The 57,671-nt window shown below is 58.7% G+C and carries 43 protein-coding genes and 1 tRNA gene (2 of these 44 cut by a window edge); 35 read left to right on the forward strand and 9 right to left on the reverse strand.

The window, feature by feature from the left end; all coding sequences use genetic code 11:
• On the reverse strand, nt 1-1,047 hold the 5' portion of the coding sequence (locus H3Z84_RS09100; protein WP_022989416.1) for an MgtC/SapB family protein. Its footprint begins 234 nt before the window's first position; only the first 1,047 of its 1,281 coding nucleotides appear in the window; it begins with the start codon at nt 1,045-1,047; the stop codon falls past the left edge of the window.
• A 173-nt stretch (nt 1,048-1,220) separates the two neighbouring features.
• Here H3Z84_RS09100 and H3Z84_RS09105 point away from each other — a divergent pair, with 173 nt between their 5' ends.
• The 3 genes from H3Z84_RS09105 to H3Z84_RS09115 are packed head-to-tail and all read left to right on the forward strand — an operon-like array spanning nt 1,221 to nt 5,152.
• The gene (locus H3Z84_RS09105) at nt 1,221-2,711 is read left to right on the forward strand and encodes a SulP family inorganic anion transporter (protein ID WP_199457243.1); all 1,491 of its coding nucleotides are present in this window, start codon (nt 1,221-1,223) and stop codon (nt 2,709-2,711) included.
• A gap of 2 nt (nt 2,712-2,713) precedes the next feature.
• The gene (locus H3Z84_RS09110) at nt 2,714-3,589 is read left to right on the forward strand and encodes a universal stress protein (RefSeq protein ID WP_022989414.1); all 876 of its coding nucleotides are present in this window, start codon (nt 2,714-2,716) and stop codon (nt 3,587-3,589) included.
• Nucleotides 3,590-3,601: 12 nt separating this feature from the next.
• Nucleotides 3,602-5,152, forward strand: coding sequence for a phospholipase D family protein (locus tag H3Z84_RS09115; RefSeq protein WP_199457244.1), 1,551 nt, complete (start codon nt 3,602-3,604; stop codon nt 5,150-5,152).
• Between the two features lie 5 nt (nt 5,153-5,157).
• Here H3Z84_RS09115 and H3Z84_RS09120 read toward each other — a convergent pair whose 3' ends face one another.
• From H3Z84_RS09120 to H3Z84_RS09130, 3 genes are read right to left on the reverse strand one after another with little or no spacing between them, the layout of a single operon-like run.
• Nucleotides 5,158-6,348, reverse strand: a complete 1,191-nt coding sequence (locus H3Z84_RS09120) for an NAD(P)/FAD-dependent oxidoreductase (protein ID WP_199457245.1) — start codon at nt 6,346-6,348, stop codon at nt 5,158-5,160.
• Nucleotides 6,349-6,391: 43 nt separating this feature from the next.
• Complete coding sequence (locus tag H3Z84_RS09125) at nt 6,392-7,039, reverse strand: response regulator transcription factor (RefSeq protein WP_199457246.1); 648 nt, start codon at nt 7,037-7,039, stop codon at nt 6,392-6,394.
• Nucleotides 7,029-8,534, reverse strand: a complete 1,506-nt coding sequence (locus tag H3Z84_RS09130) for a sensor histidine kinase (RefSeq protein WP_199457247.1) — start codon at nt 8,532-8,534, stop codon at nt 7,029-7,031. Before H3Z84_RS09130 ends, H3Z84_RS09125 begins: the two co-directional genes overlap by 11 nt.
• A gap of 147 nt (nt 8,535-8,681) precedes the next feature.
• Here H3Z84_RS09130 and H3Z84_RS09135 point away from each other — a divergent pair, with 147 nt between their 5' ends.
• The 4 genes from H3Z84_RS09135 (at nt 8,682) to H3Z84_RS09150 (ending at nt 14,136) form a co-directional block, all read left to right on the forward strand.
• Nucleotides 8,682-10,310 (forward strand): acyl-CoA synthetase, encoded by a 1,629-nt coding sequence (locus H3Z84_RS09135; RefSeq protein ID WP_199457248.1) that lies wholly within the window; start codon nt 8,682-8,684, stop codon nt 10,308-10,310.
• A gap of 94 nt (nt 10,311-10,404) precedes the next feature.
• Nucleotides 10,405-11,775: a solute carrier family 23 protein gene (locus H3Z84_RS09140; RefSeq protein ID WP_022989406.1), complete on the forward strand. Its 1,371-nt coding sequence runs from the start codon at nt 10,405-10,407 to the stop codon at nt 11,773-11,775.
• A 239-nt stretch (nt 11,776-12,014) separates the two neighbouring features.
• Nucleotides 12,015-12,965, forward strand: coding sequence for a DegV family protein (locus tag H3Z84_RS09145; RefSeq protein ID WP_058341078.1), 951 nt, complete (start codon nt 12,015-12,017; stop codon nt 12,963-12,965).
• 139 nt (nt 12,966-13,104) lie between these two features.
• A complete protein-coding gene (locus H3Z84_RS09150) occupies nt 13,105-14,136 on the forward strand; it encodes a hypothetical protein (protein ID WP_199457249.1) in 1,032 nt (343 codons plus the stop codon).
• Between the two features lie 83 nt (nt 14,137-14,219).
• Here H3Z84_RS09150 and fdxA read toward each other — a convergent pair whose 3' ends face one another.
• Together fdxA and mutS are read right to left on the reverse strand one after the other, a co-directional pair.
• Nucleotides 14,220-14,543, reverse strand: coding sequence for a ferredoxin FdxA (gene fdxA, locus H3Z84_RS09155; RefSeq protein ID WP_022989403.1), 324 nt, complete (start codon nt 14,541-14,543; stop codon nt 14,220-14,222).
• Between the two features lie 163 nt (nt 14,544-14,706).
• Entirely contained in the window at nt 14,707-17,331 is a 2,625-nt protein-coding gene (mutS, locus tag H3Z84_RS09160) for a DNA mismatch repair protein MutS (RefSeq protein ID WP_199457250.1), read from the reverse strand.
• 103 nt (nt 17,332-17,434) lie between these two features.
• Here mutS and pncC point away from each other — a divergent pair, with 103 nt between their 5' ends.
• The 4 genes from pncC to H3Z84_RS09180 all read left to right on the forward strand — a co-directional run bounded on the left by pncC (nt 17,435) and on the right by H3Z84_RS09180 (nt 23,227).
• On the forward strand, nt 17,435-17,935 hold the full coding sequence (gene pncC, locus H3Z84_RS09165) for a nicotinamide-nucleotide amidase (protein ID WP_022989401.1): 501 nt from the start codon (nt 17,435-17,437) through the stop codon (nt 17,933-17,935).
• A 124-nt stretch (nt 17,936-18,059) separates the two neighbouring features.
• Nucleotides 18,060-19,103, forward strand: a complete 1,044-nt coding sequence (gene recA, locus H3Z84_RS09170) for a recombinase RecA (protein ID WP_058341159.1) — start codon at nt 18,060-18,062, stop codon at nt 19,101-19,103.
• A 22-nt stretch (nt 19,104-19,125) separates the two neighbouring features.
• Nucleotides 19,126-19,587 carry a flavodoxin family protein gene (locus tag H3Z84_RS09175; protein WP_199457251.1) on the forward strand — a complete coding sequence of 154 codons (462 nt, stop codon included), beginning with the start codon at nt 19,126-19,128 and terminating at the stop codon, nt 19,585-19,587.
• 166 nt (nt 19,588-19,753) lie between these two features.
• Nucleotides 19,754-23,227 (forward strand): EAL domain-containing protein, encoded by a 3,474-nt coding sequence (locus H3Z84_RS09180; RefSeq protein ID WP_199457252.1) that lies wholly within the window; start codon nt 19,754-19,756, stop codon nt 23,225-23,227.
• Between the two features lie 16 nt (nt 23,228-23,243).
• On the opposite strand, the gene H3Z84_RS09185 is transcribed toward H3Z84_RS09180, so the two are convergent.
• Nucleotides 23,244-23,621, reverse strand: coding sequence for a PilZ domain-containing protein (locus tag H3Z84_RS09185; RefSeq protein ID WP_199457253.1), 378 nt, complete (start codon nt 23,619-23,621; stop codon nt 23,244-23,246).
• Between the two features lie 236 nt (nt 23,622-23,857).
• Here H3Z84_RS09185 and H3Z84_RS09190 point away from each other — a divergent pair, with 236 nt between their 5' ends.
• Genes H3Z84_RS09190 through H3Z84_RS09200 form a run of 3 tightly spaced genes read left to right on the forward strand, consistent with a single transcriptional unit; the run spans nt 23,858 to nt 28,548 of the window.
• Entirely contained in the window at nt 23,858-26,266 is a 2,409-nt protein-coding gene (locus H3Z84_RS09190) for a Lon protease family protein (protein WP_199457254.1), read from the forward strand.
• A gap of 38 nt (nt 26,267-26,304) precedes the next feature.
• Nucleotides 26,305-26,925 carry a response regulator FixJ gene (gene fixJ, locus H3Z84_RS09195; protein WP_199457255.1) on the forward strand — a complete coding sequence of 207 codons (621 nt, stop codon included), beginning with the start codon at nt 26,305-26,307 and terminating at the stop codon, nt 26,923-26,925.
• Nucleotides 26,926-26,976: 51 nt separating this feature from the next.
• Complete coding sequence (locus H3Z84_RS09200) at nt 26,977-28,548, forward strand: response regulator (protein ID WP_199457256.1); 1,572 nt, start codon at nt 26,977-26,979, stop codon at nt 28,546-28,548.
• Nucleotides 28,549-28,552: 4 nt separating this feature from the next.
• Here the strand turns inward: H3Z84_RS09200 and H3Z84_RS09205 are convergent, their stop codons facing one another.
• Entirely contained in the window at nt 28,553-29,425 is an 873-nt protein-coding gene (locus H3Z84_RS09205) for a MaoC family dehydratase (protein WP_199457257.1), read from the reverse strand.
• A 177-nt stretch (nt 29,426-29,602) separates the two neighbouring features.
• Here H3Z84_RS09205 and H3Z84_RS09210 point away from each other — a divergent pair, with 177 nt between their 5' ends.
• Together H3Z84_RS09210 and H3Z84_RS09215 are read left to right on the forward strand one after the other, a co-directional pair.
• Complete coding sequence (locus H3Z84_RS09210) at nt 29,603-30,634, forward strand: AraC family transcriptional regulator (RefSeq protein WP_036219645.1); 1,032 nt, start codon at nt 29,603-29,605, stop codon at nt 30,632-30,634.
• A 118-nt stretch (nt 30,635-30,752) separates the two neighbouring features.
• Nucleotides 30,753-30,829, forward strand: a tRNA-Asp gene (locus tag H3Z84_RS09215).
• Nucleotides 30,830-30,881: 52 nt separating this feature from the next.
• Here the strand turns inward: H3Z84_RS09215 and H3Z84_RS09220 are convergent.
• Nucleotides 30,882-31,925 carry an AraC family transcriptional regulator gene (locus tag H3Z84_RS09220; RefSeq protein WP_199457258.1) on the reverse strand — a complete coding sequence of 348 codons (1,044 nt, stop codon included), beginning with the start codon at nt 31,923-31,925 and terminating at the stop codon, nt 30,882-30,884.
• 138 nt (nt 31,926-32,063) lie between these two features.
• On the opposite strand from H3Z84_RS09220, the gene H3Z84_RS09225 reads away from it, so the two are divergent.
• The 19 genes from H3Z84_RS09225 to pheT form a co-directional block, all read left to right on the forward strand.
• On the forward strand, nt 32,064-34,127 hold the full coding sequence (locus H3Z84_RS09225) for an NADPH-dependent 2,4-dienoyl-CoA reductase (RefSeq protein WP_022989388.1): 2,064 nt from the start codon (nt 32,064-32,066) through the stop codon (nt 34,125-34,127).
• Nucleotides 34,128-34,260: 133 nt separating this feature from the next.
• Nucleotides 34,261-35,511 carry a DNA repair protein gene (locus H3Z84_RS09230; RefSeq protein ID WP_199457259.1) on the forward strand — a complete coding sequence of 417 codons (1,251 nt, stop codon included), beginning with the start codon at nt 34,261-34,263 and terminating at the stop codon, nt 35,509-35,511.
• A gap of 83 nt (nt 35,512-35,594) precedes the next feature.
• On the forward strand, nt 35,595-36,479 hold the full coding sequence (locus tag H3Z84_RS09235) for an NAD(+) kinase (protein ID WP_022989386.1): 885 nt from the start codon (nt 35,595-35,597) through the stop codon (nt 36,477-36,479).
• Between the two features lie 2 nt (nt 36,480-36,481).
• The gene (locus H3Z84_RS09240; protein WP_058341169.1) at nt 36,482-37,471 is read left to right on the forward strand and encodes a metallophosphoesterase; all 990 of its coding nucleotides are present in this window, start codon (nt 36,482-36,484) and stop codon (nt 37,469-37,471) included.
• Entirely contained in the window at nt 37,468-38,163 is a 696-nt protein-coding gene (locus tag H3Z84_RS09245; RefSeq protein ID WP_082640983.1) for a rhomboid family intramembrane serine protease, read from the forward strand. Before H3Z84_RS09240 ends, H3Z84_RS09245 begins: the two co-directional genes overlap by 4 nt.
• A gap of 177 nt (nt 38,164-38,340) precedes the next feature.
• Nucleotides 38,341-38,640, forward strand: coding sequence for a YeaC family protein (locus tag H3Z84_RS09250; RefSeq protein ID WP_022989383.1), 300 nt, complete (start codon nt 38,341-38,343; stop codon nt 38,638-38,640).
• The gene (locus H3Z84_RS09255; RefSeq protein ID WP_199457260.1) at nt 38,637-39,473 is read left to right on the forward strand and encodes a DUF2797 domain-containing protein; all 837 of its coding nucleotides are present in this window, start codon (nt 38,637-38,639) and stop codon (nt 39,471-39,473) included. The genes H3Z84_RS09250 and H3Z84_RS09255 overlap by 4 nt, the downstream gene beginning before the upstream one ends.
• Before the next feature lie 31 nt (nt 39,474-39,504).
• A complete protein-coding gene (gene pepN, locus H3Z84_RS09260) occupies nt 39,505-42,147 on the forward strand; it encodes an aminopeptidase N (RefSeq protein ID WP_199457261.1) in 2,643 nt (880 codons plus the stop codon).
• 210 nt (nt 42,148-42,357) lie between these two features.
• Nucleotides 42,358-43,746 carry a DUF1329 domain-containing protein gene (locus H3Z84_RS09265; protein ID WP_199457262.1) on the forward strand — a complete coding sequence of 463 codons (1,389 nt, stop codon included), beginning with the start codon at nt 42,358-42,360 and terminating at the stop codon, nt 43,744-43,746.
• A 65-nt stretch (nt 43,747-43,811) separates the two neighbouring features.
• Nucleotides 43,812-44,957 carry a WD40/YVTN/BNR-like repeat-containing protein gene (locus H3Z84_RS09270; protein ID WP_228285681.1) on the forward strand — a complete coding sequence of 382 codons (1,146 nt, stop codon included), beginning with the start codon at nt 43,812-43,814 and terminating at the stop codon, nt 44,955-44,957.
• 50 nt (nt 44,958-45,007) lie between these two features.
• A complete protein-coding gene (locus tag H3Z84_RS09275) occupies nt 45,008-47,395 on the forward strand; it encodes an efflux RND transporter permease subunit (protein ID WP_058341174.1) in 2,388 nt (795 codons plus the stop codon).
• A 186-nt stretch (nt 47,396-47,581) separates the two neighbouring features.
• The gene (locus H3Z84_RS09280) at nt 47,582-48,565 is read left to right on the forward strand and encodes a TAXI family TRAP transporter solute-binding subunit (RefSeq protein ID WP_022989377.1); all 984 of its coding nucleotides are present in this window, start codon (nt 47,582-47,584) and stop codon (nt 48,563-48,565) included.
• Nucleotides 48,566-48,646: 81 nt separating this feature from the next.
• Entirely contained in the window at nt 48,647-51,247 is a 2,601-nt protein-coding gene (locus H3Z84_RS09285; RefSeq protein WP_199457263.1) for a TRAP transporter permease, read from the forward strand.
• 150 nt (nt 51,248-51,397) lie between these two features.
• Nucleotides 51,398-53,323: a threonine--tRNA ligase gene (gene thrS / locus H3Z84_RS09290; protein ID WP_199457264.1), complete on the forward strand. Its 1,926-nt coding sequence runs from the start codon at nt 51,398-51,400 to the stop codon at nt 53,321-53,323.
• Nucleotides 53,320-53,865 carry a translation initiation factor IF-3 gene (gene infC / locus H3Z84_RS09295; protein ID WP_081697581.1) on the forward strand — a complete coding sequence of 182 codons (546 nt, stop codon included), beginning with the start codon at nt 53,320-53,322 and terminating at the stop codon, nt 53,863-53,865. The genes thrS and infC overlap by 4 nt, the downstream gene beginning before the upstream one ends.
• Nucleotides 53,866-53,960: 95 nt before the next feature.
• Nucleotides 53,961-54,152 (forward strand): 50S ribosomal protein L35, encoded by a 192-nt coding sequence (gene rpmI / locus H3Z84_RS09300; protein WP_007151842.1) that lies wholly within the window; start codon nt 53,961-53,963, stop codon nt 54,150-54,152.
• 50 nt (nt 54,153-54,202) lie between these two features.
• Nucleotides 54,203-54,556 (forward strand): 50S ribosomal protein L20, encoded by a 354-nt coding sequence (rplT, locus tag H3Z84_RS09305; protein WP_022989373.1) that lies wholly within the window; start codon nt 54,203-54,205, stop codon nt 54,554-54,556.
• A 138-nt stretch (nt 54,557-54,694) separates the two neighbouring features.
• Nucleotides 54,695-55,693, forward strand: coding sequence for a phenylalanine--tRNA ligase subunit alpha (pheS, locus tag H3Z84_RS09310; protein WP_022989372.1), 999 nt, complete (start codon nt 54,695-54,697; stop codon nt 55,691-55,693).
• Nucleotides 55,694-55,765: 72 nt separating this feature from the next.
• Nucleotides 55,766-57,671, forward strand: the 5' portion of a protein-coding gene (gene pheT, locus H3Z84_RS09315; protein WP_199457265.1) for a phenylalanine--tRNA ligase subunit beta. It continues 467 nt past the right edge of the window; 1,906 of the gene's 2,373 nt are visible here — the first part of the coding sequence; it begins with the start codon at nt 55,766-55,768; the stop codon falls past the right edge of the window.

The following is a 57,671-nucleotide window of genomic DNA, read 5'->3' on the forward strand; positions in this document are numbered from 1 at the left end:
CGCCAGCGCGAAGATGCCGGCATCGCCAAACGCATTTTTCAGGAATTCCCCCAGCAGCAGGATAGCGGTCAGCAGCAACCCGAACACCAGTGCGGAAGACAGATCCAGCGGGTTCTGGGACAAGCTGGGCTGGCTGACCTGCAGCTGTTTGGAGTTTTTCTGCCAGATGTACAACGCCGGGCCGTAGAGCAGGATAGTCATAACCAGCACCGGCCAGACCAGGCTGGGCAGCAGGGCAGTGTTGATCACCAGGCAGTACACCAGGATGCGGGGGAACATGGTGCCGCAGGCAATCAGGATGCCGGCGGCAAACTGGGGGCTGAAGCCTTCGTTACTTCGGGACTGGCGGGCAAAGTGCAGGGTCAGGGCGGTGGACGAACTGAGGCCGGCAAACAGGCTGGTGAACAGAATGCCCTTGCGGGCGCCGGCGACCCGGATGGCGAAGTAGCCGACGAAGGAGATGGATGCAATCATCACCACCATCCACCAGATTTCCCGAGGGTTCAGCACACCGCCCGGGCCCATGCGCTCGTTGGGCAGCAGGGGCAGCATCACCACGGAGATCAAGAGCAGTTTAAGGGCCGCGTCCAGTTCATGGGCCTGGAGCTTCTGCACCCAGCCGTGAATTTCTTGCTTGTTGTCCAGGATAATGGCGGTGACCACCGCCGCTGCCGTGGCAATCACCGGGTCGACCGCGACCGCCACCGCACCAAAACAGAAGGTCAGCAGCATGCCCACCAGCCCGGTGATGCTGAAATTGCGAATGTGTTCGAGCCGCTCGCTGTAAGCCACCAGCCCCATGGCCACCACGCTGAGTAGCAGCACCGGGAATGCCCAAACTGTAATCTCCGAGGCCAGCACTGCCGAGATGCCACCGAGCAGCCCCACCAGCGAGAAGGTGCGGATACCGGCGATTCGCTCCCCGGACTTCTGCTCCCGGGCATCCCAGCCCCGCTCCAGGCCAACAATCGCGCCCAGCAACAGGGCCACGGCCAGGTTAATGGTGGTCTGGTTAGAGGCAATAAACTGGCTGGCTACGTCATCCACAGGCCGCGTGTCCCTGAAAAAATAGATTTGCCTTGCATTCTAGGCAATTACCGGTGGCCAGGTCACCCTTTAGCCGGTTAGCAACATCGCGCTGCCATACTTTTCAGGCGGTTTCTGGTAACCTGCGCGGCCCCGATATGACCTCCCAATAAGTTAAAGCGATATTTCCTGCCATGATAAATGCACTCAAGCAAAACTGGTTCTCGAACATTCGTGGCGACCTGCTCGCCGGTATTGTGGTGGCGCTGGCGTTGATCCCGGAGGCCATCGCGTTCTCCATCATTGCGGGCGTAGACCCGAAAGTCGGCCTGTATGCCTCTTTCTGTATTGCCGTAATCATTGCCTTTGTTGGCGGCCGGCCGGGGATGATCTCTGCGGCTACCGGCGCCATGGCGTTGTTGATGGTTACGCTGGTGAAAGAGCACGGCCTGCAGTACCTGCTGGCGGCTACCCTGCTGACTGGTGTCATCCAGATTGCAGCCGGCTACCTTAAATTAGGCGGGTTGATGCGCTTTGTGTCGCGCTCGGTGGTTACCGGTTTTGTGAACGCGCTGGCTATCCTGATCTTCATGGCCCAGCTGCCGGAACTGACCAACGTAACCTGGCAAGTCTATGCCATGACGGCTGCGGGCCTTGGCATTATCTACCTGTTCCCGCTGGTGCCTGTGGTCGGCAAGCTGATCCCTTCTCCGCTGGTGTGTATTGTGGGTTTGACGGCCGTGGCGATGATTGTCGGGCTGGACATCCGCACCGTCGGAGATATGGGTGAGCTGCCGGATACCCTGCCAATTTTCCTGTGGCCGGATGTGCCCCTGACCCTGGAAACCCTGATGATCATCCTGCCGTACTCCCTCGGCCTGGCCGTCGTGGGCCTGCTGGAATCGCTGATGACCGCCACCATCGTGGATGACCTGACCGACACCACCAGTGACCGAAACCGCGAGTGTAAAGGCCAGGGGATTGCCAATATCGGTTCCGGCTTGTTGGGTGGCATGGCCGGTTGCGCCATGATCGGCCAGTCCATTATTAACGTGAAATCCGGCGGCCGTACCCGGCTCTCGACGCTGACAGCCGGCGTGTTCCTGCTGATTCTGGTGCTGGTTCTGGACAAGTGGCTGGTACAGATTCCCATGGCCGCCCTGGTGGCGGTGATGATTATGGTATCCATCGGTACCTTCAGCTGGGATTCCATTCGCAATCTTCGGGAGCATCCCCTGTCCACCAACATTGTCATGCTGGTGACGGTGATTGTGGTGGTGGCCACCCACAACCTGGCATTCGGCGTGCTGGCCGGTGTTTTGCTGGCAGCCCTGTTCTTCGCCAACAAGGTGGGCCATTACATGCTGGTGACCTCCGAACTGGACGAGCAAACCGACACCCGTCGCTACACGGTTGTAGGCCAGGTATTCTTCAGTTCTTCGGAAAAGTTGCTCGAATCCTTTGACTTCAAGGAAGCGGTGGATAATGTTGTGATAGACCTGAGCCGCGCACACTTCTGGGATATTACTGCCGTAGGTGCGCTGGACAAGGCGGTCATCAAGTTCCGCCGTGAGGGTGCAGACGTTGAGGTAATCGGCCTGAACGAAGCCAGTGCCACCATCGTTGACCGTTTCGGGGTGCATGACAAGCCCGAAGCCGTTGACCAGCTGATGGGAGGGCACTGACCATGAATCAGAAAGGCGAGGCGAACATGTTACGAGTAGTGGCCTGTATCGACGGTTCCCGGGCAGCCCCCGCGGTGTGTGATTACGCCGCCTGGGCCAGCCGGCACATGGAAACACCGCTGATGTTGCTGCACGTTCTGGATGAAGAGCGCTACCCCGCGGAACCGGACCTGGCTGGCAGCATCGGGCTGGGTAGCCGGGAACACTTGCTGGACGAGCTGGCAGACCTTGACCGGAAACGCTCCAAACTGGCCCTGGAGCACGGCCACCACATGCTGGATGAAGCCGAAGCCCGGGTACAGAAGGCCGGCATTGCCGAAGTGGTAAAGCGCCAGCGCCATGATAATCTGACCGATTCCCTGCTGGCCCTGGAGAAAGAAACCCGCTTGTTCGTGATGGGCCTGCACGGTGAAAGCAGCTCCGACCGGGATATTCACATCGGCAGCCAGCTGGAAACCGTGATCCGCAGTGTTCACCGCCCGATTTTGCTGGTGCCCGACGAGTTCACCCAGCCGAAGAGCGCCATGTTGGCCTTTGATGGCAGCGAAACCGCCTTCAAAGGCGTGGAAATGGTGGCCGCCAGCCCGGTTCTGAAAGACATGCCCCTGCACCTGGTGATGGTAGGGGCAGATACGGCAGACCGTTGGGAACAGCTACGGAAGGCCGAGAAAATGCTGGCAGGCCTGGATGTGGAGATCACGCTCGCCATCCGCGCCGGCGATGTGGAGCCCACGCTCCATGCCTATCAGGACGAGCACGACATCGACATGCTGGTCATGGGCGCTTATGGCCATTCCCGCATTCGCCAGTTCCTGGTGGGCAGCACCACAACCACCATGCTGAAAACCGCGAAGAAGCCCCTGGTTATCCTTCGCTAAGGAGCCCAGCCTATGCCCGGTCAGCGATTACTTTCGCTTGTCGCCAGCCTCTGCGCCTTGCTGATGCTGGCCGGGTGTTCCACTGCCCTGAAACCGGTCGTGCATGACCCGGATTTCCGGCTATCCTCGGTGAAGGATTCCTTCATAACGGACCAGCGCCGGATGCACCTTGCCCCAGACTCCCCGAACACCGGCTTTCAGCTGCTGGACAGTGGCCGTGATGCCTTCCTGGTGCGGGCTGCGCTGATCGAAACCGCCGACCAGTTTATTGATGCCCAGTATTACATCTGGAATAACGATGCCACCGGGCGCTACCTGGCCGGCCGGCTGGTAGCCGCTGCAGACCGTGGCGTTCAGGTACGCCTGCTGCTGGACGACATTAACGTGGCTGGCAAGGAGCCGCTGTTTGCCGCCATGGCAACACACCCCAACATCCGGGTGCGTATCTTCAACCCGGCCCGTTCCCGCAGCGGGGTGGGGCGTTGGTTGTCGCTGATTACCGACTTCGACCGCATCAACCGGCGCATGCACAACAAAACCTTTGTGGTGGACGGCCAGGTGGGCATCGCCGGCGGGCGTAACATTGGTGACGAATATTTTGACGAACATCCCAGCCTGAATTTCCGGGACCGGGATGTGATGGTTCTGGGGCCGCTTGCCGAAGACATGACCGCCAACTTCGAGGCCTATTGGAATAATCAGTGGGCCTATCCGCTGGCTACCCTCTATGACCTGCCTGACAACCTCGCTGGCCGCGATGCGCTGTCACAACTGCTCAGGGAAACGGCGGCTGATTCAGGCATCCGGGCCGTTCCCCACCAGGAACAGGACGCGGCGGAAACCTATCTGAGGGGCTGGTTTGCCGGTATGGTGCAGGCCCCTGGCGAACTGGTGTTTGACCCGCCACCGCAAGATCCCCAGGTTCCGGCGGATTCCCCCCAGAACACCGCCAGGGCCTTGTACGGACTGGTTCAGGCAGCGCAATCCGAAATCCTGATTGAATCCGCTTACCTGATCCTGGCAGACAACCAGCTCGACAACCTTGGTGCGCCGGATAACCAGTCGCTGAAAGTGGCGGCGTTAACCAATTCCCTGGCAACCAACGACCTGGTGACCAACCACTCCGGCTATGCCCGCTGGCGCCGGGAAATGCTGGAGCAGGGCATTGAACTTTACGAACTGCGCCCGGATGCGCCGGCCTGCCAGCACTGGGTTGCCAGCCGCGCGGCCTGCGAACAGGGCGCTGTCAGCCTGCATTCCAAGGCGGTGGTGTTTGACCGGGAAACCCTGTTCATCGGCTCGTTCAACGTCAACCTGCGCTCGATCTACCTGAATGGCGAAACTGTGCTGATTATCCATAGCCCGGAACTGGCCACCGCCGTTGTTGAAGACATCCGCTATGCCATGTCGCCGGAAAACAGCTGGCAGGTAACGCTGGACGAGCAGGGCGACCTGGTCTGGCAGTCTAAGGGCGAGCAGGTTGGCCATGAGCCGGGCGTCGGGTTCTGGCGGCGGGCGACGTCGCGCTTCCTGTCCTGGTTACCTATCGAGAAATATCTGTAACCGGCTCAGGCCTCGTTGCCTGCCGCCACGCCGGACGCCCACGCCCATTGAAAGTTATGCCCGCCCAGATGGCCGGTCACATCCACCACCTCGCCGATAAAGAACAAGTTGGGTTGCTCCAGCACGGCCATGGTTTTCGAGGATAACTGCCGGGTATCCAGGCCACCTAACGTTACCTCGGCGGTCCGGTAACCTTCTGTCCCCGCGGGTTTGATGGTCCAGTTGCCCAGGGTGTCGGCAATCTGTTCGATGTCCTGGTTACGGTACTCCTGCAGCGGCCGGCTCCAGCCCTGTAGTTCATTAAAGGCCTGGGCGAAGCGTTTGGGCAGGTGCTGGTTCAGGTACTGCGCCATGGTGGACTGGGGCTTCTGCTTGCGCAGGGCAAACAGGTCGTCCTGGACGGATTGTGCCGGCAGCAGATTGATGTGCAGCTCGTCTCCCGGTTGCCAGTAGCTCGATACCTGCAGCATGGCGGGCCCGCTCAGGCCCCGGTGGGTGACCAGCATGGGCTCACGAAAATGCTGTTTGTGGCAGCTTGCGTCCACCGGGCAACTGACACCGGCCAGAGGCGCCAGCTGTTGCTTGAGGTCCGGGTGCAGGGTGAAAGGTACCAACCCGGCGCGGGTGGGTAATACCGTCAGCCCGAACTGCTTTGCCAGCTCGTAGCCGAAACCGGTCGCGCCCATGGTAGGGATGGACAGGCCGCCGGTGGCAACCACCAGCGATTCGCACTTCAGGGTGCCGGCAGTAGTTTTGACCGTATAGCCGGAACCGGAGGCCTGAACGCCGGAAACGGAGGTGTTCATACGGATTTCTGCGCCGGCCCACTCGCATTCGGCTAACAGCACATTGAGGATGTCTTTCGCGCTGTCCTTGCAGAACAGCTGCCCTGGTGCTTTTTCTTCGTACTCCACCCCGTGGCGGTCCACCAGTTCGACGAAATCCTGCGGGGTATAGCGCTTCAGGGCAGAGATGCAGTAATGGGGATTGTCCGAAAGGAAGTTCGCTGGCGTACTGTTCAGATTGGTGAAGTTACAGCGGCCCCCGCCAGACATCAGGATTTTCTTGCCGGGCTTGTTGGCGTGGTCCAGCACCAGCACCTTTCGCCCGCGATAGCCGGCGGTGGCCGCACACATCAGCCCGGCGGCACCGGCGCCGATGATGATCACGTCATACTGGGATGTGGATACTGCCATTGCCTGTCCGCCGCTGATAGAAAACCGGCGGGCAGTATATCAGCTACGCCCTCAGGTGCACCGGGTCCAGCAACCCTGCCGCAATGGCAATGCCGGTTACATCCGGCAGGCGTTCAGCGCCCAGGCGCTTCATCACGCGGGCCCGGTACAGGTCGATGGTTTTTACGCTGACGTCCAGCTGCTCGGCAATTTCCTTGCTGGTGTAGCCCTGGGCCAGGGGCAGGAAGACGTCTTTTTCCCGGCGGGTAAGGGTGGCGATCAAGGCTTCGGTATCGCCGTTGGCGGCCATCTTGCCGGTGGCGTCGCCAGTGTCCTGCAGGGCCTGCTGCACGCTGTCCAGCAGCAGCTGTTCGTTGAACGGTTTTTCGATGAAATCAAAGGCGCCGGATTTGAATGCGCGCACCACAATGGGCACATCGGCATGGCCGGACACGAAGATGATGGGAATCTCCAGCCCGCGTTTCTGCAGTTCTTCCTGCACGTTCAGGCCGCCGAGCCCGGGCATGCGGATGTCCAGCACCACACAGCCGGGGCGGTTTTCGGCCACATCGTTCAGAAACTGGCGGCCGTCACTGTAGGCCCGCACCTGTAATCCAACCGATTCCAGCAGCCATTGGGTGGACTCGAGCATACCGGCATCGTCGTCTACCACGAACACGGTGTTGGCTTCGGCAGGAGTGCTAGCGGACATCAGGGGATCTCTCCGTATTATTGTTGGCGGCGGTCATTCTAGAGCCCCCGCGGCTGTTGTTGAAGGAAAGGTTGGCCGGAAATCGGCAAATCAGTGACAGGCCGCCGGTGTCTGCGTGAATGGCATCCAGGAAGCCGCCAAAGCCTTCGATGATGGAGCGGCTCATGGACAGCCCCAGGCCCAGGCCCTTGGGCTTGCTGGTGTAGAACGGCTGGAACATCTGGCGAATGCCTTCGTCGTCCAGCCCCGGGCCTTCGTCGGTTACCTGGATCAGGGTTTCCTGCTGGTCGTTGATGCAGGTGCATACGGTAATACGGGACGGTTCCCGGTTCTCGCCCTGGCTGGCAGCTTCCACGTTGGCTTCAATGCCGTTACGAATCAGGTTAATCAACACCTGCTCCAGCAAAATCGGGTCTGCGGTGATCACCGGGGAATTCTCCGCCAGGTTCTCTTGTAGCCTCACGCCGTTCTTTTCACCTTCCCACTGGCACAGGCGCACCACGTCGCTAACCACGGCGTTCAGCTGCACCGGGGCCATCTGTTTCTGGCCCTTGCGCAGGAAGGCCCGCAGGCGCTTGATCACTTCCGAGGCCCGGTTGGCATGGTGCACGATCTTCTGCAGGCCATCCTCTACCTTGGCCAGTTTCTCCGGGCGCTTGTCGGCTTCTTTCAGAAAGCGCTGGCTGGCACTGGCGAAATTCACAATCGACGCCAGCGGCTGGTTCATCTCATGGGCAATGCTCGAGGCCAGTTCGCCCAGGGTGGCCAGCCGGGCGGTGTGGGCCAGCTCCTCGGCCAGCAGGCGGTTCTGTTCTTCCTGCTCGATGCGGGGGGTGATGTCGCGGGACACGCTGATCACTTCCACCACAGCGCCTGTATAGGTTTCCCGGATGGCCCGGCTGGCAATCTCGAACCAGCGGCGGCTGCCGTTGCGGTGCTGGATTTCCAGGGTCAGGGTGGCGTAGCCGTCTTCCTGCAGGCGATTACGGGTGTGAGTCAGTTGTTCCGCCACCTTGTCGTTGCCGAAAACCTCTTCAAGGGATTTGCCCCTGAGCTCTTCCGGCCAGTAGCCCAGCAGCCGCCAGGAGGCCGGTGTGGCGTCGATAAACCGGCCGTCCGGGGCGTGGCGGGAGATCAGGTCTGTGGTGTTCTCGGTAATCAGCCGGTAAAGCCGGCTGGAACGCAGGGCTTCTTCCTGGGTGAGTACATCGGTGGTGGCGTCTCGCCCACGAATCATGACCTGCTGCTTGTCGGAGTCCGGAATGAAAGTCCAGAGGCAGATCTTGTCGGCAAACCGGGATTCCACGTTCTCGATGGCCCGGTCCTGGTTCAGGGCCGAGGCAGCAAGGGCCGGGGCGTTTACCGGCAAGAGTTCCCCGGCCTCGGCCAGGCGCGCGGCTTCCACCAGCTGGCGGGCGGCGGCATTGCAGCTTAAAACCCGGGCATCGGCGCTGGTCACGAGTGTGGGTTGGGGGTCTTTCTCGGGGATTTTCATAGATTATAGTAACGTTCCTATAATACCATGGTAGAGTTTCTAGTATTGATTTCGTTAACTACCATTGTTGTTAATGCAAAGTATAGCTGCTTTGGCGTTTCTACTGAACACGCATAAGAACAACATAAGCATACGAGGACCACACCAATGACTTCGATCTTTGATCAGGGCCTTGAGCCCCGGAACGCAAACTACGCGGTCCAGTCCCCCATTGATTTCATCGAACGTACCGCCAGTGTTTACCCGGATTATCCGGCGATTATCCACGGTGCCATCCGTCGCAACTGGGCCGAAACCTACGATCGCTGCCGCCGGCTGGCGTCTGCCCTGAAGGGGCGCGGAATCAGCCGTGGTGATACCGTTGCGGTGATGCTGCCGAACATTCCGGCCATGGTGGAATGCCACTTTGGTGTGCCGATGATTGGTGCGGTGCTGAACACCCTGAACGTGCGCCTGGATGCCGAAGCCATTGCCTTCATGCTGGAGCATGGTGAAGCAAAGGTGGTGATTGCCGACCGTGAATTCGGCCAGGTGGTCAAAGATGCTGTTCGTCACCTTGAAAACAAGCCGCTGGTGATCGATGTTGACGATCCCGAGTACGGTGAAGGCGTTCAGGTAAGCGACCTGGATTACGAAGCCTTCCTGCAAGAGGGTGATCCCGAGTACCAGTGGAACTTCCCCGCCGACGAGTGGGATGCCATTTCCCTGAACTACACCTCCGGTACTACCGGCAACCCCAAGGGCGTGGTTTACCACCATCGTGGTGCCTATATTAACTCGCTGGGTAACCAGGCGGTCTGGTCTATGGACATGCACCCGGTGTACCTGTGGACGCTGCCGATGTTCCACTGCAACGGCTGGTGTTTCCCCTGGACCATCACCGCCATGGCCGGCACCCACGTGTGCCTGCGCCGGGTAGACCCTGAGAAAATCCTCAAGCTGATCCGCGACCACCAGGTAACCCACATGTGTGGTGCGCCGATCGTTCTGAACGCGTTGCTGAATGCCTCGCCGGAAGCAAAGGCCGGTATCGACCACGATGTGAAATCCATGACCGCCGGTGCGGCGCCCCCAGCCCAGGTGATTGGTGCCATCGAAGAGATGGGCATCAAAGTGACCCACGTATACGGCCTGACCGAAGTCTACGGCCCGGTTACCGTGTGTGCCTGGAAGTCCGAGTGGGATGAGCTGCCACTGCAAGAACGTGCCCGGATCAAGGCGCGCCAGGGCGTTCGCTATCACACCCTGGGCGGCACCATGGTGGCAGACCCCAACACCATGCAGCCGGTGCCGAAAGACGGCAAGACCATCGGCGAGATCTTCCTGCGTGGTAACACGGTGATGAAGGGCTACCTGAAGAACCCGAGTGCCACCGAAGAAGCCTTCCGGGGCGGCTGGTTCCACACCGGAGACCTGGCCGTATGGCACGAAGACGGTTACATGGAAATCAAGGACCGCCTGAAAGACATCATCATCTCCGGTGGCGAGAACATCTCTACCATCGAAGTTGAAGATACCCTGTACCGCCACCCGGCGGTGATGGAAGCGGCGGTGGTTGCCCGGCCAGACGAAAAGTGGGGTGAGACTCCCTGCGCCTTCGTAACCCTCAAGCCGGAAGCCGGTAATGTCACTGAAGAAGACATCATCAGCTTTTGTCGCGAGCACCTGGCCCGCTTCAAGGTGCCGAAAACCGTGGTGTTCTCGGAGCTGCCGAAGACATCGACTGGCAAAATCCAGAAGTTCGTACTGCGGGACCAGGCCAAAGAGCTGAACTGATCCGGCAAGGCTGCGCCGCCGGGCGCAGCCACACCTCTTTCCACAAAAACAACATTGACTGGCACCCGACACCGGTGTGCCCGGAGGTACTGTTATGCAAATGTTCCACAGAAAAAACGGTGAAGAGCAGCCGTTCTGGCCGGCTGGCCCCTTCAAAATCCGTCTGCCGTTTGTTCACTATCGTTGGGAATTCGCGGAGATGGTGCAGGCACTGATCATGTTCGTGGTCAGCCTGGCGATGATTCCCCTGCTGGAAAAATACTTGGGCGTTCCCTACGACGTGGCCCTGGCCTACGTTGTGGTGTGTGGTATCGGCTTCATGCTGCCGGCCCTGCTGGGCGTACCGCTGGTGCCCGGCTGGATTACCCCGGGTATCCCCGTGGTGCTGCTGTTCCTTTCAGACTACGAACCCGGCCCCGAGGCCATCCAGGCGCTGTTTGCCCTGCAATTCCTGGTGTTCCTGATCTTCCTGTTTCTGGGTGTTACCCGCCTGGGCAGCAAGCTGGTGAACTGGATTCCCCGGTCCATGAAGGGCGGTATTATCATCGGTGCCGGTATTGCTGCACTGATGGGCGAAATCGAGGCCGGTGGCCGCCTGGCCAACACGCCAATCTCCCTAATTGTGGGTGGCCTGGTGTGCCTGTACCTGATGTTCTCCGTTTCCTTCAAAGGCTTTGTGGACAAGAGCAACATTGCCCGCAAGATTGCCAACTACGGCATGGTGCCGGGCATGGTTGTGGCCATCCTGGTGGGCTTTGCCGTTGGCGAGTATGAAGTCCCCGACGTACAGTGGGGCATCACCAAGCCGGCCTTTGACCAGTTGTGGAACTACCTGCCGTTCAGCGTGGGTTTCCCGGACCTGAACATTTTCCTGTATGCCATTCCGACCGCGGTGATCGCCTACGTCATCGCCTTTGGTGACATCGTGGTGGGTCAATCCCTGATGAGCCGTGTCGACCACCTGCGCAAAGATGAAGACATCGACAACAGCATCGACCGCGCCCACCTGGTAACCGCCATCCGGAACGGTGGCCATGCGTTCTTCGCGCCGTATCCTGGCCTGGCCGGCCCAATCTGGACCGCCGTAACCGCTACTATGGCCGAGCGCTACAAGTATGGCCGTAATGCTATGGATTCCATCTACAGCGGTGGTGGCACCTTCTGGATTACCGGTTTCATTGCGTTGTTCGTGCTGCCGCTGGTGAGCTTCTTCCAGCCGGTGCTGCCGATTGCCCTGTCACTGACCCTGCTGCTGACCGGTTACATCTGTTTGATGGTGGGCCTGGAGCAGCTGGAGAACAACACTGAGCGTGGCATTGCCGGCACCATGGGTGTGGTACTGGCGGTGTACGGCGCAGGCTGGGGCCTGGCCACCGGTGCCATCCTGTACTACCTGATCGAGCGTACTCACTTGTTGAAGTTTACCTCTGACCCGGAAGCGCCGGGCGCCGAGAAGAGCGAGTAATTCTGAACCCGGTGCCGCTGAGCTAGCAGCGGCACCAACCCACTGTGTGTCCTTGGGAGGCTTCGGCCTCCTTTTTTTTGTTTTCGGTTACCGGATTTGTTGTCGTGGGCCTTTTTGTTAACGGCTTCACGGGGCGGCTGAAATTATCGCCGGCATGTGCAAGACTTGTGTCTCCAGAATAATCACAAGAAAGGGTGCTCCCGCCTGAGGAAACACCCGAACCCCGGAGGCCTTTGCACATGCGAGTTGGTTTGATCGTTGATTCCGCCTGTGATCTACCCTATGAATTTTCCCGCAAACACGATCTGTTTGTGCTGCCGGTAACGGCCATTATTGATGGCCAGACCTACATCGATACCCACGATCCTGTGCGTACCCAGGAGTTCTACCAGAGCGGCCTGCTTGATAAAGGCCACCAGGCGGAAACCGAAGCCTTTTCCGCAGAACAGATCCACAACCTGTTCATGGAAAAGATTGTCACTCAGTTTGATGTGGCCATCTGTGAAACCGTCACCCGAAGCCGCAGCCAGATTTTCGACCACGCCTCCGAAGCCATGAACACCGTGATGGCCAACTACGAAGGCGCCCGCAAGGCCGCCGGCCGGGAAGGCAAATTCTCCATGCGGGTCATCGACAGTAAGCAGATCTTTGCGGGCCAGGGATTGCTGGCGGCCCACACCCTGCGGCTGATCAACCAGAAAGTCTCCAAGAATGCCCTGCGCCACGAGGTGGAAACCTTCACCGACAAGATCTACACCTGCGTGATTCCCCGCGACCTGCATTACATCCGTGAACGGGCCCGGCGCCGCGGCGACAAGAGCGTGTCTGCGATGGCCGCCTTCATGGGTAAGGTGCTGAACATCAACCCGGTGATCTTCGGGCAGGGCGTGGAAGGCAAGCCGGTGGCCAAAACCCGCGACTTCAACGTGGCGGTTGAAAAGGTGATGAATTACGCCATCGGCCGTCTGGAAGCTGGTTTGCTGACACCCTATGTAAGTTTGTCCTGCGGCCTGAGCTGGACTGAGATCGAAGAGCTGCCGGGCCTGAATCGCCTGCGCGATGCCTGTGAAAAGCACGGTGTAGAGTTGCTGTTGTCGCAGATGGGCATTACCAGCTCCATTTACGTTGGGCCCGGCAGCCTGTGCCTGGCGCTGGCGGCGGAACCCCACGAGTTTTCAGACTTCCAGTAACCGTCTGTTTTTGCCGGGCCGGTTGCCGGACTGGCCCATAATCACGGGTTCGCCGGTAATTCCGGCAAACCCCAGCTGCCTGCTTCCGTGTTAGCCTCACCGGCATACTTCAGGAATTCAGCCAAAGGATGCCAGCTCTATGAGCAAAACTGCCCCCAGTCTTGTCGATACCCTGTTTGAAGCCCACGTAAAGCACGAAGTGGCCTCCCTCAAAGGCGCCAAGCTGAAGAAGTTCCTGGAACAGGAAGTGGATGAATTGCTTGGCTATGCCGAAAAAGTCCCGCTGGGCCGGCTGATCAGCCCCGAGCAGGTAATGGGCGTGATCAAGCGCATCGCCGTGAACATGGAACTGGATGCCGGCATTCCGGAACTGGCTGCGGAGATGGCGGCAGAAGTGCTCAAAGCGCCGGTTCAGGCAGACACCACGCTGGGCGAAATCCTGTCACGGGAGCAGGCCAGCGGCTTTATCGAAGAGGCCCTGGAGCTTCGCCAGCAGCGGGAGCGGATCATCAGCGAGATCATGGCACACCCGGTGTACCAGGAGCTGGTGTCGAACGTGGTGTACCACGGGCTGGTGAATTACCTGTATGAAGACAACCTGATTACCCGCTCGGTGCCGGGAGTGGGTTCGGTGATGAAGTTCGGCAAGAAAATGGCCAACAAGGCCGTGCCGGGGCTGGATGAAACTTTCGAGCGGCGCATCAAGGCCTGGCTGGCAGAGAGCTTGCCGGGGCTGATTGTACGCAGCGAGCAGTTCCTGCACCGGGCACTGACCGACGATGAATTGCGCGACAGCGTGATGGCGGCCTGGGTATCGCTGGAGAACCAGACCATTGCCGAGCTCCAGGACGGGCTGGGTGAGGTGGAGCTACAGGAGTTTGTGGTACTGGGTTATGACTTCTGGCTGAACTTCCGTAAAACCGCCTACTTTGAAGGTTGCGCCCGGGCGGTGGTAGAGCACCTGTTTGCCAAGTATGGCGACCGGCCGGTGATGGACCTGCTGAATGATATCGGGGTGACCCGGGAAGTGATTGTTACGGAAATTGCCGAGCTCGGCCTGCCGATTATCGATGTGCTGCACAAGGAAGGTTATATGGAGGCATTGGTGCGCAGAAGGCTGGGAAGCTTCTACAAGTCTGCTGCCGCGAAGAAGTTGCTGGCAGAGGGGTAAGCCGGGCTGCACAGGCCTGAAATAAAAAAGCCGGAAGAGGATCGCTCTTCCGGCTTTTTTGTAGCTGCTGACAGCTTTTGGCCTCAGCGCTCCAGGTACTGGAGCTTGTCGGGCTGGCCGTCCCACTCGTCGGCGTCTGGCAGCGGGTCTTTCTTCTCGGTGATGTTCGGCCACTTGCCGGCCAGGTCCGCGTTGATCTCAACGAAGGCTTCCTGGCCTGCCGGCAGTTCGTCTTCAGAGAAGATGGCTTCCGCCGGGCACTCGGGCTCGCACAGGGCGCAATCGATGCACTCGTCCGGGTCGATCACCAGAAAGTTGGGGCCTTCATAGAAGCAGTCTACCGGACACACTTCCACGCAGTCGGTGTATTTGCACTTGATGCAGTTATCAGTAACGATAAACGCCATAGTCAGATCCCTGGTTCGTAGAACATTCAGTCTCATCAGGAGCCCTGAAAATCCGGCCCCATCTATAATTTTGTGCGCGATATTGTAGGGAGCGGCCCCCGTAGCCGCAAGCATTGGGCTGCTATAACCTTATTACACAGATCAAGTTTGGCCCAGTTTTCTGTTATTTCTTCAATAATGCCCGCAGTTCATACAGCTGGTTCAGGGCCTCCCGGGGCGACAGGCCATCAACATCCAGCTGCTGCAAGGCCTCTTCCACCGCGCTTGGCTCCGCCATGGCGAACATATCACCCTGATAAACCGTTTCCGCGCTGGCCGGTTGTTTGACGGCTTTCGGTGCCGGTTCATGCACATGCTCCGGGGCCGGCGCTGACGGGCTGGCACTGCCTTCCAGGTGTGCCAGCTGGGCCTTGGCGTTACGGATAACATCCTGCGGCACGCCGGCAAGCTTGGCCACCTGCAAGCCATAGCTCTGGCTGGCGGGGCCGTCATGCACATTGTGCAGGAACACGATGGAATCATCATGCTCGGTGGCGGTCAGGTGCACGTTCACCGCATGTTCCAGGTCATCCGCCAGTTGCGTCAGCTCGAAGTAGTGGGTGGCAAACAGGGTGTAGCAGCGAATGTCCTTCGCCAGGTGCTCTGCCGTGGCCCACGCCAGGGACAGGCCGTCGAAGGTGCTGGTGCCACGGCCTACTTCGTCCATCAGCACCAGGCTGTGTTCGGTGGCGTTGTGCAGGATGTTGGCGGTTTCGGTCATCTCCACCATGAACGTAGAGCGGCCACCGGCGATGTCGTCGGAAGAGCCCATGCGGGTGAAAATCCGGTCTACCGGCCCCAGCACCGCCCGGTTGGCAGGCACGAAGCTGCCGGTGTAAGCCAGCAGGGCAATCAGGGCGGCCTGACGCATGTAGGTGGACTTACCGCCCATGTTCGGGCCGGTAATCACCAGCATCCGGCGTTTTGCGTCCATCAGCAGGTTGTTGGGCACAAAAGGCTCGTCCAGCAGTTGCTCCACCACCGGATGGCGACCTTCTTCCACATCAAAACCGGGTTGGTCAGTAAACTCCGGTGCGGTAAAGCGCAGGCTGGTGGCGCGCTCGGCAAAGTTACTCAGTACATCCAGCTCAGCCAGGGCCTGGGCGGCATCCTGCAGCGGCGCCAGTTGTTCGGCCACGGTTTCCAGAACGTCGTCATACAGGCCTTTTTCCCGGGCCAGGGCGCGGCTCTTGGCACTCAGGGCCTTGTCTTCGAATTCTTTCAGCTCGGGCGTAATGAAGCGCTCGGCGTTTTTCAGGGTCTGGCGACGGATGTAATCCACTGGCGCCTGGGCAGACTGGGCCCTGCTGATTTCAATGTAATAGCCGTGCACCCGGTTGTAGCCCACTTTCAGGGTAGAGATGCCGGTACGCTCCCGCTCCCGGGTTTCCACATCCAGCAGATACTGGCCGGCGTTCTCGCTGATGTTGCGCAGCTCGTCCAGCTCAGCATCGAAGCCCTCGGCGATCACGCCGCCCTCGCGGATTACCACCGGCGGGTTTTCGATAATGGCCCGCTCCAGCAAGTCAGCAAGCTCCGGGTATTCGCCAATGGTTCCGGCCAGCTGGGCTACATGGCTGGAATTAACCGGCTTCAGGGCTTCCTGAAGCTCTGGCAGGGTCTGGAAAGCATCCCGCAGGCGGGCCAGGTCCCGGGGCCGGGCAGAGCGCAGGGCTACCCGGGCCAGGATCCGTTCGATGTCGCCCACACGCTTGAGCAGGTCGTGCACCGGTTCATAGTGAAAACCGTCCAGCAGGGCCGAGACTGACTGCTGGCGTTGCTGAACCACTTCCACATTCCGCAGCGGGCGGTTCAGCCAGCGGCGCAATTCCCGGGCACCCATGGCGGTGGCCGTGCGGTCCATCACCCAGGCCAGGGTGTATTGCTGGCCGCCCATCAGGTTGGTGTCGATTTCCAGGTTACGGCGGCTGGCGGCATCCAGGATTACCGCGTCTTCCCGGCGTTCCCGGGTCAGGTTGCGAATGTGGGGCAGGGCGGTGCGCTGGGTTTCCCGGGCGTACTGCAGCAGGCAGCCGGCGGCACAAATCGCCAGGTGCAGGTCTTCGCAGCCAAAACCGGTGAGGTCACGCACCTGCAACTGCTGGGTAATCACACGGCGGGCCGAGTCCAGCTCGAACAGCCAGGGGCCTTGCCGGCGCACACCGGTGAAGCCTTCCAGCAGGTCACCGAAAGGGAAGTCTTCGCTGATCAGGATCTCGGCCGGGCGCAAGCGCTGCAGTTCGCCCTGCAGGGCTTCCAGGCTGTCCAGTTCAGATACCGCAAAGCGACCACTGGAAATATCCAGCGAGGCAAAGCCGAACTGCTCTTTATGGCTGAAAATCGCGGCCAGCAGGTTGTCACGGCGGTCTTCCAGGAAGGCTTCATCGCTGAGAGTGCCGGGGGTAACAATGCGCACCACTTTTCGTTCCACCGGCCCCTTGCTGGTGGCCGGATCGCCAATCTGTTCGGCGATGGCAATGGATTGACCCGCGCGCACCATGCGGGCAATGTAGCCTTCAGCGGCGTGGAAAGGCACGCCGGCCATGGGAATAGGGTTGCCGCCGGACTGTCCCCGGGCGGTCAGGGTAATGTCCAGCAACTCGGCCGCTTTCTTGGCATCGTCGTAAAACAGCTCGTAGAAGTCACCCATGCGGTAGAACACCAGCTCGTTCGGGTGCTCCCGCTTGATCTTCAGGTACTGCTGCATCATGGGGGTATGCTTGGAAAGATCGGTCTGGGTTGCAGGCATGGAAGCGTCCGGTTGATCGTGCGTTTGGGTCAAAGCGGGGATTGTAAGAAAATAACGCCCGGGATGAAACGAAGGGTTTGGCAACAGGATCTTGGAGAAGGCTATGCAAGCAACCGATCAGCAACTGGAAACCGCCGGCAATGCGCTGGGAGACTTGTTGATACAGCAGGGCAGAACCATGGCCACCGCCGAAAGCTGCACCGGTGGCTGGGTGGCTAAGGTGCTGACAGACAGGGCGGGTTCCTCTGCCTATGTGATGGCCGGGTTGGTGACCTACAGCAATGAGGCCAAACAGGCCATTCTGGGCGTAGAAGAAAAGGTGCTGGCCGAGCACGGCGCTGTCAGCGAACCGGTGGTCCGCCAGATGGTGGCCGGTGCGGTTCGCGCCACCGGTGTGGATGTGGCCGTGGCCATCAGCGGCGTTGCCGGCCCCGGCGGCGGCAGCGAGGAAAAGCCGGTAGGCACGGTATGGTTTGCCTGGGGTACCGGCCCGGACAACACACAAACCCGTGTTCAGCACTTTGACGGCGACCGGGAACAGGTACGCCGGCAATCGGTTTTGTATGTGTTGCAAGGGGTTACGGAGTTTCTGAAAACACTGTGATGTTTTTCACCCCGGCAGGGGTTGGTCTGTGCCAAGGCTTATGTTTTAATACTGTTCAAATATACAGGAAAACACTGGATACACCTCCGGTGTCGTCATATCGAATAGTGAGGGGCAGGTAACAATGGAAGACAACCGCAAGAAAGCACTCAGCGCAGCACTGGGCCAGATTGAACGCCAGTTCGGCAAGGGCGCCGTGATGAAAATGGGCGACCAGCCCCGTGAAGCCATTCCTGCGGTATCCACCGGCTCCCTGGGGCTGGACGTGGCCCTGGGTATTGGTGGCTTGCCGTATGGCCGGATTGTAGAGATCTACGGCCCGGAAAGCTCCGGTAAAACCACCCTGACCCTGCAAGTGATCGCCGAAGCGCAGAAAGCCGGCAAAACCTGTGCCTTCATCGACGCCGAGCACGCACTGGACCCTATCTACGCTGAAAAACTGGGCGTAAACGTCGACGACCTGCTGGTCTCCCAGCCGGACACCGGCGAGCAGGCCCTGGAAATCGCGGATATGCTGGTACGCTCCAATGCCATCGACGTCATCATCGTCGACTCGGTAGCGGCCCTGACTCCGAAAGCGGAAATTGAAGGCGAAATGGGCGACAGCCACGTAGGCCTGCAGGCCCGTTTGATGTCCCAGGCGCTGCGTAAGCTGACCGGTAATGTGAAGCACGCCAACTGCCTGATGGTGTTCATCAACCAGATTCGTATGAAGATCGGTGTGATGTTCGGCAGCCCCGAGACCACCACCGGCGGTAACGCCCTGAAATTCTACTCTTCCGTACGCCTGGACATCCGCCGCATCGGTGCGGTGAAGGACGGCGACGAAGTGGTAGGTAATGAAACCCGCGTAAAAGTTGTCAAGAACAAGGTGTCTCCGCCGTTCAAGCAGGCCGAGTTCCAGATCATGTACGGCAAGGGCATCTACCACATGGCCGAAGTTCTGGACATGGGTGTGAAAGAAGGCTTCGTCGACAAATCCGGTGCCTGGTACGCCTACAACGGCGACAAGATCGGCCAGGGCAAGGCCAATGCCTGCAAGTTCCTGGAAGAGAATATGGACATCGCCAACGAAATCGAAGCCAAGGTTCGTGACAAGCTGATGCCCAAGCCGGTGAAGAAAGAAGCGGCAGAAGCGCCGGTGGAAGCGAACGGTGAATTGCTCTAAGTAAGACCCCGGGAGGCGTTACATGAAGCGACTGTTGATAGTAGCCCATGCACCGTCTCCCAATACCCTGCGGTTACGGGAGTCCGTGGAAAAGGGCGCCCGTAACCCGGATATTGAAGCGGTGGAAGTGGTGGTGAAAGCGCCGCTCGAAGCCGGCCCCGAAGATGTCCTCGCCTGCGATGCCATCATCCTTGGCACCACTGAAAACCTCGGCTATATGTCGGGTGCCCTCAAAGACTTCTTTGACCGTAGCTATTACCCCTGCCTGGAAAGAACCCAGGGCCTGCCTTTTACCTTCTATATCCGCGCCGGCCACGACGGCACCGGCACACGCCGCGCCATAGACAGCATCACCACTGGCTTGCGCTGGAAGCTCATCCAGGAGCCCCTGCTGTGCCGGGGTGACTACCAGCCCGAATTTGCCGACCAGTGTGAAGAGCTGGGGCTGTTTGTGGCGGCCAGCCTGGATGCCGGAATTATCTGAAAACCCCGGCGCAACGGCGTTTAATTGGTGCTGGCCACCGCCGATAGGCGAGGAGGGCTATTCGGTAACAAGGAAACAACGGAATTGGCTAAAATCAACTGCTAGTATTCAGGTGCTAGTAACTTGTTAATTTCTCCTTACTTCCGGGCGACAACAAAGTTTTTTCATGCCACAGCCAACTCGCGACCTCAGGCTCCAGGCCTGCTTACTGATTCTCTTTCTGTGCGGCCTTCAGGCCGGCGTCCTGGCATTAATTATCACAGCCTTCCCGATGGTGCCGATGCCTCAGAGCCTGATGCTTACGGCAGAGGGGGCGCTGGCGATTATTGCCGGTGCAGGGGCAATGACTGCTATTTTCTTTCGAAAGCGCCTCTGGCAACTCGCGTTCGGGATAATGCTGGTGGGCCTGGGTGCATACAGTCTGGGCCACAACCTACTGGATAGCGGGGACGGCTCAGCGGTGTCGCTGCTCAGTGGGCAGCCTCGACTGAAGATCTTGCCGGCAGTCGCCGTGCTGGTGCTGGCCAGCGTATCTCTCATCGGGCTGCGCGGGGCAGCAGGGCGGTTGTATGCCTTGCTGGCGGGTTGTTTTGGCTTGGCCATTGGCTCCTATGCGGTGCTGGAGAATGTCCGCCGGGGCCTGTTGGGTGATCCGGGCGGTCTGGTTGAAGGTTTTTCGCTGATTGCCGGGTTGTTTTGCCTGGGGTTTGGCATCGCGTTGATTATCCTGGCCCAGCGCAATCCCAATAAGCCGTTCATGCTGCGGCGAGACGGCGTAGTTGCTGGGGTGGCTGGCGTATTTGGCACGTTTGTGTTGTCGGTCATTGCCAGTTGGGGCACCCATGAAGAGCGACACCACATTGCCCGCTCTACCATTCAGTACTACGCCAGTGAGTTAAAACTGGAGTTGCAGTCTTCTGTTGCGTTGATTGATCGGCTGGCCAACCGTTGGGCGTCGCTGGGCTTTGAAGTGCCTGAAGCTCTCGAGCAAACCGAAATGCGCTGGTACTTCAAAGACACGCCTGCCCTGAAGTCTCTGATGCTGTTCCGGGATGGTCGGTCTCCGGTGTGGCGGCGGAGCCGTAACCCTGAGGATCTGCTGTGGGTGATGGATCAGACCGTCAACCCGGAAGTGTTGGGTTGGGTTCGCAAAGCGCGCGACGAACGGTTGGCCAGCGCCTGGATATTCCCGGACCCGGCTAAGCCGTTTTCGGCGATCGCCCTGGTGCGGCCAGACCTGGGTTCGGGTGCGTATTTCCTCGCGGTATTTGATGTGGCGGAGTTGCTGGCGCTTGAATCATCCAGGGACTATTACGATTTCGAGATCCGGCTTGAGGGAGCGGACAGCCCGGCTGTGGAGCGAGCTATTGCACTTCATCACCTGGAACATGAGGTTTACGAGCATGTGCCAGTAAACATTCCCAACGGCCCGGACCTTGTGCTCAGTGCCACGGCTGGCCCGGCATCGGTACTTTCTCTGCGGGGAATGCTGCCGCCGGCACTGTTTGGTTTCGGGCTGTTGATGAGTTACATGCTGATTATGGGGCGCAGCCTGTTGGGCTTGCAGAAACGGCAGGCCAGGGAAATCAACGTGGCAGAGCAACGCTTCCGGTCGTTGTTCTCTCAGTCGCCGGATGCAGTGTTTGCCTTCGACCGCGAAGGGGTTTACCAGGCGGTTAACCCGGTAGCCCAGAAGATCGTGGGGTTTACCAACCGGGATCTGGGGGTTGCCCGTTACCAGGATGTTCTGACTCACGGCGCTATGGATGAGGCCGACTTTGTTGTGTTTGATACGGCCTTTCAGAATACCGTGGCAGGCCATCCTCAGACCTTTGAAGTGGCCTTTCTGAACGCCCTGGGCAAACGCAGGAACTATGAATGTGCGTTTGTTCCGATTATGGTGGATGCAGGGGTAGTGGGTGTCTTTGCCTTGGTGAAGGATGTAACCGACCGGCACCAGGCACAGGAAAACCAGAGGATTCTGCAGCGCAGCCTGGAGTCCAGCGAGAACGCTGTGGTGGTGGTTGATGTGCGGGAAAGCCACATGCCGGTGGTGTTCGTGAACTCTGCGTTCACGGCCATCACGGGATATTCCCACGAGGAAGTGATCGGAGCGCCGGTAAAGCAGCTCACCGGCCCGGAAACCGAAGAGAGCGATATGGACGCTATCTGGACCGCGGTTCGGTTTGGGCGTGCAGCCAGTGTCACCTTGAAAAGCTATCGTCGGGACGAAACGCCGTTCTGGAACCATGTCGCGCTGGCACCAGTGAAAGATGACGATGACCGGGTTACCCACTTTACCGCCATCATGACCGACATCTCGGAGAAGAAAGAGCAGGAAAACCGACTTGCCTATCAGGCTACTCACGACGTGTTGACCGGGTTGGGTAACCGCAGCCTGTTTGAAGATCGGCTTACTCACGACGTGGCGCTGGCCCAGAGGAATGATCAACAGTTGGCCGTGCTGTTTGTAGACCTGGATGAATTCAAGCCGATCAATGATGCTCTTGGCCACAAAGTGGGGGACGGCCTGCTGATCAGCATTGCCAGGCGGTTGGAGCTGGTAACCCGGCCGGAAGATACGCTGGCCCGTTTTGGAGGCGACGAGTTTGTGTTGCTGTTACCTGACCTGACCTCCCCGGCCCAGGCTGACGAAGTGGCAAACCGGATTCTGGATAGCATTGCGGACCCTCATCAGGTGGGCAGTCATGAACTTTATATTTCTGCCAGCATCGGCATCAGCTTGCTGGACAAGCAGTCCACCGGGCCGGAAAAGCTGATTCAGCAGGCTGATATGGCCATGTACAAGGCCAAGCAGCAGGGGCGTGATACCTATGTGGTGTACTCCGAAGACCTGGATTCCAAGCTGTCCAAGCGTGTGGAGTTGCGTAATGAATTACAGGAAGCCATCAAAACCGGTCAGCTGTTCCTGAATTACCAGCCTCAGGTAGACCGGGATGGCCAACTCTGTGGTCTGGAAGCCCTGGTTCGCTGGAAACATCCGGAGAAAGGCTTTATCTCACCCGCAGACTTTATTCCCGTAGCCGAGGAAACCGGCCAGATTGCCCACCTGGGCAAGTGGGTAACCACCCAGGCGTGTAAAGACGCCCGGCGGTTGCTTGAGATGGGGCTGCTGAAGGGCCGTATGGCGGTGAACCTGTCGCCGCTGCAGTTCCACCGCCCGGGCTTTCTGACGGTGCTCAGGTCGATTCTGGAAGACACCGGTCTTGCACCGGAACACCTGGAACTGGAGCTGACCGAAGGCATCCTGATGAAAGACAGCGAAGGCGCCATTGAGATCCTCAATGCCCTGAACGGCATGGGGGTTGCCACGGCCATTGATGATTTTGGCACCGGTTTTTCCAGTTTCAGTTACCTGAAAGACCTGCCGGTGGACAACATCAAGATCGACCGCAGCTTTGTGGACAATGTCACCACCAACGAGAAAGACGCGGCGGTGTGCAAGGGTGTGATCACCCTGGCCCGGGAAATGGGGCTGAACGTGGTAGCCGAAGGCGTGGAAACCCAGGAGCAGTTTTGCTACCTGAAGAGCCATGGTTGCGAGAGCTTCCAGGGCTACTACTTTGCCCGGCCCATGTTGTTCGAGGATCTGGTGCAGTGGATTGGTAAAACCGGGTAAGCGGGCATGCGGTGGCCTAGCCGGCCAGGCGGCTGTAAAAGCCTTCAATGCGTGACAGGGCATTGTCGACGGCCCGGGAATAGCGTTTCTGGTCCAGGCAGTAACTGAACTGAACGCTCACCCGGAAGCCGGTGCGCCATGGCTGGCAGCGGACTACGCGGGCCGCTACGCGGGGTTCGTTTATGTATTTGCCGCGGATTTGCAGGTACAGGCGGGCGCCGGGTTCGACCGGCCGGGGGCACTGAACCGCCATGCCGTAGCGGTTCATATCCAGGCAGTTCACGGCCACCGGGTTCTTGCCACGGCCAAAGAAGCCGCGCTCGCTGAGCTGTACGCTCAGGCAGGTGGCGGGAAACCGTTCCTTGATTCGGCGATCTGAGGGCTTACTTGCCATGGCTGCATCCACTGTCTTTTTGTCTTTGTTGTTTCCGGAAGCCATCCGGACCCTCAAGTGTAGCCAGCACCGGGTTGTCTGAAAATTGATCAACATGAAAAGTGTGACTGGCGTCTCACCCGGCAGTTGCTCCGGCCTGATCGGATAAAACCGGAACCGGTAGGCGACAGTCTGTCTGGCAAACACTACAATGGCGGGTTCAAAACCATTCAAAACGATGTCGACGGGAAGCAAACTTGAAGTCATTGCCGCTGCACCAACTCTACAAATCCTGTGTTCTGAAAGAGCTGCCATTCAAAACCACCCGGCAACTTGAGCCGCTGGCTGAGATCGTCGGCCAGAACCGTGCCCAGGAAGCCGTGCGCTTCGCACTGGCCATGCCCCACGGTGGTTACAACGTGTATGCGGTAGGCCGGAACGGGTTGGGCAAGCGCACCATGATGCTGCGCTACCTGGAGCACCATGTAGACACCGAACAGCAAAGCCATGACTGGTGTTACGTGGCCAATTTCGAAGAGCCCCGTAATCCGAAGCTGCTGAAGCTGCCCTCGGGTAAGGGCACCCAGCTGAAGCAGGACATGGAAAAGCTGATGGCCCGGCTGGTGAAGATGATTCCCCAGACCTTCGAGGGCGACAGTTTTCTGGAGCGCGCCGAGCAGCTGAAGAACGACTACGTCAAACTGCAGGAAGACGAACTCGAAAAAGTAGCCAACCAGGCCAAGCGCAAGAAAGTGCGCCTGACCATCAGCACCCCCGGCGGATACCGGCTGGTGGCTATGAACGGCGAAGAGCCCCACACGGCGGAAAGCTTCCAGGCCCTCACCCAGGAGCAGCGGGACAAGTTCGAGGAAGTCATCAACAAGCTGGAGAAGAAACTCCGGCAGGTTCTGCGCAAGCTGGCAGACTGGGAGCAGGAATACGCCGAGAAACAACAGGCCCTGAACCAGGAAACCCTGGAAGGCATCTCCGGCCACCAGATTGACGAGCTGAAAGACAAGTATAAAGAGCTGCCAGACGTAACGGCCTACCTGGAAGCGGTGCGCAAAGACCTGGCTGAAAACCTGGATATATTCCTGGAAGACGACGAAGAACAGGCGGCCATTGCCTATGCGTCGCTGGACAAGAAAACACCCCGCCGCTACATCGTGAATGTGCTGGTACACCAGACCAGCAACGAAGTACCCGTGGTGGTGGAAGATAACCCCACCTACCACAATCTGTTCGGTTACGTGGAAAACGTCACCTACAAGGGCACGGTGTTTACTGACTTCTCGCTGATTCGCCCCGGCAGCCTGCACAAGGCCAACGGTGGTTACCTGCTGATGGATGCCATCAAGGTGCTGGAGCAGCCCTTCGTGTGGGATGGCCTGAAGCGGGCGCTGCGCTCCCGTACCCTTCAGATCAACTCCCTGGAGCGGGAACTGACCCTCTCCGGGACGATTTCCATCGAGGCGGAATCGGTGCCGCTGGACGTGAAGATTGTGCTGTTCGGGGACCGCGAAACCTGGATGCTGCTGCAGGAATACGATTCCGAGTTTGCCGAGCTGTTCCGGGTAACGGCGGACTTCGAGAATGAAATGTACCGCACGGCGGAAAGCCAGCTGCAGTACGCCAAGTTTATTGCCAGCCTGGTGGTGGAAAAGAAACTGCTGCATTGCAACACCAGGGCGGTGGCCCGGGTAATCGAACACAGCGCCCGTATGGCCGACCACCAGGACCGGTTATCTCTGCATGCCGCGGATATTGCCAATCTGCTGCGTGAATCGGATTTCTGGGCCCGCCAGGCCGGTGCCCGGTTGATTACCGAGGTGCACGTGGAGCGGGCGCTGGAAAGTGCCCGTTACCGCAGCAGTCGCATTCGTGACCAGTTCTACGATTCCATTCGCGACGGCACCACGCTGGTCACCACCTCCGGCACCTGCGTGGGGCAGGTGAATGCGTTGTCTGTGCTGTCTACCGGCGGTTTCGAGTTCGGCTTGTCTAACCGGGTAACGGCAACCTGCTACTATGGTGATGGTGCCGTGATGGATATCGAGCGTGACGTAAAGCTGGGTGGCAACATTCACTCCAAGGGTGTGATGATTCTCAGCTCCTGGCTGGCGTCTTACTTTGCGGTGAACGACCCCATGCACCTGTCTGCCAGCCTGACTATGGAACAGAACTATGGTGAGGTAGACGGCGACAGCGCATCGCTGGCGGAGCTGGTGGCGCTGATCTCGTCGTTGTCCGGTGTGCCGGTGCGCCAGGACCTGGCCATTACCGGTTCAGTGAACCAGTTTGGCGAGGTGCAGCCCATCGGCGGTGTGAACGAGAAAATTGAAGGCTTCTTTGCCACCTGCGAGCTCAAGGGCGGTTTGACCGGCACCCAGGGTGTGATCATTCCGGAAACCAACGTGCAGAACCTGATGCTCGACAGTGAAGTGGTGCAAGCTGCGCGCAATGGCAAGTTTGCGGTTTACCCGGTAAGCCGGGTGGAAGAGGCCGTTACCTTGCTGCTGGGCAAGCCCGCTGGCAAGGCGAATGACAAAGGCCGGTATCCCAGGCAGAGTGTTTTTGGCATTATTCAGCAGCGGCTTGAGAAAATGCGGGAACACGAGCGGCAGGAACACGCGCGGGACGAGCACAAAGACCCGTCCATCCACTGACCAGGACCATAATAAAACGGACAGGAGAATAGAGATCCATGACTGATATCCAGCAAACTGTGTACGTGGTAGAAGACGACGAAGCCGTCCGCGACTCCCTGGAGTTGTTGCTGAAATCCGATGGCAAGCCGGTGAAGACCTTTGAGAGCGCCAACGCCTTTCTGAATGACTACTCCGATAAAATGGCCGGCTGCATTGTGCTGGATATCCGTATGCCGGGTATGGACGGCATGGAGCTGCAGAAGAAGCTGAACGAAAAGCATTCGATTCTGCCCATCATCTTTGTGACCGGTCACGGCGACGTGCCGATGGCGGTAGACGCCATGAAAGAAGGCGCGGTGGACTTCATCCAGAAGCCGTACCGGGAAGAAGCCCTGCTGGAAAAGATCGAGGCGGCCCTGGAGCAGGACCTCGAGCAGCGCAAGACCCTGGACGAAAAACAGGAAATCATCCGCCGGGTGAAAAGCCTGACCCCGCGGGAAGCCGAAATCATGGACCGCATGATTGCCGGCCAGGCCAACAAGGTGATTGCCATCGAGCTGGAGATCAGCCAGCGCACCGTGGAAATCCACCGTTCCCGGGTTATGCACAAGATGGGTACACATTCCCTTGCACATCTGGTGCGTATGGTTCTGTCCGTAAAGGACCTTATCGACTAAGCCGGTTGCTGTGGTCATCATGCCAGAACGTTTATAACCGGCCACGCTTGTATGACTGAAGTTGTCAGTGAGAACTCAGAGGTGACGGTCCTGCTGGTTGATGACAACCCGCAGAACCTGAAAGTCCTCTACGAGACCCTGAAAGACAAAGGCTACCGCCTGCTGATTGCCAACGAAGGCGAGAAAGCACTGGACCTGGCCCACCGTCACCACCCGGAAGTGATCCTGCTGGATATCATGATGCCGGAGATGGATGGCTATGAGGTGTGCGAGCGCCTGAAGGCCGATCCGGAAACCGCCGACATCGCAGTGGTGTTCCTGTCCGCCCTGGACGACCTGCAGGCCAAGGTGAAGGGCTTTTCCCTGGGCGGGGCCGATTACATCTCCAAGCCGTTCCAGTCCCTGGAAGTGATCGCCCGGGTGAAAACCCATGCCCGGGTTATCCGGCTCGAACGTGAGCTGCAGGCCCGTAACCGGGAACTGCAGGGCGACCAGACCCGCATTCTGGATTCCATCAGCGAAGGCATCTACGGGCTGGACGAAAACGGCCTGATCGAGTTTGCCAACCCGGCTGCCGCCGCGATTGCCGGCCGCCCGGTAGAAGACCTGATCGGCAAATGTTTCTTTGACCTGCACTTTGCCACAGCTGACGAATGCCGTGACAGCCTGCCGGTGATGGCGACCTGTAACAAAGGTGTGCCCGAACACCAGCGGGATATCCAGATGCTGCGAGTCGATGGCAGCAGCTTCCCTGCAGAATACCGGGCCACCCCGAAGCTTGATGGCGATGAGCTGCATGGCGCTGTGGTGGTGTTTCACGACATTACCGCCGAGCTTGAAAGCGAGAAAGCCCTGGAAGAAGCCCGGGAGCTGGTGCAGGAGCAGCGCGATCAGCTGGCCCACACCTCCCGCCTGACCACCATGGGCGAGATGGCCGCCGGTTTCGCCCACGAGGTAAACCAGCCGCTGACCGCGATTTCCAACTACGCCCGGGTTTCCAAGCGCATGATGGCCAAGGACGAGCCGGACCTTGAGCTGCTGGGTGAAACCCTGGATAAAATCGATGCCCAGTCCCACCGGGCCAGCGAGATTATCCGCCGCATCCGCCGCTTTATGAAAAAGCCTGCCACTGGCAAGGAAGAATTGTCGGTGCCCGAGTTGCTGGAAGACACCCGGCAGTTTGCCGAGGTGGACATGCGCAACAACGAAGGCGGCATTGAGGTGCGGGTAGACGACGATCTGCCGGGTGTACTGGCAGACCCCATCCAGGTGCAGCAGGTGGCCCTGAATCTGATCCGCAACGCCCTGGAGGCAACCCGCAGTGCCGGTTCGTCCCAGCCTGTGGAGGTTTCAGCACGGCGTTGTGGCGATCAGTGTGTTCGGGTAGAGGTGCGTGACCACGGTGTCGGTGTGCCGGAAGAGGCCGAGGACAAGCTGTTCCACCCGTTCTACACCACCAAGGAAGATGGCATGGGCATTGGCCTTGCTACCTGTCGCTCGCTGATGCAGGCCCAGGGTGGCGATATCGGGTACCAGCGCCCGGAAGGCGACGGTGCCTGTTTCTGGTTTGTGTTGCCCATTGCAGGCGCCGAGGGCGCGCCCTGCACCCCCGACGAAGCCTGACCCCTTATAGCCAGTCTATGCGCCCGGTAAGGTGGGGCGCGTCTCCCTTGGCATTCAGAATCTGATAGTCCCAGCCGTCTGCCCCGGTGCGCCAGTTCAGCTGCGCGGTGCCGGGCAGGAACAGCGGCTTCTTGAACTGGCAGCTGACCTTCACCGGCCCTGACTGCCAGCCTTCCTGTTGTTCCAACAGCGCCAGTGCGTGGGCCTTGGTCCACATGCCATGGGCAATCGCCCGCGGAAAACCGAAAGCCCGGGCGCTCAGGGCGTGCATGTGGATGGGGTTGCGGTCACCGGATACCTTCGCATATTGCCGGCCGATGCTTTCCGGCGCCTTGATGGCTTCAGAGAACGAGTAATGGTCCAGTTGCGGCGGATTCTTGCTGCCTCCGGAGGTTCCCTGGCCGGCCATCCGGAACAGGTTGGTGCTGGTTTCTTCCCAGATCAGCTTGCCGGCGGCCCGGGCTTCGGTAATCAGGTCGAACTCCATGCCCCTGTCTGTGCGCTGCTGGTTGCCCAGCGTTACCTGTATATCCAGGTTTTCGCCGGCACTGACCGGGCGATGCTGGATGATGGTGTTGCGCAGGTGCACCAGCCCCAGCAAGGGCAGGGGAAAGGATTTTTCCGTCAGCAGCTTCAGGTGCAGGGGGAACGCCAGGATGTGGGGCCAGGTAATGGGGGCCCGGGAGCCTGGCTTGAACCCGCATATGCGCTGATAGGTTTTCAGGGCCGGAGTGTTGGTGGCAATCCCCAGCAGGTCTGCCTGCAGGTCCGGAATGCGGGTTTGCTCGCCCGGCTTGTGTTGTTTGGGCAGCAGGGCCTTGCCATACAGTGGCAGCAAGGCCGGCGGTGCGCTGTGGTAGACCAGTGAATCCGGCATTAAGGCTTTCTCCCGATTATTAATGGTTTCAGGTACAACTGTGCGTGCGTGGCCTGATATGCTCTAATGTACGACGAAAGTCTGGCAAACCCGGCCAGAGGTGGCATTGACCCGGCGTGCTCCGAACCCTGTCCGGTGGGTCAAAGTGGTAACTGATAAATAAAAAAGCGGGACTCTATGCAGGAACTACGTGATGCGGGCGTGATGCTGCGCCTGATTTATGAGGCGATGAAGAAAAAGGGCATTGATACCAATGCTATTTTCAGCCGTCTGGGTGTAGACGAGCAGTATGTTTATACCGATCAGCTCCGAACTCCCCACAATGCCCAGCTGTATTTCTGGCAGGCGGTTGAAGATGTATCCGGTGATGAAGATGTTGGCCTGCACCTGGGGCCACTGTTGCCGGCCTACAAAGGGCAGGTACTGGAATACCTGTTCCTGAGTAGCCCCACCTTTGGCGAAGGTCTTCGCCGGGCCCAGAACTATCAGCGCCTGCTGAGTGATGCGGCCAATACCGATTTCTTTGTGGAAGGCGACGAAGCCTGCATGGTGCTGGATGCAGCCTCGGAAGAAGTCAGCCGGCTGCGGCACTTCAACGAGTGTTTTGTGCAGGGCTTGATTACCTTCTTCAAATCCATCACCGATGGCCGTTTTTATCCCTCCCGCATCGAGTTCGAGCATGAGCGGGAAAAAGGTATCGACCACGCAAAGGAAGTGCTCGGTTGTGATGTGGTGTTCGGCGCCCGTGAAAACCGTCTGTACTTCCCGGTGGAAATTCTGTCCTATGCCTCGCCCCATGCCGAGCCGGAACTGCTGGCCCTGCACGAGCGTTTTGCCAGTGAGCAGGTAGCGAGGCTCGAGAAGAAAGACATCGTAGGGCAGGTGGAGCGGATTATTGCCGAGCTGCTGGACAGCGGTGAGGTGACACTGGATGCGGTGGCCGAAAGGCTGGGTATCAAGCCCAGAACCCTGCGCACCCGGCTGACCGAAGCTGAAACCAGTTTCAACCAGGTGCTGGCGGATTTCCGCTACCGGCTGGCCCGACAGCTGCTGGCAACGACCGACGAGTCCATCGACGAGATCGTGTATCTGACCGGTTTCTCCGAACCCAGCACGTTTTACCGAGCGTTCAAGCGCTGGTCTGGCATGACGCCGATCGAGTACCGTAAAACCGCCCAGACCAAGGATGTGATGGTCGACGCCATGTAAGGCGGTTTTCTGAAAATCTGAAAAAAGTTCTTCAAAAGCGTTGACATAAACGGGGGCGTCTTTATAATGCGCCCTCGTTGTCACAGAGCAGTCGCAAGACAGCTCAGGCACGCCGCGCGGAGCGGTAGTTCAGTTGGTTAGAATACCGGCCTGTCACGCCGGGGGTCGCGGGTTCGAGTCCCGTCCGCTCCGCCATTTATCTCCTCCCCCTTGTTTTCGATATCCCCTTTTTATTTCCAGCTTTTTCTCAGCTATCTGACCTGATTTGTTTTCGCCGTTCGCCCGGGCTTGTTCCGTGCCAGCGCTGGTATGCCTTGTGAAAGGCCGGCGGGTTGGCAAAGCCCAGCAGCCAGGCAATTTCCGCCAGTGATGTATCGGTTTCCTTCAGGTAATCCTCTGCCAGTTGTTTGCGGGTGTCGTCCAGCAGTTGCCGGAACCCGGTACCCTCGGCGCTCAGTTGCCGTTGCAGGGTCCAGGCCGTGGTGCCCAGCCGGGCCGCCAGTGTTTCCAGCGTAGGTGTTTCACCCCGCAGCAGGGGGGTTAACAGATGGCGCACCCGGTCGGCCACGCTCCAGCCTTTGCGGATTTGCCGCAGCTCCCGTTCACAGACTCCTGACAGCTTCTCGTACATGCCCTCATGGGCCTGGGACGGGCTTTGTCGCCACACGCTTTCCTTGAAGCGGATGGCGTTTTCCCGGGCGCCGAACTCTACCGGGCAGCGAAACCAGCTTTCGAACACGTCGTCCAGGCCAATGGATGGATACTCTATCCATACCTTTTCCAGCACGTCGTAGCGGCCGGTGATATGCCGGGCCAGTTGGGTCCAGGCCGCCAGTATGGAATCCACCACAAAGTAGTTGTACGGGTTGTAGGGCTGGATCGAGTAGAAGCGCACGGTGCGCTGGAATTCATCGACCGAGGGTTCGCCCCGGGAATTCTGGCTGGTGAGCAGGGAATAGCGAATCAGGCTACGGAAGGCCTGGCTGACTGAATTTGCAGTTTCTACGGCCAGCCCGGCCATGCCCGCATCCACCGGCCGGGTCAGGGCGCCCATGCGCAGGCCCAGGGCGGGATTGCCGGTTGCGGTGATGGCAGCATGGCCAAGACGCATAAAGCGGGGGATGCTGATGCGGGCATCAGCCGAGGCCAGTGCGGCATCATCCAGTCGGAACCTGGCTTTCAGTTTGTCGATATTGCCGCCTTCGGCCTCGGTTGCGCGCAGCAGTACTGCCGCATACAGCAGGCTGATATCGCCGAGGGCGTTATGTTTTGGGGTGTTAGCTTCAGGCATATCGGTATTATTGCTGTTATCCAGAGATAATAAAATGTTTGGTTTGGATATTGTTGGCGCCTTCGGTGCTGGGTAGTGTAGGCCCATAACAACGGGAGCCTCGACATCCCGCCTGATAATCCGATGAGGAGCACCGCAATGACCGCAACACCTGGCACCAGCAAGTACCCGCACCTGCTTGAGCCCCTGGACCTGGGCTTTACCAAACTTCGCAACCGTACGCTGATGGGCTCCATGCACACGGGCCTTGAGGAAGTGAAGGGTGGCTTCGACCGGCTGGCGGCATTCTATGCCGAGCGTGCCCGTGGCGGCGCCGGGTTGATTGTGACCGGCGGCATCGGCCCCAACAGCGAAGGCGCGGTGTTCCAGCACGCGGCCAAGATGAGCACCGAGGAAGAGTCTGACAAGCACAAGGTGATCACCCAGGCCGTGCACGAGGCCGATGGCAAGATCTGTATGCAGATCCTGCACGCTGGCCGTTATGCCTATTCTCCGGAGCTGGTAGCGCCCTCTGCCATCCAGGCACCCATCAACCCGTTCAAGCCCAAAGAACTTGATGAAGCGGGTATCCAGAAGCAGATTGACGACTACGTGAACTGTGCCGCCCTGGCCCAGCGCGCCGGCTACGACGGCGTCGAGATTATGGGCTCCGAGGGTTATTTTATTAACCAGTTCATCGTCAAACACACCAACCACCGTACCGACCAGTGGGGTGGCAGCTATGAAAACCGCATTCGCCTGCCGATTGAAATCGTGCGCCGTGTGCGTGAGCGGGTGGGCGAGAACTTCATCATTGTGTACCGCCTGTCCATGCTGGACCTGATCGAAGACGGCAGCACCTGGGAAGAAGTGGTGCAGCTGGCCAAGGAAATCGAAAAAGCCGGCGCCACGATTATCAATACCGGTATCGGCTGGCATGAAGCCCGTGTGCCTACCATTGCCACCTCGGTACCCCGCGGTGCCTTTACCAAGGTAACTGCCCACCTGAAAGGCGAGGTAAGCATTCCGCTGGTAACCACCAACCGGATCAACATGCCGGATGTGGCCGAGAAGATCCTGGCCGAAGGCGATGCCGACATGGTCTCCATGGCCCGGCCGTTCCTGGCGGATGCCGAGCTGGTACTGAAAGCAGCCGAAGACCGTGCCGAGGAAATCAACACCTGCATCGGCTGTAACCAGGCCTGCCTGGACCATACCTTCAGCGGCAAGCTCACCACCTGCCTGGTGAACCCGCGCGCCTGTAACGAAACCCTGCTGACCTATGTGAAAACGGCTCAGCCCAAATCCATCGCGGTGGTGGGTGCCGGCCCGGCAGGCCTCGCCTTTGCCAGCGTAGCCGCAGAGCGTGGCCACAAGGTGACGGTGTTTGATGACGGCAGCGAGATCGGCGGCCAGTTCAACGTGGCCAAGCGGATTCCGGGTAAGGAAGAGTTCTACGAAACCCTGCGTTATTTCCGTGTGATGCTCGACAAGCACGGCGTGGATGTCCGCCTGAACACCCGGGTCAGTGCAGACGACCTGAAAGCCGGTGGCTTCGATGAAGTGGTTATGGCCACCGGTGTCGAGCCCCGCACCCCGGATATCGAAGGTATCGACCATCCGAAGGTGATCGGCTACCTGGATGCCCTGATGGGTCGCAAGCCGGTGGGCCAGCGTGTCGCGGTAATCGGTGCTGGCGGTATCGGCTTTGATGTGTCCGAATTCATCGTGCATCAGGGTGAATCGCCGTCCCTGAACACCGAACACTTTATGAAAGAGTGGGGTGTCGACCTGACCGTGGCGCATCGTGGTGGTATTCAGGGCGTACAGCCGGAAGTACCGGCCCCGGCCCGTGAGGTGTTCCTGCTGCAGCGCAAGGCTTCCAAGGTCGGCAAGAACCTGGGCAAGACCACCGGCTGGATTCACCGTACATCTCTGAAGAACCGCAATGTGCAGATGGTTCCGGGTGTGTCTTACCGCAAGATTGACGACGAAGGCCTGCACATCACGGTTACGCCCAAGGGCGCGGAGCAGGGCGAAGACAAGCTGCTGCCGGTGGATACCATCATCGTGTGTGCCGGCCAGGAGCCGTTGCGCGAACTGCAGGCAGGCCTTGAAGCCGCAGGCCTGCCGGTGCACCTGATTGGTGGTGCCGATGTCGCCGCCGAGCTGGATGCCAAGCGGGCGATTGATCAGGGCAGCCGCCTGGCAGCGGAGATCTGATCACAAATCGTTGCAGTTTTTCTCTGTGTTTTGGGGCCGGTCTGGCTAGACTATGGAAATCCGGCAAGGGGGTAGGGAACCCTCGGGCCGGCCCTGTCGTTCGAATAACAAGTTACAAGCATGGAGAAGGTTGATGGTCAGTGCCGCCCAGGCAGCCGAGGGTAACTCAGCTGTCTTCTTGATGGATGGTAGCCAGGTGTCCCGGCAGATGCGTTGGTCGGAGTTTGGTGCCTTTCTGGATGGCTATGTTGGGCTTTCGGACCTTGCCGAAACCGATGTACGCGCCGTGCTGGTCAATCTCAACCCTGACCTGACGGTGGCCTCCCTGGTGTTCTTCCGGATCTGGTTTGACGAAGAAGGCCGCGCAGACAGCAGTTGGAACGTGCCCATCGAAGCGCTGGCGGAAAAGGGTGCCAAGGGCCCCGACCTGGGCGGTGGCGCAATCCGCCTTGTGTGTCGCAGCCAGTGTCCGGACCCTGCTTTTGCCGAAGAACTCTGGGACCCGGATATGACCCCGGGCAGCAACCATTTCCACTCGATTCGCAAGGCTGTTGAAGCCAATACCCTGCATTTCCGCCAGGCTGAGCCAGCAGAGGAAAATATCCCTGTACTGGTGAATTCGTCGTCTGCGGCCACCGACGAGCGTGTCGATATCGAACGTGCCCGCCTGGCCCAGGTGCTTCGGGAGCAACGGCTGCGCATCAAAACCCTGCAGAGCGTGCACCGGGATGCGGTGTCTGACCTGCAGCGTGACCATCGCCTGGAGATGCAGGCTTTGCGTTCGGAGATGACCGAGCTGGACCAGAAGTACGAACGGCTTCGGGTCAGTAAGGAGCAGCTCAAGAATCGCCTGCAGGAGCGTAATGAGCAATACCTCGCGCTACAGGAGCAGCTGGGTAAAGAGACCCCGGCCGATCCGGACGCAGGGCCCGACGTTGAGGGCGGCAAATCGGATGCCGAAACGGTCCTGCTGAGGGAGCAGCTGGAGCGCAAGGAGCGGGAGCTTGAGCTGCGGGAGGAAAGGCTGGTTGCCCTCGAACAGGAAAACCAGGAGCTCAGAAATCGCGAAGTGCCGGAAGATTCGCTGCTGGAACAGTTGCGAAACCAGGTGGTGTTCCTGGTGGCTTATCACCCGGGTGTCGGCCACATCACACTGCCGTACGATGATATCGAAACCTACTTTGCCAATCCCCAGGCCTACGCCGCTGACCAGTGCGGCATGAATGAGGCCGCCTACCGGGAGTGGCTGGCCCACTATGAAAACCCGGTGTGCAACCATGCTGGTGCCGACGGCAATGCGTGCGGCGAACCGATCATGAGAGTGTCCCAGCCGGCGGATTTCGAGGCCGGCAAAGACGACCGCTGCGAACTGCATAAAGCCTGATCCCGCGAAGTTTTTTCAGTATCCGCCCGAGTTTCGTTAAACTGTGGGTCTGTTCGTCTCATTCAGACACCACGGGATACTTCATGGACCAGTTCAGGAATATCGGGATTATCGGGCGCATGGGCAGCGTCAAGGTAGTTGAGTCGCTGCGCCAGCTGAAACAGTACCTGACCGCAAACAACTACCACGTCATTATCGAAGAAGACACCGCGACCATGATTCCGGGCCATGGCCTGCAGGTGGCCAGCAAGAAGCTCCTGGGTGAAATCTGCGACCTGGTGATTGTGGTCGGTGGTGACGGCAGTTTGCTGGGTGCCGCCCGGGAAATGGCCAAGGCCAAGATTCCGTTGCTGGGCGTTAACCGGGGTCGCCTCGGATTTCTGACCGATATCTCCCCCAACGACCTTGAAGAGCGGCTGGCCCAGGTGCTGGCCGGTGACTACATCGAAGAATCCCGGTTTCTGCTGGACGGCCACGTAGAGCGCAACGGCCAGCCTCTTGGCTATGGCTCTGCCCTGAACGACGTGGTGCTGCACCCGGGCAAGTCTACCCGGATGATCGGCTTCGACCTGTTTATCGACGGCCACTTTGTTTACAGCCAGCGCTCTGACGGCCTGATTGTAGCCACGCCCACCGGTTCGACGGCTTATTCACTGTCTGCCGGCGGTCCGATTATGCATCCCAAGCTGGATGCCGTGGTGCTGGTGCCCATGTTCCCCCATACCCTCAGCAGTCGCCCGATCGTGGTGGATGGCAAGAGCGAGATCAAACTGGTGATCGGCGAGACCAACGAAACCTATCCGCAGATCAGTTTCGATGGCCAGATGAACATTTCCTGTGCGCCGGGTGACATCATTCGCATCACCAAGAAGCCCTTCAAGGTTCGGCTGATTCACCCCACCGACCACAACTTCTACGCCACCTGCCGTGACAAGCTGGGCTGGGCAAGCACGATTACAGCGAGTTGAGTATGGCGGGTTACGACATTATCGGCGACATCCACGGTTGCGCTAACACGCTGCAGCGGCTGCTGGATCAGATGGGCTACCGCAAGGTGAACGGGGTTTACCGGCACCCGAAGCGGCAGGCAATTTTTATTGGTGACATTATCGACCGCGGCCCGCGCATCCGCGAGGCCCTGCACCTGGTGCGGGATATGGTGGAGCATGGCGCTGCCCGTATTGTCATGGGCAACCATGAGTACAATGCGCTGGGTTACTGCACCCGGGCCCGCCCGGGCAGTGGCAAGCAGTTCCTTCGGGAGCACAACCCGCGGCACGACCGGCTGATCAAGGAAACCCTTGAGCAGTTTGATGCGTATCCTCATGAGTGGAATGAATTCCTGGAATGGTTCTATACCATTCCGCTGTTCATCGACGATGAGGATTTCCGGGTGGTGCATGCGTGCTGGGACCAGGACCTGATCGACAAGTTCAGGCAAAACCAGGGCGGAGCCTGCATTGATGAAGACTTCCTGCATGCCTCTGCAGCGATCGAGTCGTTTGCCGGGCAGGTGATGGATACCTTGCTGCGGGGAACCGACCTGCGCTTGCCGGAAGGCATGTCGATTACCGGCAAGGACGGTTATGTACGGGAATTCTTCCGCACCAAGTTCTGGGCCGATGATCCGAAAACCTACGCCGACGTGGTGTTCCAGCCAGACCCGCTGCCCCCGGAAGTGGCCCGTATGGAGCTGACGGATGCCGAGTACCGGCAGCTGATCACCTATCCGCTGGATGCGCCCCCGGTGTTTGTGGGCCATTACTGGATGGATGGCAAGCCGGCGCCGCTGAAGACCAATGTGGCCTGTATCGATTACAGTGCGGTGAAGTACGGCAAGCTGGTGGCGTACCGGATGGACGGCGAAGACGTGCTGTCGAAAGACAAGTTTGTCTGGGTGGATGTAGACCGGCCGGAACAGCCGGATTATCCCACCAGTGAAGACAGTGTGGCACGCTGAGGCGGGGAGAGCAGGTGGATAACGAAAGGTCTTACCCGATTACCCCGGACGGCCGCTGGCAGCCCGCGCCTCGCCACGCCCCGTTTGTGATCGCAACCATAGTGATCGCGGTGGTGATGGTGTGGTTTACCGGCATGGGCCAGAACGCCCTGGCGGCAAACCTGATGTTTGTGGATCCCCGGCCATTCAGTTGGGAGGTGTTCAGCTCGCTGGCTGGCCGCCTGGAGGCGCTGTCGGCGTCCCTGGCCAGTGGCCAGGTGTGGCGGCTGATTACCCCGGATTTCCTGCACTTCAGCTGGACCCACATCATCTTCAACTCGGTGATGTTGTGGTTTCTGGGCAGTCAGATTGAGTGGATAGACGGCCGTGCCCGGCTGGCGGTGCTGTTTGTGGTGGCAAGCCTGCTGTCCAATGGCCTGCAGTACCTGGTGTCCGGCCCGCTGTTTGGTGGCTTGTCCGGTGTGGTGTACGGCATTCTGGGTTACTGCTGGATGAGCCAGCGCAGGCGCCCGCGTTTCCAGTTCCCGCCGGCACTGGTGACCTTTGCGCTGGTGTGGATGGTGATCGGCTTTACGCCGTTGCCGGAAATGCTTGGCCTTGGCCGCATGGCCAACGAAGCCCATCTGGGCGGTTTTGTGGCAGGGTTGCTGGTGGCCGCGTTGTCGCCCTTGCGGGGCAAGCGCTGGCGATAAACCAAAAAAAAAGCCCCACCGGAAGGTGGGGCATAAAAAGAGCGTTTTAGCTCCTGATGAGAGAGACCAAATGATACGACCGTCTGTCATTTGGTGAATTAATGATAATTGTTATCATTTGCGTCTGTCAAACGGATTTGCCGATTTTTCAATGAACAAATTTTCAGGAGGTGGGCAATGACCTACGAAGAGTTGATCGAGCGGCTGGATCCGAACGTGTACCGCAATCTGAAACAGGCGATTGAGCTGGGCAAGTGGCCGGACGGCCGTGCCATGACCCGTGAGCAGCGGGAAATCAGCCTGGAAGCGGTGATCTATTACGAAGAAAAGCACAAGGTGCCGGAAGAACAGCGTGTCGGCTACCTCGACCGGGGTGAAAAGGCGGGTACCGCCTGTGACCCGTCTGTGCAGTTCCGCAAGGATCGCCAGGGCAACGATGATGTCGATCCGGATCAGTTTGTAGAGGTCAAGGTTTGAGCGACTCCATTGATGTAACCGGCCGTCTTCGCAAGATGCCGGCCGAAGCCGGCGACCCGGTAGCCTATACCCTGGCGGTGGGCGATACCCGCATTCCGCTGAATGATCTGGTAGGGCGCAAGGTCCGGCTGGATTTTGATGGCGTGATCCGCTGTATCCATTGCGATCGCACCACCAAGAAGAGTTTCAACCAGGGCTATTGTTACCCCTGCTTCCGCAAGCTGGCAGCTTGTGACAGCTGCATCATGAGCCCGGAAAAGTGCCATTTTCACCTGGGCACCTGCCGGGAGCCGGAATGGGGCGAAGCCAACTGCATGGTGGAGCACGTGGTGTACCTGGCCAATTCCAGTGGCCTGAAAGTGGGTATTACCCGGGGCTCGCAAGTGCCTACACGCTGGATTGATCAGGGCGCGGTGACGGCGATCCCGATGCTGCGGGTTTCCAGCCGCTACCTTTCCGGGCTGGTGGAGGTGGCGTGCAAGAGCCATGTGGCCGATCGCACCAACTGGCGGGCCATGCTCAAGGGCGATGTGCCGGAGCTGGACCTGGCCCAGGAGCGCCAGAGAATCCTGGAGCTGATCGAAGACGACCTGGCGCAATTGCGCGCAGAGCACGGTGAAGACAGCATCCGGATTGTGGACGAGGCCTCACTTGGGCTGGGTTATCCGGTTCAGGTATGGCCGGCGAAAGTGAAAACCCATAACCTGGATAAAACACCGGAAGTGGAAGGGCTGCTTGAAGGTGTCAAGGGGCAGTACCTGATGCTGGACACCGGGGTGATCAATATCCGCAAATTTACCGGCTATGAAGTCCGGTTCCGGGTTCTCGACTGAGCCCGCCATGTCTTTTGTCTGGAGAGTATGAATGCGAACCAACCAGCCACAAACCATTTACCTGAGTGAATACAAGGTTCCTGCGTATCTGGTTGACCACGTGGATCTGCGTTTCGAATTGTTTGAAGACGGCGCCCGGGTGCACAGCACCCTGTCTGTGCGTCGGAATCCTGAGTCTGCGGAGGCCGGTGCGCCGCTGTTCCTGCACGGCGACAGCCTGAAGCTGGAGTCCGTGGCGCTGAATGGCTCAGCGCTGGCTGCCGGTGATTTCGAAGACCGTGGCGATGCGCTGATCGTGCCTTCGGTACCGGAGCAATTCGAATTGCAGGTGGTTACCTGGATCGAGCCGCAGAACAACACCCGGTTGGAAGGTTTGTACAAGTCCTCCGGAATGTTCTGTACCCAGTGCGAGGCCGAGGGCTTCCGTTGCATCACTTTCTACCCGGACCGCCCGGATGTGATGGCCCGGTTCCGCACCCGGATTGAAGCGGATAGAGGCGCCTACCCGGTACTGTTGTCTAACGGTAACCCGGTAGAGCAGGGCGAGCTCGAAAACGGCCGCCACTTTGTCACCTGGGAAGACCCGTTCCCCAAGCCGGCTTATCTGTTCGCGCTGGTTGCCGGAGACCTGGTAGAGAAAAAAGACACCTTCACCACCTGTTCCGGCCGTAATATTGACCTGCGAATGTACGTGGAGCCCCGCAACGCGCAGAAGTGCGATTTCGCCATGGACGCCCTCAAGCGCTCCATGCGCTGGGATGAAGAAGTCTATGGCCGCGAATACGACCTGGATATCTTCATGATCGTAGCGGTGGATGACTTCAACATGGGGGCCATGGAAAACAAGGGCCTGAATATTTTCAATTCCTCCTGCGTGCTGGCCAGCCAGGACACGGCGACCGACGCCACCTTCCAGCGCATCGAGGCCATCGTCGCCCACGAGTATTTCCACAACTGGTCCGGCAACCGGGTTACCTGTCGTGACTGGTTCCAGCTGAGCCTGAAGGAAGGCTTCACCGTGTTCCGGGATTCCCAGTTCTCCGCCGACATGGGATCGCCAACGGTCAAGCGCATTGAAGACGTTACCCTGTTGCGCACCGCACAGTTTGCGGAAGATGCGGGCCCCATGGCCCATCCGGTGCGGCCCGCGTCTTACATGGAAATCTCCAACTTCTACACCCTGACCATCTACGAGAAAGGCGCGGAAGTGGTGCGGATGATTCACAACCTGCTGGGCGATGAAATGTTCCGCAAGGGCAGTGATCTGTACTTCGAGCGCCACGATGGCCAGGCGGTGACCACGGATGATTTCGTCAAGGCCATGGAAGATACCTCCGGCCGTGACCTGAGCCAGTTCCGGTTGTGGTACGAGCAGGCAGGCACCCCGGTGGTTAGCGTGGAAGACGACTACGATGCAGACAAGGGCGTGTATGGCCTGACCATCCGCCAGAACATTCCTGACACTCCGGGGCAGACCGGCAAGAAGCCACAGCACATTCCGTTCGCCATGGGCCTGCTCGATAGCAAAGGCCAGCCGTTGCCGTTGAATAGCAGTGCGGGCGAACAGGGCGGCCCCCTGGAGCAGGTGCTGGAGCTGACTGAGGCCGAGCACCGTTTCGAATTCCATGGCCTGGCCGAACGGCCTGTGCCGTCACTGCTGAGGGATTTCTCGGCGCCGGTGCGGGTGCAGTATCCGTGGAGCCGGGAACAGCTGTTGTTCCTGATGAGCCACGATCCGGACGGCTTCAATCGTTGGGATGCGGGCCAGCGCCTGGCCGTGGATGTTATCCAGTCTCTGGTGGGTGCGCCGGAGCAGGCTGAAGTTGAACCGCGGCTGGCGGATGCCTACCGTAAATTGCTGAACGATGCCTCTCTGGACCAGGCACTGGTGGCCAAGATGCTGTTGTTGCCGTCGGAAGCCTACCTGGTAGAACTGGCGGAGCAGGCCGATGTGCCGGCTATCCATGCGGCCCGGGAGCGGGTGTTGAAGCACCTGGCTGAAGAGCTGAAAGACGACCTGCTGGCTTGTTACCGGCGCAACCGGCAGCAGGGCGATTACCAGCTGGGCCCGGATGCCATTGCCCGTCGCAGCCTGTGTAATACCGCGCTGGGCTGGTTGATGAGTATTGACGATGAGCGGGCCCGGGAGCTGGCGTTAGAGCAGTTCCGCAGTGCAGACAACATGACGGACCGCCTGGGTGCCTTGCGGGCGCTGGTCAATTCCGGCTTTGCAGCAGATCGTGAACAGGCCCTCGAGAGCTTCTACCAGCGCTTCAGCGATGATCCGCAGGTGGTGGAGCTCTGGTTCTCGGTACAGGCGTCCAGCGGCCAGGCGGGCCAGTTGCCGCACATCCTGAAGTTGCTGGAGCATCCGGCCTTTGACTGGAAAAACCCGAACAAGGTGCGCTCGGTAGTCGGTGTGTTTGCCGGCCAGAACCTGGCGGCCTTCCATAACCCCGATGGCAGTGGCTATCAGTTCCTGGCCGGGCAGGTTTGCCGCCTGGATGACAGCAACCCGCAGATTGCCTCACGCCTGGTAACGCCGTTAACGCGCTGGCGGAAGTTCGCACCTGCGTACTCCAGCCAGATGAAAGCGGCACTGGAAGGCATCCGGGACAAAGATAACCTGTCCCGTGACCTGTACGAAGTTGTGCACAAGAGCCTGGCAGGCTGACCTGCTGGCGGGGCCCGTGCCAGGCGCGCGGGCCCGCGCCGGTTGTGTATCTGTATGTGTTTTTTCCACCGTCGTCACACCCTGATACAAAATCGCACTTTCGGTCGATAGACAATGTTGCTCAATCGGCTAATCTGTTGGAAAGTCTGCGATTGCATCAGACCATAACAATAAAGCCCGACAGAGGCTTCCAGACGGAAAGGTTGCACAATGAGATACAACAAAAACGTTCTTTTGGGTGGGCTGCTGGCAGCTTCCTTCGCCGCATCCCCCGTTTACGCAGCTGTGTCTGCTTCAGAGGCAGCGCGGCTGGGTAATGATTTAACCCCTTTCGGTTCGGTCAAGGCCGGAAACGCCGATGGCACCATCCCGGCGTGGGACGGTGGCCTGACAGAGCCTCCGGCCGGCTATCAGGGCAGTGGCCAACACCATATCAACCCGTTTCCGAACGACCAGGTGCTGTTCACCATCAATGCGTCCAACATGGACCAGTACAGCGAGCACCTGACCGATGGCCTGAAGGCCATGTTTGAAACCTACCCGACCACCTTCCAGATTCCGGTTTACCAGTCCCGCCGTACCCATGCGGTTCCTGACTGGGTTGCCGAGAATACCCGCAAGAACGCGGTGAATGCGGAAATTGTGGGTGAATCCGAGGGCCTGGAAGGCGCCTTCGGTGGCTATCCTTTCCCGATCCTGCATGGCAATAACGAAGAAAAAGCCTGGCAGGTGATCTGGAACCACCTGACCCGCTGGCGTGGTATATCCCTGACCCGTCGTTCCAGTGAAGTGGCCGTGCAGCCCAACGGGGATTACGGCCTGGTGACATCCCAGCAGGAAGCCTTTTTCAACTTCTACAGCCCTGAAGGCAGCGAAAAAGACCTCGATAACATCATTTTCTACTACCTGTCTTTCACCCAGTCTCCGCCTCGCCTTGCCGGTGGTGCGATCCTGGTTCATGAAACCCTGAACCAGATCGTCAGTCCCCGTAACGGCTGGGGTTATAACGCCGGTCAGCGCCGTGTGCGCCGGGCACCCAACCTGGGTTACGACTCCCCGATCGCGGCGGCCGATAACCTGCGGACGGCCGACGACACCGATATTTTTAACGGTGCCATGGATCGCTATAACTGGAATTACGAAGGGATGCGGGAAATCTACGTGCCCTACAACAACTACAAGATTGGCGAAAAGGGTACTCCGTATTCCGAGATTCTGGGTATTTCCCACCTGAACCCTGACCTTACCCGCTGGGAATTGCACCGGGTGCACGTGGTTGAAGCCACCCTCAAGGATGGTGAGCGCCACATCTACGCCAAGCGTCGTTTCTATGTGGATGCCGATAGCTGGAACACCCTGCTGCTCGACCAGTACGACGGCCGTGGTGAGCTCTGGCGCGTAACCATGGGTATCGCTAAGAACTACTACGACATGCCGGGTGTGTGGACAGCACTGGACGTGTACCACGACCTGCAGGCCCGTCGTTACCATGTTCTGGGCCTGGATACCGAAGAACCCAACACCCGTGTGTTCACTGACGACGTACCCAGCAAGCGTTACTTCTCGCCGGCTTCCCTGCGCAGACGAAGTGTACGCTGAGTTTTGGCGCGGGCTCAGGCCCGCGCCGGCAGCTTTCTGATCTAACCAACGTAAAGGCAATCTGAATGGCTAATAGGTTCATGTGCGAGACACTGGGTTCTGCCTGTCTTGGTCTGTCCATGGCATTGGCAGCACCTGCGGCGTTTGCGCTGACAGATATCATCGAGACCCCGGCTTTAATGTCGGACCTGGCTCCGGAATCCCTGCTCAACGATGCCACCCGTGCGGGTGACCGCATTGTTGCCGTTGGCGAGCGCGGGCATGTGATTTACTCCGATGATGAAGGGCAAACCTGGACCCAGGCCGAGGTGCCTGTATCGGTGACACTGAACGCCGTGGATTTTGGCAGCGACAGCAGCGGCTGGGTTGTTGGCCACAGCGGTGTGGTGCTGCATTCCGGGGATGCCGGGGCTACCTGGCAGCTGCAGTTCGATGGCCTGCAGGCGGCCGAGCTGGTGATCGAAAGCCGGGAAGAGCAGATTGCTGCGATGGAAGAGCGTATCGAACAGGCTCCGGAAGCCGAAAAGGGCGACCTGGAATGGGCGCTGGATGACCTGTTCTTTGCCCTGGAGAACGTGCAGGCAGATATGGAAATCGGCCCGGTTAACCCGTTACTGGATGTGTGGTTTGAAGACGATCAGCACGGTTTCGTGGTGGGTGCCTACGGCATGGTCCTGCGCACGCAGGATGGCGGTGAAACCTGGGAAGACTGGGGCCCGCAGCTCAGCAATCCGCAGAACTTCCATTTGAACAGCGTAGCCCGGGTAACCGGTGGTGCGCTGGTGATCGTGGGCGAAGCCGGCCAGGTGCATGTGTCCGTAGATAACGGTGACACCTGGGAGCGGCGCGAGAGCCCCTACGATGGCTCACTGTTCGGCGTGATGGGTACCGGCAAGGTGAATGAAGTGCTGGCCTTCGGTCTTCGCGGTAACACCATGTTATCGACGGATCTGGGCCGCAGCTGGACCATGGTTGCTAACGAAGGCGGCACCACCCTGAACAACGGTTCGGTTGCAGACGATGGCCGGGTCACCCTGGTGGGTAACAGCGGCGCGGTGCTGATGAGCAGTAATGGTGGCGAAAGTTTCCGCGCGCACTTCCGGAATGACCGGGAGGGTGTCATGGGTGTGGTTCCACTGAGCGGAACCAATCTTCTTCTGGTAGGCGAGGGCGGTGTGATGATCACCGATTCCCGCGGCCGGGACCTGTAATAACGCCCTGGTGTGGCATCAACGGATTTAATGGATAGAGGGGTTTTTTAATGTCTGACCCGATGCATGACAGGGGTGAACATTACCTGACAACGCCCAAGGCGGAGCCGTTCCTTGAGCGTTTGATTTTTAATAACCGGGCGCTGATTCTTATAGCGTTCTTTGTGCTGACGCTGTTCCTCGGCTACAACGCCGTGAAGATCCAGCCAGACGCCAGCTTCGAGCGGATGATTCCGCTTGAGCATCCGTACATTGTGAATATGCTCGAACACCGGGACGACCTGGAAAACCTGGGTAACTTCGTGCGTATTGCGGTTGCGGTGGAAGACGGCGACATCTTTACCGCCGAATACATGGAAACCCTGAAGCAGATTACCGACGAGATGTTCTACCTGAACGGTGTTGACCGTTCCGGCCTGAAGTCTCTCTGGACCTCCAACGTACGTTGGGTGGAAGTGACCGAGCAGGGCTTCCAGGGTGGTACCGTGATTCCGGACACCTACGACGGCACCCGCGAGAGTCTTGAACAGTTGCGCCAGAACGTACTGCGTTCGAACGAAGTAGGGCGCCTGATTTCAGACAACTTCCGTTCCACGATTGTGTACGCGCCGCTGTACGAGACCAACCCGGAAACCGGCGAGCCGCTGGATTACGCCGCGTTCTCCAAAGAGCTGGAAGAAAAGATTCGCAGCAAATACCAGGAGCAGAACCCGGAAATCAGTATCCACATTGTTGGCTTTGCCAAGAAAGTGGGCGACCTGATTGAAGGTATCGGTTCCATTGCCTGGTTTGCCGGCATCACCATCCTGCTGACCACGTTGCTGCTGTTCTGGTATTCCCGCTGCATCGCCGGCACGCTGATCCCGGTGCTGACCTCCATTATCGCTGTGTTCTGGCAGCTGGGTACCCTCCGGCTTCTGGGCTATGGCCTGGACCCGTACTCGGTGCTGGTGCCGTTCCTGGTGTTTGCGATCGGTATCAGTCACGGCGTACAGATTGTTAACGCCATGGCTGTGGAAGCGGCCAAGGGCTTTGATGCTGTCACTGCAGCCCGCCTGGCATTCCGTGCCCTGTATATCCCGGGCATGCTGGCGCTGATTTCCGACGCCATGGGCTTCCTGACCCTGGTGTTCATCGAAATCGACGTTATCCGTGACCTCGCCGTTGCTGCCGGCCTGGGTGTGGCGTTTGTAATCATCACCAACCTGGTGCTGCACGTACTGATCATGTCTTACATCGGTATTTCCAAGGGCGGTGTGCGCCATGTGCAGAACCACGGCGACAAGCAGGACCGCAAATGGCGGGTTATGTCTTACTTCTCCCATCCGGGTGTGGCACCGATTTCCCTGCTGATTGCCGTGATCGGCCTGGGCCTTGGCTTGTACTACAAGCAAGACCTGAAAGTAGGTGACCTGGACCAGGGTGCGCCGGAGTTGCGTGCAGATTCCCGCTATAACAAGGACAACGCCTACATCATCAACAACTACTCCACCAGTGCCGATGTGTTGGTGGTGATGGTGAAAACCCCGGAAGAGCAGTGCACCCAGTACAACGTGCTGCGCGCCATGGACAGCCTTCAGTGGCAGCTGCAGAACACCCCGGGCGTGCAGAGTTCCGCCTCCCTGGCAGATGTTTCCAAGCTGGTGACCAAGGCCCTGAACGAGGGTAACTGGAAGTGGTTCGAGATTTCCCGCAACCAGACCATCATCAATGCGTCTATCCGGGACGCGCCGGCCGGCCTGATCAACACCAGTTGCGACCTGACTCCGGTGCTGGTGTTCCTGGAAGATCACAAGGCGGAAACCCTGGAAACCGTGGTTGAGCGCGTTGAAGCCTTCGCCCAGACCAACAGCAACGAAGAGCACACCTTCCTGCTGGCGGCCGGTAACGCAGGTATCGAGGCGGCCACCAACGAGGTAATTTCCAGCGCCAAGGATATGATGCTGATGCTGGTTTACGGTGTTGTGAGCTTGCTGTGCTTCCTGACCTTCCGTTCACTTCGTGCGGTGGCCTGTATCGTGATTCCTCTGGGCCTGACCTCCATTTTGTGTGAGGCGATCATGGCGGTGTCCGGTATCGGTATCAAGGTGGCGACCTTGCCGGTAATCGCGCTGGGCGTGGGTATCGGTGTCGACTACGGTATCTACATCTACGCCAAGCTCGAGAAGTTCCTGCTGGAAGGCAAGACGCTGCAGGAGGCTTACTACGAAACCCTTCGTTCGACCGGTAAGGCCGTTATCTTCACCGGCGTGACCCTGGGCCTTGGTGTAGTGACCTGGATCTTCTCGCCGATCAAGTTCCAGGCGGATATGGGCTTCCTGCTGTTCTTCATGTTCCTGTGGAACATGGTGGGAGCGATCTGGCTGTTGCCAGCACTGGCCCGCTTCCTGCTGAGACCGGACAAAATGCTGGCGAAAGCCCGCGCAGCCAAGTCTTAATGATTGGCTAAAGCCCCCGAAAGCCCGCGTAAGCGGGCTTTTTTCTTGATTACTCAGCTGGTTAGCGAACTAATCCTTTCTTTATTTATCGCCCGAAGTGTTCTATGTTTTAAAACGAACCGGATGTTTGTCCGTATTTCTGGGCGGGCAATTGATTACAACGACCAAGAAAAAGGAAGAGCACACATGACACTGAAACTCAAAGCGTCCGCTTTTGCCATGGCTGCAGCTGTTTCTCTGGGAGCTGCATCGACTGCAGTTTCTGCCCAGGAGCAGCGCTTCGTAACCATCGGCACTGGCGGTGTAACCGGCGTTTATTACCCGGCGGGTGGCGCGATCTGTCGTCTCGTGAACATGGATCGTAAGGAACACGGTATCCGTTGCTCGGTAGAGAGCACCGGTGGTTCTGTCTATAACCTGAATGCCATTCGTGCCGGCGAACTGGACCTGGCGGTTGCCCAGTCTGACTGGCAGTACCATGCCTACAACGGCACCAGCGAGTTCACTGACGCGGGCAAGAATGAAAAGCTGCGCGCGGTATTCTCCATGCACCCGGAGCCGTTCACCGTTGTTGCCAGCAAAGGCTCCGGCATCAAGAACTTCGAAGACCTGGAAGGCAAGCGGGTTTCCGTGGGTAACCCGGGTTCCGGCCAGCGCGCGACCGCAGAAGTTCTGATGAAGGAAATGGGCTGGGAGTTGGACAAGTTCTCCCTGGCGGCCGAAATCAAGGCGGCAGAGCAGTCCCAGGCCCTGTGTGACGGCAACATCGATGCTTTCTTCTATACCGTTGGCCACCCCTCCGGTGCCATCAAGGAAGCCACCACTTCCTGTGACAGCGTACTGGTGAACGTGGATAACGCAGCCACCAAGAAGCTGATCGACGATAACCCGTACTACCGTAAGGCGGTTATCCCCGGCGGCATGTACCGTGGTTCCGACGATGACGTAACCACTTTCGGTGTGGCAGCTACCTTTGTGTCTTCCACCGATGTGCCGGACGACGTGGTATACGAAGTGGTCAAGGCGGTATTCGAGAACTTCGACAGCTTCAAGCGCCTGCACCCGGCGTTTGGCAACCTGAAGAAGGAAGAAATGGTCTCTGATGCCCTGAGTGCACCGCTGCACCCGGGTGCGGCCAAGTACTACCGTGAAGCTGGTCTGATCGACTGATCAGCCGGGTAGAGAGCAGAGCGGGCGCCAAGCCCGCTCTGTTGATTCAGTCAGACTGTTTTTTATTTGCAGGAACGTTCTATGGCAACGAATGACCCGGGCACCGGGGCAGGTGCGGATGCCGCAAAGGTAAGCGAGGTGCTGCAGACCGAAACCGGTGGCCGTGCCCTGCAAGGCCCAGCAGCGGTACTCCTCTTCATCATTCCGGTATGCTGGTCTTTGTTCCAGCTCTGGATCGCATCACCCCTGCCGTTCATTCTGAACTTCGGTATTTTCAACTCGACAGAAGCCCGCTCCATTCACCTGGCGTTTGCGGTATTTCTGGCGTTTTCGGCATTCCCCATGATCAAGGGGGTTCATGCCAACAAGGTGCCCATCTATGACTGGGTGCTGGCCCTGGCCGCGGCCTTTGCGGCGTCTTATCTCTACGTTTTCTACGACCAGCTGGCTACCCGGCCGGGCGCACCGATTACCGCGGATTTGTGGGTGGCAATGGTTGGCCTGGTGCTGTTACTTGAGGCAACCCGGCGGGCGCTTGGCCTGCCGTTGACGATTGTTGCAGCGGTGTTTATAGGCTATTCCCTTGCCGGCCCCTATATGCCGGATGTCATCTCCCACAAAGGGGTCAGCCTGAATAAACTGGCTTCACACCAGTGGCTGGGCACAGAGGGCGTGTTCGGTGTTGCTCTCGGGGTTTCCACCAGCTTCGTCTTCCTGTTCGTGCTCTTCGGTGCTCTGCTCGAGCGGGCGGGCGCCGGTAACTATTTCATCAAGGTGGCCTACGCCATGCTCGGCCATATGAAGGGCGGCCCGGCCAAGGCGGCGGTGGTGTCCAGTGGCCTGAGCGGTGTGATTTCCGGGTCTTCCATTGCCAACGTGGTGACTACCGGTACCTTTACCATTCCGCTGATGAAGCGGGTGGGTTTCCCGGCTACCAAGGCCGGTGCGGTTGAGGTGGCTGCGTCCACCAACGGTCAGCTGACCCCGCCGATCATGGGCGCTGCGGCGTTCCTGATGGTGGAATATGTCGGCATTTCCTACCTGGAAGTGATCAAGCATGCGATTCTGCCGGCGCTGATTTCCTATGTGGCACTGATCTACATCGTGCACCTGGAAGCCTGCAAGCTGAAGATGCACGGCATTGAACGGCCGAACCGGCCATCCCTGGCCCAGCGCATGCTGAACTGGGTGGTGGTACTGATCGGGCTGATTGTGCTGACCTTTGCCGTCTATTACGGCGTCGGCTGGACCAAGGGTGTGCTTGGAGAAGCGGCACCCTGGGTGCTTGGCCCCGTCCTGGTTGCCATCTACGTGGCGTTGATTGGCTATGCCACCCGCTTCCCGGAGCTGGAGGAAGATGATCCGGACAAGGCCATGGATGAACTTCCGGAAGTCGGCCCTACGGTGAAAACCGGGTTGTATTACCTGCTTCCGGTGGTGGTGTTGGTCTGGTGCCTGACGGTTGAGCGATTCTCGCCCCAGCTGTCGGCGTTCTGGGCCACCCTGTTCATGGTGTTCATTGTCATCACCCAGCGCCCGCTGAAGGCGTTTTTTCGCAAGCATGGCGGCTTCATGGACGAGTTCACCGGTGGTATCGGTGATCTTTTCCACTCCCTGGCCACCGGTGCCCGGAATATGGTGGGTATCGGTGTGGCAACGGCCACTGCCGGCATCGTGGTGGGTACGGTTACCCTGACGGGTATCGGGCTGGTGATGACCCAGTTCGTGGAATTCCTGTCTGGCGGTAACTTGCTGCTGATGCTGATGTTTACCGCGGTGATCAGCCTGATCCTGGGTATGGGTTTGCCCACTACGGCCAACTACATTGTGGTGTCCACCCTGATGGCGCCGGTGATTGTGACTCTGGGGGCCCAGAACGGCCTGCTGGTGCCGTTGATTGCGGTGCACCTGTTTGTGTTCTACTTCGGCATACTGGCGGACGACACGCCGCCCGTGGGGCTGGCCGCCTACGCGGCGGCGGCCATATCCGGGGCAGACCCCATACGCACGGGTATTCAGGGTTTTACCTACGATATCCGGACCGCGATCCTGCCGTTCATGTTCATCTTCAACACCCAGTTGTTGCTGATCGGGCTGACCGGTTGGGTGGATCTGCTGATTACAGTCTTCAGTGCAGTGACCGCCATGCTGGTGTTTTCTGCGGCTACCCAGGGCTACTGGTTTACCCGTAGCTATAAGTGGGAAACCGTTTTGCTGCTGCTGATTACCTTCACCATGTTCCGGCCCGGCTTCTGGTGGGATATGGTTTATCCGCCATACGAGGAACGCCAGGGCGAAGCCATCATGGAGTACGTCGAGCAGGCTGAGCCAGACGAGAAAGTGGTGTTCCGTGTGTCGGGTATGGCACTGGATGGCAGTGATACCACAACCTACACCCAACTGGAGATTCCTGCTGGTGATTCGGCAGTCGAGCGGTTGTCTGCTGCAGGCCTGGAGGTGTCTGTCAGTGGCGATATGCTGGCAGTCGACTTCGTGAACTTTGGCAGTGCCGCGGAAGAAGCCGGTATCGATTTCGGCTGGAACATCGAAGCGGTGCAGGCCAAGCTCGACAGGCCGCCGAAGGAAGTGATGTTCATCCCGGCCCTGTTGCTGCTTGCGTTGGTGGCCTTTGGCCAGCTTAAGCGGAAAGCCAGGGAGGATGCCCAGCCCCAGGCTGCGTAACCTGAATCGGCGTTCGTACAAACCCGGCATTGTTGCCGGGTTTTTTTCTGTTAAACTCGCCTCCAAACCGACCCGCGGTTTGTATCGCGGCAGCCGGCCACCATGTGATCTTTGGTATAGATCACCGCTGAGAAACCACAGGAGAGCATCATGCCCGTTATTACTCTGCCCGATGGCAGCCACCGTAGTTTTGCCGAACCCGTAACCGTTCACGACGTTGCCGCCGATATTGGTGCAGGCCTGGCGAAAGCCGCCCTGGCCGGAAAGGTGAATGGCAAGCTGGTCGACACCAGTTTCCTGATCGAGAACGATACCGAGCTGGCCATCGTAACGGAACGTGATGAAGACGGCGTGGATGTTATCCGCCATTCCACCGCTCACCTGATGGCGATGGCCGTACAGGAGCTGTTCCCGGGCGCCCAGGTGACCATCGGCCCGGTAATCGAAAACGGCTTCTATTACGACTTCAAATACGAGCGCCCGTTCACCAACGAAGACCTGGCGCGTATCGAAAAGCGCATGGAAGAGCTGGCCAAGCAGGATCTGCCGGTATCCCGTTCTGTGATGTCCCGGGAAGACGCGGTCAAGCTGTTTGAGAAAATGGGCGAAGAATACAAGGTGCGCATCATCGAGGATATTCCCGGTGAAGAGGACCTGTCGTTCTACAGTCAGGGCGACTTTATTGACCTGTGCCGGGGCCCCCATGTGCCCAGCACCGGCAAACTGAAGGCCTTCAAGCTGACCAAGGTTGCCGGCGCATTCTGGCGTGGTGACCAGAATAACGAGCAACTGCAGCGGATTTACGGTACCGCCTGGGGCAACAAGAAAGAGCTCAAGGCCTACCTGAACCGGCTGGAAGAAGCCGAGAAGCGGGACCACCGCAAGATCGGCAAGAAACTGGGCCTGTTCCACATGCAGGAAGAAGCTCCGGGTATGGTGTTCTGGCACCCGGATGGCTGGTCCCTGTACCAGGAGATCGAGCAGTACATGCGGGCCAAGCAGCACCAGCATGGCTACCAGGAAATCAAGACTCCGCAGGTGGTGTCCCGTACCCTGTGGGAGAAATCCGGGCATTGGGACAAGTTCAAGGACGGCATGTTTACCACCGAGTCCGAGAAACACGACTATGCCATCAAGCCCATGAACTGCCCCTGCCACGTGCAGGTGTTCAACCAGGGCCTGAAGAGCTACAAGGATTTACCGCTGCGCCTGGCGGAATTCGGTTCCTGCCACCGGAATGAAGCTTCCGGTGCGCTGCACGGCCTGATGCGGGTGCGTGGATTTACCCAGGATGATGCGCATATCTTCTGCGAAGAAGATGCGATCCAGCAGGAAGTATCGGCATTTATCGAAATGCTGCACGAAGTCTATGCAGACTTCGGCTTTAACGAGATTCTGTACAAACTGTCTACCCGCCCGGAAAAGCGCGTAGGTTCCGATGAAGTCTGGGACAAGGCCGAGGCCGCCCTGGAAGAAGCCCTGAATCGCGAAGGCGTTGACTGGGAATTGTTGCCGGGTGAGGGTGCTTTCTACGGGCCCAAGATCGAGTTCTCCCTGAAAGATTGTCTCGGCCGGGTGTGGCAGTGTGGTACCATTCAGGTCGATTTCTCCATGCCGGGTCGCCTTGGCGCCCAGTATGTGGCCGATAATTCCGAGCGGAAAACGCCGGTTATGCTGCACCGGGCGGTGCTCGGGTCTTTTGAGCGGTTTATCGGTATACTGATCGAAGAATACGAAGGGGCTTTCCCCACCTGGCTGGCACCAACGCAGGTTGCGATCCTGAATATCACCGATAATCAGCGTGACTACTGTCAGAAACTGGCCGAAAAGTTGGATTCTTTGGGATATCGGGTTAATGCTGACTTGAGAAACGAGAAGATCGGCTTTAAAATCCGCGAGCATACTCTTAACAAGGTTCCCTATCTTGTCGTTGCAGGCGACAAGGAAATCGAAAACAACGCCGTTGCCGTACGTACTCGCAAAGGTGAAGATCTGGGAACCTTATCGCTCGAAGCGTTTGAACAGCTGCTGGCTGACGACATTCAACGCAAGGGCAGAACCAAGACGGAGAACTGATTATTAAACAGCGAACGAATCGGGGTGGGCGCACTCCTAAAGCGCCTATCAATGAGAATATTGACGCAACTGAAGTCCGCCTGATCGATGCCGAAGGCAACCAGGTAGGTGTTGTAGCAATCGAGGAAGCCCTCCGGATGGCGGAGGAGGCAACCCTGGATTTGGTACAGGTTACGGATTCCGATCCGATCGTCTGTAAGATAATGGATTACGGCAAGAAGATCTTCGACGAGAAAAAGGCGAAGGCTGCTGCCAAGAAGAAACAGAAACAGACGCAAGTCAAAGAGCTTAAGTTCCGTCCAGGAACTGAAGAAGGGGATTATCAGGTAAAACTACGCAACCTGGTACGTTTCCTTGAGAACGGGGATCGCGGCAAAATCACGATTCGGTTTCGCGGCCGTGAGATGGCACACCAGGAACTTGGTATGAAGCTCATGGGCCGGATTGAAGCCGATATCGAAGAGATTGCAACGGTTGAAATGCGGCCGAAAATGGAAGGCCGTCAGATGACCATGATCGTGGCTCCCCGCAAAAAGAAGTGAACCTGATCCTCTGACGGGTCCCCCGCATTGGCGGGGGATTTGTCGTTCAGGGACACAATTTGTTTTATTTAAAAATAGAATGCGGAGTTTTAAAAATGCCGAAGATGAAAACCAAGAGCGGAGCTACCAAGCGGTTCAAAAAGACCGCCACTGGCTTCAAGCACAAGCAGTCCTTCACCAGCCACATCCTGACCAAGAAGAGCCCGAAGCGTAAGCGTCAGCTGCGCGGCACCAAGCTCATCGCCAAGTCAGATGTTGCATCTATCAAGCGCATGACCGCGTGCTGATCCAGCCGCGCGAAACGTTCCTTAGAAAGTAAAGGTAGAAGGATTATAGTATGGCTCGTGTAAAGCGTGGCGTGGTAGCACGTCGTCGTCACAAGAAGATTCTCAAGCAGGCCAAGGGTTACTACGGCGCTCGTAGTCGTGTATTCCGCGTTGCCAAGCAGGCGGTTATCAAGGCTGGTCAGTATGCCTACCGTGACCGTCGCAACCGTAAGCGCGCATTCCGTGCACTGTGGATTGCCCGTATCAACGCTGGCGCCCGTGCAAACGGTCTGTCTTACAGCCGTCTGATCGCTGGCTTGAAGAAAGCGAATGTTGAAATCGATCGTAAGGTTCTGGCTGACCTGGCCATGAACGAGCAGCAGGCGTTTGCCGCTGTTGTTGAGAAGGCCAAAGCGTCCCTGTGATCGCTTAAGCTCTTTCATCGATGACTGATCGATCCGGGTGCTTCATGTCATCGTGAATGCACCCTCTGATAGGGGAAGGGCACGCTCTTCCCCTATTTTTGTTTTAACCTACCCCATTTCTGGTTTGGAGCAGGGTCAATGGAAAACCTGGAGCAATTGGTTCAGGACGGGTTGAGCGCCGTTGAAAAGGCAGACAACCTGCAGGCACTTGATCAAATTCGCGTGGAATACCTCGGCAAGAAAGGCGTAATTACCCAGCAGGCAAAGACCCTGGGCAAGCTCTCGGCAGAGGAACGCCCTGCGGCCGGTCAGAAGATCAACGAAGCCAAGGGGCAGGTTGAACAGGCCATCAATGCCCGCCGTGCGGATCTCGAGAAGGCGGCCATCGAGGCCAGGCTGGCCAGCGAATCCATTGATGTTACCCTGCCGGGCCGTGGCCAGGACCTGGGTGGGCTGCACCCGGTAACCCGCACCCTGCAGCGTATTGAAGAGATTTTTGCCCGCGCCGGTTACAGCGTGGAGCAAGGGCCCGAGATCGAAGACGATTACCACAACTTCGAGGCCCTGAATATTCCCGGGCACCACCCGGCCCGCGCCATGCACGATACCTTCTACTTCAATCCCGGTACCCTGCTGCGCACCCATACCTCTCCGGTCCAGATCCGTACCATGGAAGCCGGCAAGCCGCCGTTCCGTATGATCTGCCCGGGCCGCGTTTACCGCTGCGATTCCGACATGACCCACACCCCCATGTTCCACCAGGTGGAGGGGTTGCTGGTTGAGAAGAACGTCAGCTTTGCGGATCTCAAAAGCACGGTGGAAGAATTCCTGCGGGTGTTCTTCGAGCGTGACCTGAAAGTACGTTTCCGTCCGTCTTATTTCCCGTTCACCGAGCCATCCGCCGAGGTGGATATCGAGTGGGGCCGGGAAGCAGACGGCAGCATCAAGTGGCTGGAAGTCATGGGCTGCGGCATGGTGCACCCGAAAGTGTTCGAGCATTGCGGCATTGATGCCGAAGAATATCGTGGCTTTGCCTTTGGCCTGGGCGTAGAGCGCCTGGCCATGCTTCGCTACGGCGTGAAAGACCTGCGCATGTTCTTCGAAAACGACCTGCGTTTCCTGCGCCAGTTCCGGTAAGCCCCAGGGCAGAACGGCGTACGCAGAGCTCAGAATCAACCGCACAAATCGCATCAGGACAAGGCAAGAACGATGAAATTCAGTGAACAGTGGCTGCGCGAATGGGTTAATCCGAATCTGGGATCCCAGGAATTTATGGACCAGATCACTATGGCCGGGCTGGAAGTGGACGGCTTCGAACCGGTGGCTGGCGAATTCACCGGCGTGGTGGTTGGCGAGGTGATCTCCGCTGAACCCCATCCGGATGCTGACAAGCTGCGCGTGTGCCAGGTGAGCGATGGTACCAACACCGTGCAGGTTGTTTGTGGTGCGCCCAATGTGCGTGCCGGCCTGAAAGTGCCGTTCGCGGTTGTCGGCGCGGTGTTGCCTGGCAACTTCAAGATCAAGAAGGCCAAGCTGCGCGGCCAGCCTTCCGAAGGCATGCTCTGTTCCGAGTCCGAGCTTGCGTTGTCCGAGAATCATGATGGCCTGATGGAGTTGCCTGCCGACGCCCCTGTGGGGCAGGCCGTGGCGGATTACCTCAAGCTGAACGACATCACCATCGATGTAGATCTCACCCCGAACCGCAGTGACTGCCTGTCCATCAAAGGCCTGGCTCGTGAAGTGGGTGTTCTGAACAGCCTGCTGGTGAACGCGCCGGCTATCGAGCCGGTTGAAGCCGTGCATTCAGAGGTTCCTGACATTCGTGTGGAAGCTCCCGCCGGCTGTCCCCGCTATCTGGGCCGAGTACTGCGCAACGTGAACCTGCAGGCGGAACCCCCGCTGTGGATGCAGGAAAAGCTGCGTCGTTCCGGTATCCGTTCCATTGACGCGGCGGTGGATGTCACCAACTACGTCATGCTGGAACTTGGTCAGCCCATGCACGCGTTCGATCGCGAAGAGATCCAGGGCGGCATTGTGGTGCGCATGGCAAAGCCGGCTGAAAAGCTGGTGTTGCTGGATGGCCAGGAAGTGGAACTGACTGAAAACACCCTGGTGATTGCCGATCACGAGAAGCCGGTGGCCATTGCCGGCGTGATGGGTGGCGAGCACTCTGGTGTGAGCGCCAAGACCCGGGACCTGGTGCTGGAGTCTGCCTATTTCGACCCGATTACCCTGGCCGGTAAGGCGCGCGAGTATGGCCTGCATACCGATGCTTCCCACCGCTTCGAACGTGGCGTCGACTACGAGCTGGCCCGGGATGCCATGGAGCGGGCTACCAGCCTGCTGATGGAGATTGTCGGTGGTGAGCCCGGCGAAATTGTTGAAGTGTACAGCGACGAACACCTGCCCAAGGCGCGCACCATTGACCTGCGAGAGCAGCGCCTGGCGGATGTGCTGGGCCTGGCGATCGACCGGACCACGGTTGAAGAAATCCTGACACGCCTTGGCCTGCGTACCGACAAGCTGTTGAAAGATGGCTGGCGCATCAGCGTACCCAGCTTCCGCCCGGATATTTCTATCGAGGAAGACCTGATCGAGGAAGTGGGCCGGATCTATGGTTACAACAACCTGCCGGTTACCGAGCCGACCGGTTCCCTGGGTCTTCGTGCTCGGGAAGAAGCGGTTCGCCCGCTGTCTGCTATCCGCAATTTCTTTGTGGCGCAGGGTTACCAGGAAGCCGTGACCTACAGCTTCGTAGACCCGAAGGTTCAGCAGCTGCTGGACCCCGAGCGTGAGGGCATCGCCCTGGCGAACCCGATCTCCGCCGATCTTTCAGTGATGCGCACCACCCTGTGGAGCGGCCTGCTGAAGACGGTTGCCCATAACCAGAACCGTCAGCAGCCACGGATTCGCCTGTTCGAGACTGGTCTGCGTTTCGAACAGAATGGTGATGGCATCGATCAGCAGCCGATGCTGGCCGGTGTCGTGGTTGGTAACCAGGTGCCGGAAAACTGGGTAAACGGTCGCAGAACCGCCGACTTCTTTGATGTAAAAGGGGAGTTGGAGAGCCTGTTCAACGTGCTGGGTATCGAGATTCAGTTCCTCGCCAGCCAGC

This window comes from Marinobacter sp. bablab_jr003 (assembly GCF_016464245.1).
GTDB lineage: Bacteria > Pseudomonadota > Gammaproteobacteria > Pseudomonadales > Oleiphilaceae > Marinobacter > Marinobacter vinifirmus.

Coding starts and splice junctions, on each gene's coding strand:
- H3Z84_RS09105 (WP_199457243.1), top strand. CDS start 1,221: ATGATAAATGCACTCAAGCAAAACTGGTTCTCGAACATTCGTGGCGAC.
- H3Z84_RS09110 (WP_022989414.1), top strand. CDS start 2,714: ATGAATCAGAAAGGCGAGGCGAACATGTTACGAGTAGTGGCCTGTATC.
- H3Z84_RS09115 (WP_199457244.1), top strand. CDS start 3,602: ATGCCCGGTCAGCGATTACTTTCGCTTGTCGCCAGCCTCTGCGCCTTG.
- H3Z84_RS09120 (WP_199457245.1), bottom strand. CDS start 6,348: ATGGCAGTATCCACATCCCAGTATGACGTGATCATCATCGGCGCCGGT.
- H3Z84_RS09125 (WP_199457246.1), bottom strand. CDS start 7,039: ATGTCCGCTAGCACTCCTGCCGAAGCCAACACCGTGTTCGTGGTAGAC.
- H3Z84_RS09130 (WP_199457247.1), bottom strand. CDS start 8,534: ATGAAAATCCCCGAGAAAGACCCCCAACCCACACTCGTGACCAGCGCC.
- H3Z84_RS09135 (WP_199457248.1), top strand. CDS start 8,682: ATGACTTCGATCTTTGATCAGGGCCTTGAGCCCCGGAACGCAAACTAC.
- H3Z84_RS09140 (WP_022989406.1), top strand. CDS start 10,405: ATGCAAATGTTCCACAGAAAAAACGGTGAAGAGCAGCCGTTCTGGCCG.
- H3Z84_RS09145 (WP_058341078.1), top strand. CDS start 12,015: ATGCGAGTTGGTTTGATCGTTGATTCCGCCTGTGATCTACCCTATGAA.
- H3Z84_RS09150 (WP_199457249.1), top strand. CDS start 13,105: ATGAGCAAAACTGCCCCCAGTCTTGTCGATACCCTGTTTGAAGCCCAC.
- fdxA (WP_022989403.1), bottom strand. CDS start 14,543: ATGGCGTTTATCGTTACTGATAACTGCATCAAGTGCAAATACACCGAC.
- mutS (WP_199457250.1), bottom strand. CDS start 17,331: ATGCCTGCAACCCAGACCGATCTTTCCAAGCATACCCCCATGATGCAG.
- pncC (WP_022989401.1), top strand. CDS start 17,435: ATGCAAGCAACCGATCAGCAACTGGAAACCGCCGGCAATGCGCTGGGA.
- recA (WP_058341159.1), top strand. CDS start 18,060: ATGGAAGACAACCGCAAGAAAGCACTCAGCGCAGCACTGGGCCAGATT.
- H3Z84_RS09175 (WP_199457251.1), top strand. CDS start 19,126: ATGAAGCGACTGTTGATAGTAGCCCATGCACCGTCTCCCAATACCCTG.
- H3Z84_RS09180 (WP_199457252.1), top strand. CDS start 19,754: ATGCCACAGCCAACTCGCGACCTCAGGCTCCAGGCCTGCTTACTGATT.
- H3Z84_RS09185 (WP_199457253.1), bottom strand. CDS start 23,621: ATGGCAAGTAAGCCCTCAGATCGCCGAATCAAGGAACGGTTTCCCGCC.
- fixJ (WP_199457255.1), top strand. CDS start 26,305: ATGACTGATATCCAGCAAACTGTGTACGTGGTAGAAGACGACGAAGCC.
- H3Z84_RS09200 (WP_199457256.1), top strand. CDS start 26,977: ATGACTGAAGTTGTCAGTGAGAACTCAGAGGTGACGGTCCTGCTGGTT.
- H3Z84_RS09205 (WP_199457257.1), bottom strand. CDS start 29,425: ATGCCGGATTCACTGGTCTACCACAGCGCACCGCCGGCCTTGCTGCCA.
- H3Z84_RS09210 (WP_036219645.1), top strand. CDS start 29,603: ATGCAGGAACTACGTGATGCGGGCGTGATGCTGCGCCTGATTTATGAG.
- H3Z84_RS09220 (WP_199457258.1), bottom strand. CDS start 31,925: ATGCCTGAAGCTAACACCCCAAAACATAACGCCCTCGGCGATATCAGC.
- H3Z84_RS09225 (WP_022989388.1), top strand. CDS start 32,064: ATGACCGCAACACCTGGCACCAGCAAGTACCCGCACCTGCTTGAGCCC.
- H3Z84_RS09230 (WP_199457259.1), top strand. CDS start 34,261: ATGGTCAGTGCCGCCCAGGCAGCCGAGGGTAACTCAGCTGTCTTCTTG.
- H3Z84_RS09235 (WP_022989386.1), top strand. CDS start 35,595: ATGGACCAGTTCAGGAATATCGGGATTATCGGGCGCATGGGCAGCGTC.
- H3Z84_RS09240 (WP_058341169.1), top strand. CDS start 36,482: ATGGCGGGTTACGACATTATCGGCGACATCCACGGTTGCGCTAACACG.
- H3Z84_RS09250 (WP_022989383.1), top strand. CDS start 38,341: ATGACCTACGAAGAGTTGATCGAGCGGCTGGATCCGAACGTGTACCGC.
- pepN (WP_199457261.1), top strand. CDS start 39,505: ATGCGAACCAACCAGCCACAAACCATTTACCTGAGTGAATACAAGGTT.
- H3Z84_RS09265 (WP_199457262.1), top strand. CDS start 42,358: ATGAGATACAACAAAAACGTTCTTTTGGGTGGGCTGCTGGCAGCTTCC.
- H3Z84_RS09270 (WP_228285681.1), top strand. CDS start 43,812: ATGGCTAATAGGTTCATGTGCGAGACACTGGGTTCTGCCTGTCTTGGT.
- H3Z84_RS09275 (WP_058341174.1), top strand. CDS start 45,008: ATGTCTGACCCGATGCATGACAGGGGTGAACATTACCTGACAACGCCC.
- H3Z84_RS09280 (WP_022989377.1), top strand. CDS start 47,582: ATGACACTGAAACTCAAAGCGTCCGCTTTTGCCATGGCTGCAGCTGTT.
- H3Z84_RS09285 (WP_199457263.1), top strand. CDS start 48,647: ATGGCAACGAATGACCCGGGCACCGGGGCAGGTGCGGATGCCGCAAAG.
- thrS (WP_199457264.1), top strand. CDS start 51,398: ATGCCCGTTATTACTCTGCCCGATGGCAGCCACCGTAGTTTTGCCGAA.
- rpmI (WP_007151842.1), top strand. CDS start 53,961: ATGCCGAAGATGAAAACCAAGAGCGGAGCTACCAAGCGGTTCAAAAAG.
- rplT (WP_022989373.1), top strand. CDS start 54,203: ATGGCTCGTGTAAAGCGTGGCGTGGTAGCACGTCGTCGTCACAAGAAG.
- pheS (WP_022989372.1), top strand. CDS start 54,695: ATGGAAAACCTGGAGCAATTGGTTCAGGACGGGTTGAGCGCCGTTGAA.